Raw genomic sequence first — 56372 nt, 5'->3', positions numbered from 1 at the left:
CGGAGGCCGGGCTTTCAAAAACGGCCTCGCTGACTTCCTCCCCTATATGGGCAGGCAGGCAGTGCATGAACAGGGCATCCGGTGCGGCAAGGGCCATGATGGCCTCATCCACATGGTAGGGGCGGAAGATTTTGAGGCGTTTTTCCGCATCCTTGTCCCCCATGCTGACCCATGTGTCCGTGATGATGGCATCGGCTCCTTCCGCAGCTTCCCTGGGGTCGTGGGTCAGGTGGATGTCACCGCCATTCCCGCGTGCCCAGTCTACGGCGACCTCGGAGGGGATGAATTCCCCTTTCGGCGTGGCCAGATGGAGGGTGAAGCCGAGACGGGCCGCCGCCTCGATCAGGGAGGTGGCGACATTGTTGCCGTCACCGATCCAGGCCAGTTTCCTGCCGGTGATCGGGCCACGATGCTCCTCGAAGGTGAGGATGTCGGCCAGAATCTGGACGGGGTGGGAGATGGGTGTCAGCCCGTTGATGACGGGGACGCTGCTCCAGCGGGCGAGTTCCCGCAGGTTTGCGTCCGTACCCGTCCGCAGGGTGATGACGTCCAGAAAGCGGGACAGGACCCGGGCCGTGTCGGCGATGCTCTCGCCACGGCCCAGCTGCATCTCTGACGGGGTCAGCACGTTGACGGTCCCGCCAAGCTGCTTCATGCCGACCTCGAAGGACACGCGGGTGCGTGTGGAGGGGCGGGACATCATCAGCCCGAGCGCACGGCCGGCCAGCGGCAGGCCGGGGCAGAGCGGGTGCCTGCGCCCCTGCTGGAGGGCCTTGACCCGGGCGGCAAGCGAGAGGATGTGCCGCAGCGTCTCGGTGGAGTGGTCCTTGATGTCAAGGAAGTGACGGGGCGATGAGGCGTTGCTGGTGCCCATGCACGGGTCTCCTTACTTGTTGGCAAGGGCGTGAGCGGCACGCCCGATGCGGGTGCAGGCTTCCTGACAGTCAGCCTCGGTTGCGATGAGGGGCGGCACCAGGCGCAGCACGTTGTCGCCTGCACCGATGGCCAGCAGGCCCTCGGCCATGACGGCGGCAAGAACATCACCGGCGGGGATGCGGCAGCGCAGGCCCCGCATCAGCCCGACACCACGGGCTTCCTCAAAGATGGCGGGATGGTCCGTCACGCATTTCTGGAGCATCTCTCCAAAGGCCTGGCCGGTCCTGCGGACATGGTCCAGAAAGCCGGGGGCCAGTATTTCTTTCACCACGGCCAGACCGGCGGCACAGGCCAGGGGATTGCCGCCATAGGTCGTGCCATGCGTGCCGGGCGTGAGGTGTCTGGCCAGCTCTTCACGGGCCAGTACCGCTCCCAGCGGGAAGCCGCCCCCGATGCCCTTGGCGGAGGAGACGACATCCGGCGTGATTCCGGCCTGCTCGAAGGCGAAGAGGGTGCCCGTGCGGCCCATGCCGCTCTGCACCTCGTCAATGCCGAGATACAGACCTTTCTCATCACACAGGGCACGGAGCTGACGGAGGAACTCATGATGCGCCGCCCGGATGCCGCTTTCCCCCTGTACGGGTTCCAGCAGGATGCCGGCCGTCTGGTCCGTCACGGCGGCCCGCACGGCGTCGATGTCGTTGAAGGGCACATGGTCGAAGCCATCCACGGGCGTGCCGAACCCTTCAAGATAGGCCGGGTTCCCGGTGGCGGAGATGGTGGCCAGCGTCCGGCCGTGGAAGGCGTTGCTGAAGCAGATGATGCGGGTGCGTTCAGGATGGCCGTTCCTGTACTGGGCACGCCGGATCAGCTTGATGAGACCTTCGTTGGCCTCCGCTCCAGAATTGCAGAAGAGGACGGAGTCCGCAAAGCTGTTCGCCACCAGCAGGTCGGCCAGTGCCCTGGCCTGCGGAACCTGATAGAGGTTCGAGACGTGGATGACCTTCCCGGCCTGTTCGGTGATGGCCTTCACGAGGGCCGGATGACTGTGCCCGAGGGAGGAGACGGCAATCCCGGCTCCGAAGTCCAGATAGCGTCGTCCATCCGTGCCGGTGAGCCAGAGGCCTTCGCCATGATCAAAGGCGAGGTCAAAGCGTTTGTAATTCGGCATGATGGAGGCGATCATGATGGACGCGTTCCCGGTCTGAAAAAACAATGACACGCAGCCATGTTTCCTGCCATGCGGCCCGTTTTTGTGCCTCCAACAGAAAACGCCCCTGTCCGTATCACCAGATCAGGGGAGACTGCCCAGCCATACTGCTTGCAGAAAAAAGAATCGTCAAATCCTGTTTTGTCAGGATGGACGAATCAGGCCTTTGGCATCATGGCGTATGGGCCGGGCGGAAAGGCTGGCCTCACAGACGCTGATAGACGAGGTTCCGGGCGAGCCAGCAGCTGGCCCGCAGCTGGTGGATGCGCCCGTTGCGCCGCTGGAAGTGCAGCGTCCAGTCTCCGGGCGGGGTGTGGTCGAGGGCACGGGGACAGGGGAAGGTCCACAGATCGGGTCCCAGAGCGGTCAGCCGTTCCATCCGTCCGGTCCCCAGAATGCCGGAGAACCCGCCATGCAGCAGCCCGCCCCGGAAGGTGATGGTGAAGCGGGACCCGTCCAGCTCCTCACATTCATACTCTCCGGCAAGTTCCGAAGGGTCGGGCTGGGGTGTGTCGGGATACGGGCGCAGGCGGACATGCCGGTTCTCTCCTGGCCGACCCATGATGATGTGGGGGCCGGAGGCTCCCTGCGTGCCGGTCTGCATCTGCCCGTCCTGGATGTGGCGGAGGCGGACTGACCCGGCCTCGGCGAGCTGGGGGGAGATGATGTCCAGCGGTTCCGGCAGCATGAGATAGCGGAGCTGGAGCTGACCCGGTTCCGCTGCGGTGATGCGGGCGGAGAGGCCTGTTTCTTCATCCAGCCAGAGGCCTTCCAGGGCATGTGGTTCCTGCGGACTGCCGGAAGGGGGCGTTCTGGCCGCCGGTTTTCCGTCTTCTCCCAGAAAGGCCCGGAAGAGGCTGGCGGCAGCCTGCTGGGCCGGGGACATGTGGTTGAAGAGGACCACGACGGAGAGACGCAGGGCGGCGCAGTGCAGCCGGTGGGACCGCCAGCCCCGCAGGGCTCCGCCATGGGCCGTGATCTCGTGGCCTGCGACCGTGCCATGCTGAAGGCCGAACCCGTAAGGGGCCTTGTGCCCGTTGTCGAACTGCACGGGGCGGCTCATGCGGTTGTAGAGGCCCTTCGGGTCGTCACGTTGCCGGTCGATGAACGTTTCCCAGGCGATCATGTCGTCCAGCGAGGCCCCCATTCCGGCATCGCCCGTCCAGTGGATGTGGTTGCGGGCTGGCCAGTAGCCACCCTCCTGCGTGCCTTCATAGCCGGTCGTGCCATCGGGCAGGGCACTGGTTTCCGCCGCCAGGATGGCCCGCCTCATGCCGACCCTGTCGAAAACATGCTGCTGGAGCAGCTCGGCAAAGCTCAGCCCGCTCTCTTCCTCCATCGCCTCGGAAATCAGGCGGAAATTCTGGTTGACGTAGGAATAGGATGTGCCGGGGAGAAACTGGAGGGACCGTGTCCCGGCAATGACACGGTCGGAATCGGCCGGGCTGAACGTTCCTTCAATGGCGGCACCATGCAGCATGGCCACGGCCCAGTAGTCCCGCAGGCCCGACTGGTTGTGGGCCAGCTGCATGACGGTGGGCGGGTCGGACCGGAGCCTGGGCAGCCGCCTGCGGATGTACGGGGCGAGGATTTCCGGGTCTTCGTAGCGGTCCAGCAGGGTGGCGCAGGTGAACTGCTTCGTGATGGAACAGATGCGGAACAGGCTGGAGGACGTGAAGGGCAGGCGGCGTTCCAGGGAGGCATAGCCCCAGCAGTGTCTGGCGATCACCTCTCCCTCATGCAGGACGACGGCCGCTCCGCCGGGTCCGGGATGACGGGCGGCTATGGCGTGCATTTCTGCATCCAGACGTTCGTTTCTGGACAGGGAGGAGCGTTGTGCGTGCATGGAAACTCACAGGCGGGTAGGATGGACGGAGGCCTCCTCCAGTGATGAAGATTTTGGACGGACGGGGCAAGACGGGTTATGGACTGATCGCATGGATGTTATCCCACCTTCACCGGACCATCAGAGCCTGAAAGAGGCGGCTCTGGCCCATCTGGCCCGCTTTGCCACGACCCGCCAGAATCTGCGGCAGGTGCTGCAGCGGCGTGTCCGCCGCTGGGGCGTGCGGGCTGTCCGTGCAGGCATGTTCGCCGAGGAGGCGGCCCTGCATGAGGAAGCCTGCCAGCCCCTGATCGACCGGATCGTGGAGGAGATGGAGCGTCTCGGTGCCGTGGATGACGCCGGTTTTTCCCGGTCGAAGGCCCGCAATCTGGCCCGTTCCGGGCGGTCCCGCCGGGCCGTGCAGGCCCATCTTCAGGCCAAGGGTGTGGATGGTGAGACTATCCGGCAGGCGGTGGATGAGAGCCTCGGGGAGGTCGGGGAGGACCGTGCCCGCCAGGCCGAGCTGGCCGCCGCGCTCGTTCTGGCCCGCAAGAGGACGGTCGGGCCGTTCCACAGGCCCGGCAGGCCGGAGAAGGAGCGCATGAAGGTGCTGGCCATTTTCGCCCGCAACGGTTTCTCGCAGGACATCGCCGTGAAGGCCCTCGACATGGACAAGGAAGAAGCGGAAGACCTCATCATTGAGTTCCGGTCCCTGTGATGGGTTTAATTTTCATATTGAAAATTATTCAAACGTACTGACATTGTCTAATAAAATAGAATTTTCTACCGGGGGACTTAATGGGTACTTTGAAGGGTTGTTCACAGCTTGAAAGTGTGTGCCAGAGAACTTTGGGGGAAATAGAATATATATATGATAGGGGTATAGAAAATTTATGTCTTTTTTCAAAAGAAGGAGTTTCCTCTGATAAATTTCGCCTCTTGATAGGGAAAGCGATTGAGAAGGTAGAGTCTGAGAAAAAATCTTCATTGGAAAAGTTGGAAGGGGTCGTGGAGAAGCTGAAGTGGGATGCTCCACATGTGGCTTTTTACGGTGAAACTAATGCGGGAAAGTCCACTCTTATTGAGGCCATCCGCCTGTATGCGGGAGGAAGCAGTACAGAAGCGGGGAAGGAGATTGGAGACGGTCGCAGTGATTTCAGCAGGAGAATAAAGTTATATCCATGCAATTTCGAGGGGCGTTCTTTCACATTGGTTGATGTGCCGGGGATCGAAGGCAAGGAAAAGGAAGTTGGTAAGGAAATAGAGAAAGCTCTTTCCATCTCACATGCTATTTTTTTCGTGACTGATAAGGCCCAGCCCCCGCAGGGAGGAGAGAAAGACAGAGCGGGTACGCTGGAAAAGATGAAGAAGCATATGGCGGCCCAGGCGCATATATGGGCTGTATGGAACAAGAAAATTCAGAATGTCAGGGCGTTGAAGCATCCTTTGCTGGAAGAGAAATCCGATACATGGAGGAGCCTCCATGAGGGTGAAAATTCTCTTGATGGGAAGATGCGTGCGGTACTGGGGGAGAGATATAGGGAATGTCTTGTGCTTAGTGCCAGACCGGCTTTTCTGGCACTTCTGGATGAAGAGGCAAAAGCTGATCTGCTGACAGAGCAGCGCAAGTTCCTGACACGGATATCTCGGGAAGAGTTGCTGGATAAATCTGGTCTTGAGCAGTTCATTGATGTGCTTCGGGCTGATCTTCCCGCGGATGAGCAGTTGCTGGCAGGTAATATAAGGAAGATAGTTATTTTATTTGAGGATAGTGTCAAGAACTTCAGAAAGAGTATATTGAATGAATTTTTGGGTGTGGGAAAGAATATGCAGGAATTTTTGCAGGAGGTTTCTTCACCATTAGAAGAAGTAGTTGATGATATTAACAGAAATACCCGTCGGGTACGGGATGGAATTGTTGACGAAATTGTAATGAAAGTGCGTTGCGAGATGGGGGCGGCGATTGAGGCTGGACTGGGAAATAAAGAATTTAAAAATAAATTGGAGGAAACTCTAAAGGCGGTGCGCCCTTATCTGGCGAGGCTAACGGGCGAGGCGGTTGGTCGTATGGTGGAAAACGTGAAGGCCTCCACAAAGAGCATCTTGAAAGATCGCGCTGTGAATATGGAAGATGGACTCTATGCTTCTCACACCGACTTTCTGGAGCATCTTGATCATAGGATTGATAGTGAGGTGGAAAGCGGGATTGAGTGGGGAAAGTTGTCAGGGGCTTTGGTGGGAGCAGTTGTTGCTACCATTTTTTCTAGCGGATGGGCTTTGATCTTAGGATTGTTTGGCGCGTTTCTCGGTGCCTTAAATGGTCTCAGGGGATTGTTTGGTGATAAGAAAAAAAATCAGGGAAAGGTTCTGAATAAAGAATTGGATAAGGTAAGACCTAAACTATCTTCAAAATTGGATGCTGTTTTAGGTGGGGTTGTAAAGGAATTGGCGAATGTAATTCATTCCATATTGAGATCATTTTCTGAGGAGAGAGATGTGTGCTTAAGTATGTATAACATTATAAAAGAAATGAATAGTGATCTGGAAAGAGTATTGGGCGACCTGAAAAAGCTGAGTGTACATAGTGTTTCTGTTGGGTAATGTTTTTTGTGAAGACGTAATGTGGAAGAGAGGAGATGGATATGTCGGGTGAGATTCAGAAGGTGAAGGCATTTCTGGAAAAAGGCGAACAGTGCGGTGTGCAGATACCCATTGAGGTAAAAGAAAAGCTGGCAGCCTTGGATAGAAATGACAGTTTGTTGCGGGTTGTTCTCGTTGGTGGTTTCTCTGTGGGAAAAACATCCATTGCTTCTGCATGGTTGGGGAAACCGAGAGAAGATATGAAGATCAGCCAGGCTGAATCACCCAGTGCAGTTACCGTTTATGAGGTGGATGGTGGTGTGCAGCTTGTGGATACACCTGGCCTTTTTGGATTCAAGGAAAAGAATATTAGTGATGGCGATGCACAGACTTATAGGGATATGACCCGTAAGTATGTCAGTGAGGCCGATATTCTTCTTTATGTGCTTGATCCTTCCAATCCTATTAAAGAGTCTCATGCTCAAGAGTTACACTGGTTATTTCGGGAGTTAAATCTTCTGTCGCGCACGGTATTTGTGTTGAGCCAGTTTGATAAGATTGCAGATGTTGAGGATGAGGAGGATTTTCAGAGGCATTTGGCTGTCAAGAGAGAGGCTGTCATCGGCCGTCTTGATGATCTGATCGGGCTTGGTAAAGAAGAGAGGGGGCAGCTTTTAATTGTTGCCGTTTCTGCGAATCCCTTCGATGAGGGGGTAGAATATTGGTCGCAACCTGAAAATGCGGAGGAGTTCCGTGGTCTGTCCCATATAGGGGATTTGCAGAAAACTACAGATCAGATGCTTGTTCGTTCTGGAGGAGCGGAGCAGGTCAAAAAGCAGACTGCCTTGAGTATTGTGCGGGATGTGACCAAACGCCAGATGATTCCGGCAGTTGAGCAGGCTGGTGAGGTGTTCAGAAGTGCACAGCGTGCCTTGCGGAAGGCAGGGCAGGAAAGCAATAAATTGGAGCGTTTCAGGCGGGAAGCAGTCGAGTCCCGGCTGGCATTATGCCGCTGGGTGGAGAATTATTTCTCTGATTTGATTGTTCAGCTCAAGCATACCGCTTCAGAAGATTTTGAGGAGTTTTTTTACCGCCATATTGGTGAAAATGGAGGAAGATTGCAGCGCAATATCCAGCTGCACTTTGAGGAAGAGCTGGGAACAATCCTTCATCAGCTGGAAGCAATGACAGTGGCTTTCAGGGATTCCGAATCTGACTGGGCGTTTCTGAGGAACGTAGCAAAAGGTGCTGACTATGTGCAGAAGGGCGGGTTTATCTCAGGTTCCACCGTTCTTGCTGCACGGGATGCTCTGGGGGTGGGTATAAAATTCAAGCCATGGGGAGCGATTGGTCTTGCCTCCAAGCTTAATGTCGGGTTGGCCGCAGCTGGTCCTATCATAGAGGGGATCATGATGTGGAAAAAATATAACGATGAGCAGAATTTTCAGACCCAGAAGAAGGAGATCGTGGCGGCGTTGGAGGAGCAGAGAAAGTATCTGAATGATCTTCTGGATTCTCCAGATTTTATGAAAAACTTTTTCCCTCAGTTGGCACAAATGGAAAACGCTTTTCAAGCTATTCGTGAGGCAGGGGAAGAAGCGAGGCGTGCTTTCAGGGCTATTTACCAATGGGCTGAAGAAGGGCGTCGTCTTTGTCAGCAGTATGGTATTGAAATTCCTGCCTTGCCTGATGAAAGTCAGATTGTTGATATCTGATCCGAGAGGAGTGACAGGGATTTACCATTAACGTATTCAGACATGGTACTTCTTGGCACTGCTGGTGAAGTAGAAAGAGTAAGGTTATTGTGGCTGAACCAAGGCAGGTAGCGAAAGGGGATGTGGCAGGCCATCTCAGAAGGTGGCAGGTTGTATGCTCTGTATTTTGCCTTGCCCTCGGAGCCTGTAGCGGCACCTCGGTGGGGTCCTATCATGGACCCGTGCAGTGTGCGCCTTATGCCAGACAGGTAAGCGGCATCAATCTGCGGGGGCGGGCTGCGGGCTGGTGGTGGGCGGCCCGGGGCCATTACCAGCTCAGTCACAGGCCGCAGCCGGGGAGTGTGCTGGTCTTCCGGGCCAGTTCCCGGATACCGGACGGGCATGTCTCGGTCGTGAGGCGCATCCGCACGAGGCGGCGGATCGAGGTGGACCATGCCAACTGGGTTGGTGGCCGTATTGAACGTGGCGTGCCGGTGGAGGACGTGTCACCACGGGGGGACTGGTCGGCCGTCCGTGTCTGGTGGGCACCGGTGGGCAGCATGGGGCGGCGCGTGTATCCGACCTACGGCTTCATCCTGCCGATGCGCTAGGATGTTTCCGTGACATGACAGGGGTACGGTCCGGGGGGTTGCACAATCCGTCCGCCCCTGCCACATGAAAGGTGCCTTAAACCTCATTGGGGAGAATGGTCCTATGGGTACCATGAGTCCGATTCACTGGATAATCCTTGCCGTTATTGTTCTGGTGCTGTTCGGTGGTGGCGGCAAGATCAGCAGCCTGATGGGCGACTTCGCCAAGGGGATCAAATCCTTCAAGAAGGGCATGGCCGAGGATGACCGGGACGGCACCGCCCCTAGACCGTCCGACGAGCGTCTGTCCCCGCCGGCGGCCCCGCAGGCCGGCCAGCCGCAGGGTCCGACAGTCCACCAGCAGCCGGACGTCCGCATGGCTGATGATGAGAGCCACCGCCCCCGTTGACCACGTCTCCGGTACCTGACGACCCGATGATGATGCCGACATGACTTTCTGCATGGACTGGCGGGACGTACCCCGCTCCTGCTGGGGGGCGGCCGTCGCCCTGGGCAATTTCGATGGCGTGCATCGTGGCCATGTGCATCTGCTCCAGAGCCTGAAGATGGCACGTCCCGGCTGTCGGCTGGGAGTGCTGACCTTCGAGCCGCATCCACGGTCTTTCTTCCGCCCGCAGGACCCGCCTTTCCGGCTCATGCGGCCGGAGGTGAGGGCGAAGGCTCTGGAGGAGCAGGGCGTGAGCTGCATCGTGCAGGCGGAATTTGACGAGGCCTTCTCCTGCCTGGGGGCGGAGGCCTTCGTCCGGGATGTGCTGGTCGAGGGGCTGCACGTGGCTCATGTGGCCTGCGGGGCGGATTTTGCCTTCGGGCACAGGCGGGAAGGGGACGTGGCCCTGCTGGAGCGGCTGCTGGTGCAGCATGGCGTGGGTGTCAGCATCGTGCCGCAGCTGGCGGACGTGGCGGGGCCGGTCTCTTCCAGCCGGATACGCCGTCTCCTTCAGGAGGGCTATCCCGAGAAGGCGGCCGAACTCCTGGGGCGTAACTGGGCCATCACGGGAGAGGTCGTCAGGGGCGACCAGCGGGGGCGTCTTCTGGGGTTCCCGACGGCGAACATTGCCCTGGGTGAACACATGGAACCGGCCAGAGGGGTGTACGCCGTGAGGGTGCAGATGCCGGATGGTCGGCTCGTGCCCGGCGTGGCCAATCTCGGCCGCCGCCCGACTATCAATGACGGACGGGAGAGCCGGCTGGAGGCTCATCTTTTCGACGTGGATGAAGACCTGTACGGCCAGATACTGGGGGTGGAGCTGGTTGCCCTGCTCCGGGACGAGAAACGCTTTTCCTCCCTTGATGAGCTGAAGGCCCACATTGCGGCAGATGCCGCACAGGCGAAGCAGGTGCTCGGCAAGACAGGGGGTTGACCGGGACGGCAGGCTCTCTCCATAAGTACAGTTATTTTTGTCCCGTACTGAGAGCTGGCGCACCTATTCCATGTCTGAGCCTGTAGAAAAGACCGATACCGTTTTCCGTGAGCAGCAGGAGCGTTACCGGGGAACGGTCTTCCTGCCCAAGACATCTTTCCCCATGCGGGGCAACCTGCCGAAGCGGGAGCCGGACATGCTGGCCCACTGGGCGGAGACGGGGCTGGATGGTCAGATAGCGGAGGCCGGGCGTCGGGCGGACAGCATCTTCACGCTGCATGATGGGCCGCCCTATGCCAACGGGCATATCCATATCGGTCATGCCCTCAACAAGGTGATGAAGGACGTCATCAACCGTGCCCAGCGCATGAACGGGGCGCAGGTGCGCTACATGCCGGGATGGGACTGCCACGGCCTGCCGATCGAGTGGAAGGTCGAGGAGGAATATCGCCGGAAGGGCAAGGACAAGGATGCCGTGCCTGTTCTTCAGTTCCGTGCGGAATGTCGGGAATACGCCGCAAAATGGGTGGAGGCCCAGCGGGAGGACTTCAAGCGTCTGGGCATCCAGGCGGAGTGGGACAACCGTTATGTGACGATGGACTTCGCCTCTGAGGCGCAGATTGCTGAGGAAATCGGCAAGTTCCTTCTCAATGGCCGTCTCTATCGTGGGCTGCGCCCCGTGATGTGGAGTCCGGTCGAGAAGACGGCCCTGGCCGAGGCGGAGGTCGAATATCACGACATCACTTCCACGACCCTGTTCGTGGCCTTCCCCAATGTGAAGGACCCGACGGAAGGGCAGCTGCTTTCCGGTGCCTCGGCCGTGATCTGGACCACGACCCCGTGGACGATCCCCGTCAACCGGGCACTGGCCGCAGGACCGGAGATCACCTACACGGTCATCCACGTCACCGGCGTGGCCGAGGACAGTCTCGTGCCGATCGGGGCGAAGCTGATCGTGGCCGTGGACCGTCTGGAAGACTTCCTCTCCGGTGCAGGCGTCACCGGGCATGAGGTCCTTCACACCCTTCCCGGCAGTGCGCTGGAAGGGGCCGTGTTCGCCCATCCGCTGCGGGGGCGTGGGTTTGATTATGACGTGCCGCTGCTGCTTGGTGATTTCGTCACGACGGATGCCGGTACCGGTCTGGTGCATATGGCCCCGGCGCATGGGCATGACGACTTCATGCTCTGCCGTGCCCACGGCGTGGAAGTGACGGAAGAGGTCTGCGACAACGGAACCTATGTGGACTGGATGCCGGAGCTTGGGGGTGTTCATGTCTTCAAGGCCACGCAGCCCGTGTGTGACCTGCTGACACAGGTGCGGGATCAGGCCCGGCAGGACGGTGCCCCGGCCCGTGGCCTGATGGCCCGGGCGGAGATCGTCCATTCCTATCCCCATTCGTGGCGGTCCAAGAAGCCGGTGATTTTCCGGGCTACGCCGCAGTGGTTCATCGCCATGGAACCCCGTGAAGGGGATGAGGGTGGCCCCGGCCTGCGTGAGCGTGCCCTGAAGGCTCTTGATGACATCAGCTTCGTACCGGCCAGCTCTCGTCGCCGCCTGACGAGCATGATCGAGCAGCGGCCGGACTGGTGCATCTCCCGCCAGCGGTCCTGGGGCGTGCCGATCGCCGTGTTCGTCGAGAAACGCACCGGTGAGGTGCTGCGGGATGCCGACGTGATGGCCCGCATCGTGCAGAGCTTTCGGGAGCGTGGGGCGGATGCCTGGTATGACACGGACCCTGCCGTCTATCTTGGTGAAGGCCGCAATCCTGAAGATTACGATCAGGTTTTCGACATTGTTGATGTCTGGTTTGAGAGCGGATGTAGCCACCGTTTCGTCCTGCATCAGGAGGGCGTGAACTACCCGGCTGACCTGTATCTGGAAGGCTCCGACCAGCATCGCGGTTGGTTCCAGTCCTCCCTGCTGGAAAGTGTGGGGGCTGAAGGTGTGGCGTCCTACAGGACGGTCGTGACGAACGGGTTTGTGCTGGACGGGCAGGGGCGCAAGATGTCCAAGTCCCTCGGCAACACCATCGTGCCTGATGACGTGACGAAGACGCTGGGTGCGGACGTGCTGCGCCTGTGGGTCCTGAACTCCGACACCAACGAGGATCTCCGCATCAGTCAGGAGATTCTCAAGCAGCAGGGCGAGCTGTATCGCCGTGTGCGGAACACGCTGCGCTGGCTGCTGGGGGCACTGGCTGGCTTCACGCAGGCCGAGGCCCTGCCGCTGGGCTGGGATGACGTGTCCGCCCCGGTGGACGTGATGCTGGACAGGCTGGTCCCGGACGAGGCGGCCCGTGCCCTCCGCCACAAGGCAACGGTGAAGGCCCGCAAGGCCCTGCCGCTGCTGGAGCAGTACATTCTGCACCGTCTGTACGAGCTGTACCAGCGTGTGCAGGAGGCGGTGAAGACCCATCAGTGGAACGGCGTCTATCCGCTGCTGCACAATTTCTGCAACAATGAGCTGTCGGCCTTCTATTTCGACATCCGCAAGGACGTCCTCTACTGCGATCCGACGGACTCCCATGCACGCCGGGCGGCCCGCACCGTGCTGGACGTGCTGCATCGTGCCCTGACGACGTGGCTGGCCCCGGCTCTGGTCTTCACGGCGGAAGAGTCGTGGCAGGCCCGTTTCGGGCAGGAAGGCAGCGTGCATCTGGAACGCTTTTTCGTGCCGGAAGAAGGCTGGCATGATCCTGAACTGGCCGGACGGTGGGAGACCCTGCGTCAGGTCCGCCGCCGTGTCACCACGGCTCTGGAAGTCGCCCGCCGGGAAGGGCTGATCGGCTCCTCGCTGGAGGCCCAGGTCCATCTGCCCCTGACGGCCGATGAGCAGGTCGTGTCCGAAGGGATCGACTGGGCGGAGCTATGCCTGGCGTCCGAGGTCCATGTGCAGCCGGGTCAGGCCGAGGACGAGGTGAGGGTGAGCCGTGCGGATGGGCAGAAATGCGCCCGCTGCTGGCGTGTCCTGCCTGATGTCGGGCAGAATGAGGACCACAGCCACCTCTGCCTGCGCTGTTTTGATGCGGTAAGTGCATGAGGACGGACAGGGCGGACCATTTCGTGCCACGATGGCGGCTGATCGGGCTGGCGACGGCCCTGATCGTCCTGTTCGTGGACCAGATGAGCAAGGAATGGATCCTCTACTGGCTTGACCTGCCGCTGCGGAGGACCGTCTCCGTCATGCCCTGCCTCAACTTCACGATGGTCTGGAATCATGCCGTGACGTTCGGGATGTTTGGCGGGCATGGCCGCTGGCTGTTCATCGTGACGTCCCTGCTGGCGGTGCTGGGGCTGCTGGTCGTTCTGGTCCGGGCACGCCGCCGTCTGGTCAGCTTGGCCTGCGGAGGCATCATCGGCGGGGCCATCGGCAACGTGATCGACCGTCTGCGCTATGGTGCCGTGGTGGATTTCCTGCATTTTCACGTCGGGGACTGGTCCTGGTACGTGTTCAACATTGCGGACTCGGCCATCGTCTGTGGTGTCGGGCTGTGGCTGCTGGACTCCTTTCTGGTGGAGCGGCGTGGCCGTCATGGTTAAAAAGACAAGCGGCTTGCCCATTGCAGGCAGGCCCTATAGGATTGGTCATCTTATTGTGAGTGCAGTGCGGGAACCTGTCATGCGGCTTTTTGCTCCTTCAGTTATGCGTTATGGAGTCCGGTTGGGTATTCTGGCCACGTTCGGGCTGTCGCTGGCTGGGTGCTCTGGCAGTGACGTGGCCCGTGGTTTTGGCCTTCAGCGCAGCCTGCCGGATGAATATACCGTGACGACCCGTGCGCCACTTTCCATGCCACCGTCGGAGAAGCTGGCCCTCCCGGGAGCGGCCAGTGCCAACCGCCCGGATGAAAGCCCCCGCATGCAGGCCCTGGAAACGTTGGACCCGGACGTGGCCCTGCATCCTGATGCGGGGACGGACAGTGCCGGGCAGGAAGCTCTCGTACAGCGGGCCACATCCGCTGCCCGTGCGCCGAACAATGCGGAACTGGGCGATGCTGATGCGGGCTTCGTGGACAGCCTGCTTTTCTGGCGTGGGGGCCGTGCCGGCAATGTCGTGGATGGCGAGGCCGAGAACCGGCGCATCCAGAAGAATGAAGCACTGGGGCAGAGTTTCACCGAAGGGGCAACACCGACCCTGCGGAAGGGCGGCAGGTAAACCCTCCGGGGGACTGCCGGTCGTCTGGTTCCGTTCTGCCTCGTGTTCTGTCTGAGGAGGAAACCGTGGCACGGCCTGTCATCCGTCGTCTTTCTAGTCATGTCGTGGATCTCATCGCAGCCGGTGAGGTGGTGGAGCGTCCGGCAGCGGCTCTCAAGGAGCTGGTGGAAAATGCCCTGGATGCCGGGGCCACCCGTCTTGAGGTCACCCTGCGGGAGGGTGGCTGTGAACTGATCGAGGTCAGCGACAATGGCCGGGGCATGGAGGCTGAGGAGCTGCCTCTGGCCGTGGAGCGGCACTGCACCTCCAAGCTGCCGGATGACGATCTGACGGCCATCAGGACACTGGGCTTCCGTGGTGAGGCCCTGCCCTCCATTGGGGCCAGTGCCCGCCTTTTCCTGACATCACGGACCGAAACGGCTGACACGGCCTGGGAACTGTCCGTGCAGGGCGGAGCTGTCGAGGGGCCGGTTCCGTCTGCCGGAGCCGTGGGAACCCGGGTCGTGGTGCGGGACCTTTTCTTTGCCACACCGGCCCGGCGGAAATTTCTGAAGACCGCCCGGGTGGAGGGCAGTCATGCCGAGGCTGTCATGCGCCGTGTGGCCCTGAGTGCGCCGGACTGTGCCATCCGTTTCGTTCTGGACGGGCGGGAGGTGTTCAATCTTCCTCCGCAGGACATACGGACACGGGTGGCCACGGTGCTTGGCGTGCCGGAAGACGGCCTTCTGGCCCTTGATGAGCAGCGTGGGGCCATGCGGTTGAGCGGTTATGTCTGTGGCCCGGGTGAGACCAGACGGACCGGCAGCGGGCAGTTCATGCTGGTCAACAACCGGCCTGTGGTGGACCCCATCCTGAGAACGGCCGTGCGGGTGGCCTACCGGCCGGTCATCGAGAAAGGACGGTTCCCGGTCCTCCTTCTGCATCTCCAGCTTCCGCTTGACCGTGTGGACGTGAATGTCCACCCCGCCAAGACGGAACTGCGTTTTGCGGATGAGGCGGACGTGAGAGGCTTCGTCATCGGGGTGGTAGGGCGTGCGCTGGCCCGTGGTGCTGGGGAAGGTGGTGGCATACAGGCTGATCTGGGCATCATCGGCCGTCGGGCCTCGTCCATCAGCCGGAGGGTGCCGGGTACCGCCTATTCCTACGAGCATACGGGGGGCGGCAGGACGCCGCCATCGGTCGATCTCGGCTTCGGGGCGTCCGTGCGCCGTTTTCCGTCTCCTGCTGCGGTGGAGCGGAAGGGTGCGTCCGGCCTTGATGAAAGGCAGCGGAACTACACGCCATCGCCCGGCTGGGACGTGGAGACGGGGGAGTGCCGGGAGGAGAAGCCACCCGCCCCTTCTGCGGTGCAGGAACGGCAGGCGGAGCCGCCTCTTCAGCCTCTTGGCGTACCCATCGGGCAGATTCACGCAACTTACATCCTCTCCGTTGCTCCGGATGGAGACCTGATCCTGACGGACCAGCATGCGGCGCATGAACGGCTGACCCATGAGCGTCTGCGTGCCCGTTTTGCCGAGGGAGCCGTGCGGGCGCAGGCCCTGCTGCTGCCGGAGGTGGTGGACCTGCCGCATGAAGCGGCTGAGGCCCTTGCGGCCCGTGCGGAGGAGCTGGCAGGTTTCGGGCTGGAGATCGAGGCCTTCGGCAGTGGCAGCATTCTGGTACGCAGCATCCCCGCTCCGCTGAGTGGCGGGGATGTGGAAGGTCTGCTGCGTGACGTGGCGGACGAACTCGTGCAGATGCCCGACCTTCCGGCACGGCAGACGGACAGTCTGGACGGTCGGTTCGAGGCCATCATGGCCCGGATGGCCTGTCATGGCAGCATCCGTGCCGGACGGGTGCTGAAGCAGGAAGAAATGGATGCCCTGCTGCGGGGCATGGAACAGCACCCCCGGGCCAATACCTGCCCGCATGGCCGCCCCACATGGCTGAAGCTGGACAAGGACGGGCTGGAGAAGCTTTTCGGGCGTGTCAGGTGAGACGTCCGGCTGGGAAGGGGCGTTTCACATTTCTTTTACAGGGAAACGGACCGGTTCCGCAGGGCTGTCTATGGTTCTTCCGGGGAAATGGGGGGTAGTATCATCCTCTTGTTTCATGAATGTGGCCTTTCCGTCCCGGGCAACCCGGAACAGGCAGGGCACAGGAAGAGGATGGAATGGCCGATATTGTTGATGAGCTGAAGTCTGTTGTCGGAGCCGGACATGTCCTGACATCGGAGAGTGCGACCTATGGATACCGCAAGGGTTTCCGGTTCGGGACTGGCCGTGTGGAAGCCGTGGTCATACCCGGTTCGCTCGTCGAGCTGTGGCGTGTCTCGAAACTGGCGGTCGAATCAGGCCGCATCGTGCTCATGCAGGCGGCCAATACCGGGCTGACGGGCGGCTCCACGCCGGATGGTGACGGTTACGACAGACCGATCATTCTCATCAGCACACGCAGGCTGAAAGGCATCCAGCTTCTGGGGGCAGGCAGGCAGGTTGTCTGCCTGCCGGGGGCTGATCTTTACGAGCTGGAAGAAAAACTGGCCCCGCTGGGGCGGGAGCCTCATTCGGTCATCGGGTCTTCCTGCATCGGGGCTTCCGTTCTCGGGGGAGTGAGCAACAACTCCGGCGGCGCACTCGTGCAGAGAGGTCCGGCCTATACGGAGCTGGCCCTGTACGGGCAGGTGGATGCGCAGGGCAGGCTGCATCTGGTCAATCATCTTGGCATCCGCTTCCAGAATGAGGATGTGGCCGAATCGGTGCTGGATGCGCTGGAGCATGGCCGTTACAGCCCGGATGACGTGGACTGGTCCGATGGACGGAAGGCTCATGATGATGATTACGTCAACCGCATCCGGCAGGTCGATGAGGCGTCTCCCGGGCGGTACAATGCCGACCCCGGCCGTCTGTTCGAGGCATCAGGCAATGCGGGCAAGCTGATCGTTTTTGCCGTGCGGCTGGACACGTTCCCGGCGGCCAGGGATACGGCCGTCTTTTACATCGGCAGCAACAGGACCGACACGCTGGAGAAGGTACGGCGGCACCTGCTGACCGCCTTTGACGAGCTGCCGATCGCAGGCGAGTACATGCACCGGGATGCCTTCGCCATTGCGGACGGATATGGCCGGGACACGGTGGCCCTCATCCGGTTTCTGGGGACGAAATATCTGCCGGTCATGTTCCGCATGAAGGCATGGATGGATTCCTTCGCCCGACGTCTTTCATGGGTGCCGGACGGGCTGAGCGATCTGCTCATGCAGTTCGGCAGCCGGTTCCTGCCGTCGCAGGTTCCGGCCCGCATGATGGATTATCACCGGAAATATGACCATCATCTCATGCTGCGGGTGTCGGGCACGCTGGCACGGCAGGTCCGCCCGTGGCTGAAGACTTTCTTTGCGGATGGGCAGCCCGTGGAGGGAGGCTTCTTTGAATGCACGACCCAGGAGGGCAAGCTGGCTTTCCTGCACCGTTTTGCGGCTGCCGGGGCTGCAAACCGTTATGTGGCCGTCCATTCCAGAAGCACGGGTGGCATGATGGCCCTGGATGTCGCCCTGCGGCGGAACGACTGGGAGTGGCTGGAACGTCTCCCTCAGGAGGTGGACGACCAGCTCGTGCTGAAACTCTATTACGGGCATTTCCTCTGCCACGTCATGCATCAGGATTATGTCGTCCGGCCGGGCGTGGACCCCATGGAGGTCGAGAAGACCATGATGTGGCCCCTGCTGGACAAACGGGGTGCCCGTTATCCCGCCGAGCATAATGTGGGGCATCTCTATCACGCTCCGCAGAGCATGGCCGACCATTACCGGTCGCTTGACCCCTGCAACTGCCTGAATCCGGGCATCGGCCGTCAGACGAAGAGGAAAGACTGGGTGGCTGAAAGCGTCTGATGTTCAGGCGGGCAGGGACATCTCCTGACGGGTTCCGTCCCTATCTGAGGCTGGAAGGTCAGAAGTCTTCTTCGCTCAGGGGAACCGGTGTCAGGCTGGCGGGCAGATAGAGGGGGTGTTCCGGCCGGTGTCCCTTGCGGCTCAGCCGCAGGGCCGTGACAGTGTGACCAGCCCGGAGCAGCAGCCGTGCCACCTCCGGCCCCCGGTAGCGCAGTTCCTTTGCCTGCGGCGTGCCATAGGCCAGCACGATGAGGTCCGCCTGACGGGCCATCTCCAGCAGGTGGTGGTCCGTGTCCGGGCCGACGGGATCGGTGACTTCCAGCAGGCGTTTCTGGTCCGTGCAGCGATAGGCGAAGCTGTTGCCCACGAACATGCCACCATATCCCCACTGGCGGCTGTAACGTTGGCATTTGGCCACGGAACGGTCATCTCCATCCTCCGTGGCGACGGACGGATTCATCATGATCCACATGATGAAAGGTTTCGTCTCGTCCCATGACCGTCTGAGGGTGTAGCGGTAACAGTCGCCCGGTCCGGCATAGAGGGCCGTGCTGGTGACGTCGTCAGCCAGCCGGAGTGGCCTTGCCGTACCGACATGATGTGGTGCCTGCGTCATGTGGAAGCTCTTTTCTGCCGGTCAGGAGGGCGGGATGGTGATGCAGTCCATGGTGCCCCGCAGGCGTCTGCAGGCTCCTGTCGCCTGACTGTGTGTCAGGTTGATGAGGCGTGCACGGTACAGCGTGCCCCGGACCGTATGGACCGGCATGACGTGAACTGTGGCATTGCCCGCAATGGGCGTGATGCGGGGACGGAGCTGCGTGGCGACCATGAGGGCCTGCCTTTCTCCGCCATAGCTGCCCAGCTGGATGGCCCAGTCATGGGTTGATTCGGCGACCATGTCCGTTGCGCTGCGTCGGCTGGCCGGGGCATCGGCCAGTGGAATGGAACGGATGCGCAGCGTGTTCCCCTGTGTTGCAGGAGGGGTGTCCTGGGGCTGGACCGTGCGGGGTCGGGGCGGGGCGGCAGGACGGGGTTGAGGTGTGGAGAAGCCACGGGCCGCCCAGGCTGCCCGGATGTCCTGGGTCTCGGCCGTCTGCACGGCGGCCTGTTCGGGACTGGTGGTGGTGCTGCCGTCGTCACCGACATCCGCTCCACCGCCATCCAGTGGCGTCTCCGTGTCCATGCGGCGGGCCACCTGGGCGGTCCTGTCATGGCGGGCCACGATGAGGTCATTGCGGGACCGCTGCTGGGGCCATATGCCCATGATCTTGGGAGCGATGGCGGCGACGTAGTTGCGGGTCTCGCGTGGCAGGGCACGGTTTTGGCGGAGGTAATGGTCCAGACTTCCGGGGCCATAATTGTAGGCGGCCAGAAAGCCGGGAGAGCCATATATGTCATACATCTGGCGGATGTAGGCCGTTCCGGCGAGGATGTTGTCGTGTGGGTCGTAGGGGTCCGGCCCCAGATTGTACTGGGCACGCAGGTCATCATAGGCCGGGGGCATGATCTGCATCAGCCCCATGGCGCCGGGTGTGGACGTGATGAAATTGCCGTAGCGGTCATACAGGTGCCCGCCAGATTCCTGATGCATGACGGCCCGAATCCACTCCGTGGGAACGTCGAACCGGCTGGATGCCTCATTGATGTACGGTCCCCACGGATCGGTGGGCGGCCCGGGTGGCGTGTAATGGGACCGGGCATGGGCCTGGTAGTCGGCCTGCTCCTCCATGACGGGCATGGTCGGGCCATTGATGTCCGGCTGGGTGGCACAGGCGGCCAGCAGGGCGGGAAACAGCAGTGCCAGACAGAGGCGGACCATACGCAGAGGAGAAGCAGGGGAAACGGTGCGTATCATGGGGACTTCCTGGGCAGGGGCGTGCATGAGGCTTTTCCCCTCCTATCATGGAAATGATTCAGGACAGAGGGGAGGAGGTCGGGTTTTATAAGTAAACATCATGTTATAAAAGAGGTTTACGGAACGGCAGGGATTGAAAATCGTCCGGAAACCGGCTTATTGCGGGGAAGGAATATCCCGTGGCAGCAGCATGATTGTTGTCACGCCGTGGTCTTTATGTCTAACTGTGACCAGTCAGTGGTCGGTCATCATAGGGGAAAAGGTACAGAGAATGTCTTACGCCGCACTGGATGCCGGCCGGGTTGCCAAAGCCGCCGAACTGGCCTTGCAGACACTGGCCGCGGAAAAGGAAACATCCGATGTGCACCAGCGCAAGACGATCCTGATAGAGCGCATCCATGCTCTAGCCAAAGCTGCCGCAGAGACGGCGGGTCAGGGTACCGTGACGCTGACCTCGGAAGAATTTTGGCTGATTTCCAAAAGCTGGTAAGGTACTTTTAACCAGTCGGGGAAGATGGATGACCGACCGTATTGTTCTGACAGAGTGGGTATTGGGGAGCGTTGAGGGATGAAGTGGTTTTTTGCGATTACAGAGAAGACACTGTCCAACGACCCCGATCATGGCTTCATTGACTGTATCCGGGTGGCGGTGCAGTCAGCCCGTGAGAATACGACCCTGATCCCGCACATGGTGTTTGATGGCAACGAGTGCGACTTCACCCGGGAGATGCGGGCAGCGGGCGTGAACGTCATTTTCCACCGTCTGCATTTCTATGACCGTCTGCTTGAGGCGCAGCGTCGCCTGAAGCCGGAATGGCCCAATTATATCCTCACGGCCGCAGGTGCCTTCATGCGCCTGGAGCTGCCCCTGCTGGAGCAGGAGGACCAGTACGTCCTTTATACTGACTGTGACGTGATGTTCCTGAAGGACCCGCAGGTTGATTTCTGCAAGCCGGAAATCTTTGCGGCCTGTGGCCAGTTCGGCAAGCAGGATTATTATGTGGACATGAATTCGGGGGTCATGGTGATGAACCTCGAACGCATGCGTCGTGACCTGCCGGCCATGGTGGACTTCCTGTGCGACAATCTGGACCATGTGGCTGGGTATGACCAGGAGCTGCTGCGTATCTTCTACAATGCGCAGTGGAGCCCGCTCTCCGCACGCTTCAACTGGAAGCCTTACTGGGGCGTGGACGATCATGCCACGATCGTTCATTTCCATGCGGCCAAGCCACCGGCAGCCCGTCATCTTCTGGATGATCCGGCCTATCGTGAGCATGATCATGTCTTCCATGCGTGGCGTCACTGGTATTTCCAGAATCCGGCAGGCTACGGCTATTATGTGCCGCAGTGGGAAGCCTATCTGGAGAAGGCCCGCAACGAGTACCGGCCGGACATGGTCAATGAGTTCGATGCCCTGCGCATTGATGGCTGAGACTGGTTTTCTTCTTTGCAGGTGATTCGAATGAAGGAAAGGCCCTCCCGGTGTGGAGGGCCTTTTTCGTATCCGGGTTGTTCCCGGTTCAGTCGCTGGAGGGCTGTGCCAGCTGTTCCGTCGCTGGTGTGGTGCGGGCGTGACGCTCCAGCCAGCGGCCGAGAGGCCGGGCTATGGCGGGGCCAAGTGTGATGACGGCCACCATGCGGGCTGTCTGCATGGCGATGATGAAGGGCAGGGCGATCGGTATGTTGGCACTGATGACGATGATGGTGTCCAGCCCACCGGGGCTGGTGGCCAGATAGGCGCTGAGAAGGTCGATCCGGGCAAAATGGGCGACAGGAATGGCCAGCAGTGCACAGATGATGATGAGCGTGGCAGATGACAGGGCCACGGCCGGAATGGACCGCAGGGCATAGCGCAGGACAGGGGCCGTGAAACGCAGGCCGATGGACCAGCCGATGATCAGATAGGCCGGAATGCGGATCCAGAAAGGCGCACTGATCTGGAACAGGCCGCTCAGCTGGACGACGGCTCCGGCAAGGATCGTCAGGAGCAGGGTTGCGGCTGGAGAGCGCAGCCGGAGGCCTGCTACGGTGCTGGTGGCGATCAGCAGCAATGTGGGCAGGAGGTCACCCCGTACGGGTGGGGGAGGGATGCTGGCCTTGTGGCTGGTGCGTATGACGATCCACGAGACCAGGGATGTGGCCACGGCCACCATGATGACCCTGAAATAGAGCATGAAGGCGGTCAGCCGTGAGTCCGCACCGAAGGAACTGCACAGCATGACCATCGTGGAGGCCGCTCCCGGTGATGTCCCCCACAGGGCGGTCGTTCCGGGCATGACCCCGAACCAGGCGAGGCCAGCCCCCGTGGCGAAGCTGACGACAATGACGGACAGTACGCTGAAGAGGACGAGGGCCCAGTGGGACAGGATGTGATGGAGGACCGAGAAGGTCAGGCTGTTGACGACCACACAGGCCAGAATGGCCTGTGCCAAGGTGAAAAAAACCGGCCGGATGGTCACTCCCCGGTTCTTGAGCGACATGATGATGCCGGCCACCATCGGGCCGAGCATCATGCCTGCCGTCAGGTGCAGCAGAAGGAACAGACCGGAGATCAGTGCGGAGAAGAAGAGCAGCCCCGCCCATCGCATGGTGTAGGACCGCCAGCGGAGGGATGACAGGGTCACACGCTCAGCCCCGGTCAGCTGTGTCGGCCATCAGGGGATGGCTTCTTGCGGAAGGCGGCCAGGCTGACAACCTCGGCTCCCTCATGGAGGGAGCCGTCATGACCGGGATCGGCCTCAGGCCCCGGGTCGCAGGTCAGGGGGTGGAGCTTGTGGACGTCCGCCGGGCTGCCGTTACTGAAATCACCCCCTGTCGGGTCCGCATCATCGGTGCCATCGTCCGGGCGGGAGGAGAAATGCAGGACGAGGTGGATGTGCGGGTCAGCAAAGGCCGTGATGGCCCTGAAGGGGATGTGGAGCGTGCTGGGAATGCCCCCGAAAGACAGGCCGACCGACATGGAGCGGGTCCTGTGGTTCAGCATCAGGTTCTGGAACTGGTGCTGGAGGACGATGGTCATCTCGTCCGGGTAACGTTCCCTCAGACGGGCGGGAATGTCCACTCCCGCCATGCCGGTACGGAATGTCATGTAGAAGTGATGATCGCCAGGCAGGCCATGCTCGCTGACATATTCCAGGGCCTTGAGCATGACATTGCGCTGGGCTTCTTCCATCCATCTGTCGTAGGGGAGGAGACTGGCGGGCATGGAAGGATCGAACCCGTCTGGGCCATTGGTATCATCACTCATCGAGGGAGACCATCACCTGTTGCATCTGAAAGTCTTTCAGGTGTGCGACAGGCGGTCGGAAATCGCAAGGGTTCTGGCCTGATATTCTGTTTATTAAAGGATGGTGTCTCAGAAATGAGACAGGTGGGGGGGCTTCTGTTGCCCGGTGCACCCCCCGGACCGCGCTTATCGCTTATGCAGCAACAGCGAGCACCTCAGAGTTATCGTTGGCACTTGTAAAGTCAGCCCGATGACGGCGGAACAATACCGGGCAAAAAGTAGATCTTTACCATGCGTGTCGAGCCTGTTTCGTCCCCATAGCGTCCGCCCCTGCGGGCTGATGGTGGAGACGCCGGGCACTGCCCCCGGGTCCACAACACTTATTCCATCTACCGTTTATCGCCATAGCCAAGGCCGAAGCCTCCGGCAGGAAAAGATATAGGTCCCTTTCCCCTTCATGGCAAGGTGAAACGGCTTTCATTCTGTCTTCCGGGCGGTTACATCATGGTCTGGTGGGAGAGCGGGCCGGTACGCTGATCCGCCTTCATGGACAAGCCGGTACATTCGAACGAGCGGGAGAGACAGTCATGGCCCTGACAGAAGAACAGCGTTCCGAGATAGAGGCCGTGCGTGCCGCTCCCCACCAGACGGTCCGTCCGACCGTGCCGGCGATGGAGGAGCTTCTTTTCGAGCCGTTTCCTCTGCTGGACCATGGTTTCATCCGTGTCGTGGACTATATGGGGGATGATTCGGCCGTCGTGCAGGCCGCCCGCGTGTCCTACGGCCGGGGCACCAGAAAGACGACCGAGGATGCCGGGCTGATCCGCTATCTGATGCGGCACCGTCATTCCACGCCCTTCGAGATGTGCGAGATCAAGTTTCACGTGAAGCTGCCGCTCTTCGTGGCCCGGCAGTGGATACGCCACCGCATGGCGAGCGTGAACGAATATTCCGCCCGCTATTCCGTGCTGGACCGGGAGTTCTATCTGCCTGACGCCACCCAGATTGCGGCCCAGAGCCGGGTCAACAATCAGGGGCGGGGTGAGGCACTCAGTGCGGAGACGGCGCAGGAGGTCCTGTCCATTCTTCAGCGTGATGCGCTGCAATGTTATGGTGACTATGAGCAGATGCTTGACCCGGAGGGAATGGGCGTTGCCCGGGAACTGGCCCGCATCAACCTGACGCTCAATACCTATACCCAGTGGTACTGGAAGATTGACCTGCATAACCTGATGCATTTCCTGGCCCTGCGGTCTGATCCTCATGCCCAGTATGAAATCCGTGTCTATGCACAGAAGATGATCGAGATTCTCAAGGCCTGGGTGCCCCATACGGCGCAGGCCTTTGAGGAGTACCGTCTCGGGGCCTACAGTTTTTCCGCCAGCATGCTCCGGGTCCTGCGCCGTCGTCTTGCGGGTGAGATGGTCACCCTGGAAACATCCGGCCTGACGAAGCGGGAATGGACTGAAATGCAGGCCGTTCTGGAAGGCTGATCTTGTCCGGTTCTGATTTCTCCCATGAAGATGAGGACCGGCCCGCCGGTCCCGTTCAGGATTCCGAGGCCCTGCTGCGGGAAGGGCGGCGGTTCCAGATGGAGACTGGCATTCCGCCCTTCTGGGGGCGGAAGCCCCGCTTCTGGCCCTGGGCCCTGCTGGCCGTGCTGCTGGTGCTCATTTCGCTGGGCATAGAAATTTTCTGGCCTCTTCCGGGACGGCATGGGCCCCTGCCGACCTGCGGGCAGGAGCCCGTGGGGACGGTGTCCTGCCAGAGACCACAGGCCCCGGCGGTGACGCCGGGTTCTTCCATCCCGTCCCGCTGAGGGTCAGGCCGGGCAGGCGAGGCTGCGGCCCTGTGCTCCCAGAATGTGGAAGCTTTCCGTCAGCCGCTGGGTGAGGCTGTCTTCTCCGGCCTGCATCCAGTTACGGATGTCGTACTGCTTCTTGAGGGGACGTCCCGTATCGGGGGCTATCTGATGGCGGAACGCTTCCTCATGCTCGGTCATGTAGCGGGCCACGCCCTGGCCATAGGCGAACTGGGTGTCCGTATCGATATTGAATTTGAACACGCCATAACGAACAGCTCGCCTTATGGCCTCATGCTCCGACCCGGAGCCGCCGTGAAAGACCAGAGGGACAGGATTGGGGCCGGTATGGCACCGGAGGGCCACGAGTTTCTGGGACTCACGCAGGATTTCGGGGCGGAGCCGGACATTGCCGGGAGCATAGACCCCATGCACGTTGCCGAAGGCGGCGGCGATGGAGAGTGCCCCCAGAGGGGAAAGCGTTTCCCAGGCTCTCAGCACGTCATCCGGACTGGTATAGAGGGAAGAGCTGTCGGCTGTTCCGTGCTCGTGCAGTTCCCGGCCGATCCCGTCTTCTTCTCCCCCCGTCATGCCCAGTTCGATTTCCAGACCGATTCCCAGTGGCGTCAGTTTTCTGATGAGGTCTGCTGCCGTGGCGATGTTGTCGGTAACCGGCTCGGTGGAGAGGTCCAGCATGTGGGAGGAGAACAGGGGCTGGCCAGTCCGCTCGTGGTGGAGGCGGCTTTCCTCCACGAGGCCATCAATCCAGCCGAGCAGGGAACGGTTGGCATGGTCCGTGTGGAGGATGACGGCCACGCCATAATGGCGGGCCAGCAGGTGGACATGCCGGGCCAGGGCCGTGGCCCCGAGAATCTGTGCCTGCTGTTTGTCGGGCAGGGCCTGTCCGGCATAGAAACGGGCTCCTCCGGCAGAAATCTGGATGACGATGTCCGACCGGTTGGCTCGTGCGGCCGCCAGTGCGGCATTGGCCGCCGTGGAGCTGCTGACGTTGATGGCGGGCAGGGCATAGCCTCCCATGCGGCAGGCATGGAGGAGAGCCTGATAGGTGGTGTCGCTGACGACACCCGGCGGGATGGTTGGCGGGCTGCTGGAGGGGACGGTCGGGGATGGTGTCATGGAGTGTCTCGGGGCGGAAAGCGGGTGGAGCGATGGTAGCAGAGAAAGACGAGTCTGCCAGTCCGATATATTTTGTCTGGAAATAGGACTATAAAGGTCCTGAGTGATTGAATTGCGTTAGAGGGTACTCATTTCACGGGTATCTGATAAGAGAGGCGTTATGACACGGAATGACCTGATGATGATCGAGACCGAGGATACCCCCAATCCGGCAACATTGAAGTTTCTTCCGGGGCGGGATGTGACAGGTGACCGGTCTCCTGTCGATTTTGCCGAGGCCGGTGTCGTGGCCGGGCGGTCCGCCCTGGCCGATGCGCTTTTTGGCATGTCCGATGTCCGGCGTGTCTTCCTGGGCAGCGATTTCGTGTCCGTCACGAAGGATGACGGTGCCGACTGGGAAACGCTGCGGCCGCAGGTTCTGGTGGCCCTGACGGACTTCTTCCGGGGAGGGCAGCCCGTTCTGGCGGAAGACATTGCGGCTCCGGAGGCCGTCATCTCGCCCGAGGACGAGGAGATCGTGAACCGTGTGAAGGAGCTGCTCGACACGCGGGTGCGGCCTGCCGTGGCCAGTGACGGCGGCGACATCGTCTTTCGTGGCTATCGGGAGGGTGTGGTGTATCTGAGCATGCAGGGGGCCTGTTCCGGCTGTCCATCATCCCGTGCCACGCTGCGCCACGGTGTGGAGAACATGCTGCGTCACTACATCCCGGAGGTGACGGCGGTTGAACCTGTAGAGGAGTAAGAGCCGATGACGGCATCACCGGCCCCGGAGGGGCAGCAGCCAGCCGAGGGGCGGGGAGATGAGGCGGCCAGGCCTGTTCTGGCCGAGGAGCTGTTCACCCGCTGCCGTACGGCGGAGGCCTTTTCTGACCGTCCGGTAGGTGATGACGTGCTGCATCGCCTTTACGATCTGCTCCGGCTGGGGCCGACATCGGGCAACTGCTCGCCGGCCCGTTTCGCCTTCCTGAAGACGGAGGAGGCCCGGCAGAAGATCCGCCCCGCCCTTTCCATGGGGAACGTGGAGCGGGCCATGGCTGCCCCCGTGCTGGTGGTCGTCGGGTATGATCCCCTGTTTTTTGAAAAGTTCGGCACGCTCAACCCGATGCCCGGTCTGCGGGACTGGTTTGCGGCAGATGTCGGGCTGGGTGATGAGACGGCCTTCCGTAACGGGACCCTCCAGGGGGCCTATCTCATCATGGCGGCCCGTGCGCTAGGTCTGGCCGTCCGGCCCATGTCCGGTTTCGATGCCGTGATGGTGGAGGAGGAACTCTTCCGTAAGCAGGGCTGGCGGGCGAATTTTCTCGTGGCCCTCGGCTATCCGGAAGGAGAGGTATCATCACCCCGGGCACCTCGTCTGCCGCATGAGGAGGCCTGCCTGTGGCTGTGAGGCCGGAGCGGTGTCTTGTCCTCAATGGAGCGGGAGCGGGGCGTGGCAGGAGTAATCTGGTCGCCCTGCTGGAGCGTGGTGTCGTGGTGGAGGAGCAGGTCCTCGCCGGGCGGGGGGCGTCCGAGCGTTTTGCGCCTGCCGTTCAGGCCATGCTGGCCCGGTCAGGCTGGGAAAGGCCACCGGAGATGGTGGTGGCCGTGGTAGGGCCGGGGTCTTTCACGGGGCTGCGGGCTTCCCTGTCCTTGGCGGCAGGGCTGGTGCGTGGTTGGAAATGTCAGGGTGTCGGCGTGAGACTGGGTGATGCCCTGCGGGTCACCATGCAGCGTGATGATGCCACCATCCTGTGTCTGGCCCGTCGGGGACGTGTTTTCGTGGATCCTCCGGGCGGGACGGCGCATGCCCTGCCTGTGTCGGACATCCGGCCGGGCTGCTGGTCTGTCGTGGCAGGAGATGCCGTTCATGGCGATGACGCCCTGCCGGAGCTGACAGGTCAGCGGGGAGAGGCCCTGCTGGGGTCGGAGACTGTCCGTCTGCCACATGCCTCACCGACGGCTGCGGGCATTTTCGTGGCGGCCTGTCAGGCTTCCGGTCATGGTTCCGTGATGGCCCATGCCCTGGAGCCTCTCTATGTTGACCCGCCCGAGGCGAAGCCTCCGGCAGGGGGGCTGAGGCCTGCACCACAATAATGTCTGGAGAAACGGGCCCGGAAGGGCGTGGGAAGGTCGTCCCTGAACTGAGGGAGGTTGGGCCGGAAGCGGCAGAACTGCTGGCCTCCCTTCATCATGCAGCCTTTTCAGGGCACGAGCCTTGGGATATGACGGCCTTTGGTCAAATTCTGGCCATGCCGGGCGTTGTGGCATGGCTTGCCAGCGTTTCATGGGCTGGAAAGGCCCTGCCGGTCGGTTTCATTGTCAGCCGTCATGTCGTGGATGAAGGCGAGATACTGAGCCTGGGGGTTCATCCCCGCTGGAGACGCTGCGGTGTTGCCAGAAGACTTCTGGCACATCTTGTACGTCAGGCTGAGCAGGCGGGTGACACCTTGTTTCTGGAAGTCCGTGTCAGCAACCGTGCCGCTGCGGGCCTGTATGAGACACTGGGGTTCCGTCAGGTGGCCATGAGGCCACGCTATTACGATGATGGTGAGGATGCCCGTCTTCTGAGATGGTCACCCGGATAAGGGCCTCCGCTCCAGCCTTCATGCCATGAAAATGATCTGTGTTCTCGGAATGGAGGCCGTGCATGGGCATGGGTTCAGGGAATAACATTCCGTAATGGTGGTGGTAACGGCAGCAGATTGTCACATTATTATTTCGCAGTAACCTTCTGTCTATAATGGCTTGTGTAGCGGAGCATGGGCAAGAATTTCCCGGTGGAAGGACGGGAGAATTTCTTGGAGAAAGATGAGAATTTGTGAAAAGGTTAACATTTACCGATAAAATATAGTGTTATTATAGCTCCCTGCTCAAGTTCAGTACCCCAATGTAACATGACTTTCGGGGGAGGTTTTCTATAGGGCTTTCGGAGGTCCTTATCCTATCAACAAGTAGTTACTATTACTGGGGTTGATTTTTTCTTGTTGTCTTTTTCTACAATTCGTTATAGATCGGGCTAAATTTCTTGGGAGATAACTATTTTATGTCGTCTGAGACAGAAACACAGGATCTGCGTCAGCTGACAGCGCAGATCATTACTGCTTACGTGAGCAGCCATGATGTTGCAGCTGAATCCCTGCCCGACTTGGTCCGTTCCGTTCATGGCGCACTTGCCGGTGCCGGTGCCCCGGTCGAGGCGGAGCCGGAGAAGCCCGTTCCTGCCGTACCGCCTCGCAAGTCCGTCTTCCCTGACTATATCATCTGCCTGGAAGACGGGAAGAAGCTGAAGCTTCTCCGCCGTCATCTCAAGACGGCGTACAACATGACGCCGCAGGAATATCGTGAGCGTTGGGGCCTGCCGCCAGAGTATCCGATGGTTGCTCCCAATTACGCCAACCATCGTTCTTCCCTTGCACGGCGCATTGGCCTTGGCCGTCGTCGCGAGGACAGTGCAGAGCAGTAAGCAAGTATAACTTCAGAAGAAAGCCATGCCTTCCTTGGGGAAAGCATGGCTTTTTTGTAAAAGTGAGAGAAGCCATCCCCCAGATCACGATGTGGGTTGGACAAACTGCACCATAATCGGATAAATCATCAATCATGGTGATGAGCACAAAAAAAACGGGGCGCGAGAGTGCTGCGCCTGGGGCTGCGGTGGGGGATTCCCCCATCGCACGTCTTTGCGTCAAGCATGGTCTGAAGATGACCGGGCAGCGGCGGGTGATTGCCCGCGTCCTGTCCGAGGCGGAAGACCATCCTGACGTGGAAGAGCTGTACCGCCGAGCTTCGGAGTTGGACAGCCGTATATCTGTCGCCACCGTGTACCGTACCGTCCGTCTGCTGGAAGAAAAGGGCATTCTGGAACGGCGGGACTTCGGGGGTGGACGCGCCCGTTATGAAGCAAGTGAGAATGGGCATCATTACCATCTGATCGATATTGATAGCGGTAATGTCATTGAGTTCGAGAATGATGAGCTGGTCGGTCTGCTGGCAAGGATTGCCGCAGAACTGGGCTTTGATCTCATGTCTCACCGGGCGGAGCTGTTTGGTCGCCGCACGACTTCAGGAAAAAAGAAAGATGCCCCCCCTGGTGCTGGGGGTGAGAATGATTCCAGTCCAGGCCGGGCATAAGGAGTAAGTTGGTTTCGTATGACCGGAAAGAGTGTGTCAGAGATCGTTGGGGATGCGGGCATTACCTCCCAGGATGTGGAAAAGTTGGATGTAGGAGGAACTGCCGGTAGCGAGAAGGCACAGCGGCAGATGGATACCCTGGCAACGTTGGCCCTCAACCGTGAGGGCGGTTTCCAGGAACTGCGTGGTGGAAGTCTCGGGGTTCGTCTTGCCGAGACGGAAGAGGATATCCGGGCGGCACAGGCCCTGCGGTATCGTGTGTTTTTTGAGGAAATGGGGGCGCATCCCAGTGAGGAGGCCCTGAGGACCCGTCTTGATGCGGACAGGTTTGACGAGATTGCGGACCATCTGCTGGTCGTCGATCATGCTCTCGGGACCGGTGCGGCCTCCGTTGTGGGAACGTACCGTCTTCTGCGGTCCGATTCCCTGGGGCCGGATGGCCGTTTCTACACGGCGGACGAATATGACATTTCCTGCCTGACGGATTTTTCTGGCCGTCTGCTGGAGGTGGGGCGTTCCTGCGTGGCGAGAGAATATCGTGGCCGTGCGGCCATGCAGCTCCTGTGGCGCGGGATTGCCTCCTACATCTTCCTGCACAGGATCGACATACTGTTTGGCTGTGCCAGCCTGCATGGAACCTCGCCGGACACGATGGGCGAGGAGCTGACATGGCTGTATCATAACCATCTGGCCCCGCCAGCCCTGCGGGTGAAGGCCCTGCCGGAGCGTTATGTGGACATGCGCCGTCTTGACCCGTCCACTCTGGACCGTCGTGCCTGTCTCAACAAGCTGCCACCGCTCATCAAGGGGTATCTGCGTCTTGGTGGATATGTCGGTGACGGTGCGGTCGTGGATGAACAGTTCAACACCACGGACGTGGCGGTGCTGGTGAAGAGCGAGCTGCTGGCTGACAAATATTATCGTCATTACGAGCGTCGACTGAAGGATGCTCTGGATTAAGGTTTCCTCATGGTGATGAAGGCACTGTGCATTTCTCCGCAGCATGGAGGATGGCGCAGTGCCATGTTCATGCTGGTTCTGGGGGCTTTGACAGCACTGTCACTGCCCCCTTTCAATATCGTCCCTGTCATGCCGCTGGCTCTGGGCCTGTTCTATCGGGCCGTGTGTGTGGCTCCCAGTCACAGGCGTGCGGCCCTGTGGGGTTTCCTGTTCGGCATGGGGTATCACACGGCCGGGCTGTACTGGCTGACCAATGCCATCCTGACACGTGTGCATGATTTCTGGTGGGTGGTCCCGTTTGCCGCTCCCGGTGTCGCCCTGCTGATCGCACCACTCCTGATCGTGCCGGCTGTCCTGTGTCGGCTGGTTCCTGTGGGGTGGCCACGGGTGCTGCTGTTTGCCGGAACGTGGACGCTGGCCGACATGGCACGGGTGTTCTACTTTTCCGGTTTTCCATGGAACCCGCTGGGAAGCTCTCTGGAGGTGATCGGAGGGCTGGGGGACTGGCTCATCCAGCCTGCGTCCCTCATAGGGGTTGACGGGCTGACGCTCGTTCTGGTGCTGGCCTCCCTGGCTCTGTGGCAGGGATGGCGGGCCGTCATGTCGGTCGGTCTCTGTGGCATCATCTGGTGCGGCTGGGGTGCATGGAGGGTCAGCCACGAGGATGTTCTGGCCGGACATGTCAATCCGGCCGTGGTCATCGTGCAGGGCAACGTGCGGGAAACGGAGGTGCTGGAGCGGGACAGTGCCGTGGCCCAGTTCAATGCCTATCTGAAGCTGACGGAACAGGGCGTGCGGCAGGCACGCCAGCAGATGCCGGAGCGTCCCGCTGTTGTCGTCTGGCCCGAATCGGCCTTTCCCGGTCTGCTGGAGGAAGATGGCTGGGCACGGCAGGCCATCGCCTCGTCGGCATCCGGTGCTCCGGTCCTGCTGGGGTCGGACAGGCGGGCGGAGGGAGCCGACCGCTGGTACAACAGCCTGATGGCTCTGGCCCCGGACGGACACATCGAGGCCATCTATGACAAGAGCCGTCTTGTGCCCTTCGGGGAATATGATCCCTGGATACTGCCCTTCCATCTTCTGCCGGCTGAGGTGGTGCCGGGGCCGGGGCTGAAAACGTGGGACCTGCCACAGATCGGTCGGGTCGGCCCCATGGTCTGTTACGAGATCGTTTTCTCGGGGAGCGTCGTGGCTCCCGGGCACCGGCCTGACTGGCTGCTGACGATCTCCAATGACGCCTGGTATGGCAACAGTGCAGGGCCACGCCAGCATCTGGCGACAGGCCGCATGAGAGCGGTGGAAGAGGGGCTGCCGGTCGTCTTTGCCAACAACCGTGGGGTTTCTGCCATCTATGATGCCTATGGCCGGGAAGTGGGACGGACGGGCTGGGGGCAGGAACAGGTGCTGGTCCGTCCCTTGCCGGGGCCCGGAAAGGCCACTCTCTTTGCCACTCTGGGACGCTGGGTGCCCTGTCTCCTGTCCCTTTTTGTGGTGGTGCTGTCCGTTCTCCCGAGGTGGACGGGTTGTCGCAGGCGGAGGCTGTTCAGAAGCAGATCACGGTAACGTGTAGATAGGCCATAATTTATTGTTCATATTTATGAATAAATAGTAAATTTCATGACCTGTTCTTACTGAGGTTTGGATTGATGACAGAGCTGGCTTCGTCTGTTGATGCGCATGTAGGCAGACGTATTCGCCTCCTTCGGGGATTACGGAAATATTCACAGGAGAAACTGGCCAAGGCCCTTGGCATTACCTTCCAGCAGATACAGAAATACGAACGGGGAACGAACCGTGTCGGGGCGGGCAGGCTGTATGAACTTGCCCGGATATTTGATGTGCCCGTCGGTTTTTTCTTCGATGAACTGGACGGGTTCACCAGTCCGGCCGGTATTGGCCTTCATGAGGAACAGGCCCCTTTCCAGAAAGGGGATGGACGTGAGGAGACGGCGGAGACGTCCGCTGCGAAGAAGAAGGACAGTGGCATCGAGTTGCTCATGCTGCCGGAGACGCTGGAGCTGGCCAGGGCCTATTACAGCATCAGGGATGAGAAGACCCGCCAGCAGCTCCTGAACTTCATCAGGGACGTGGCGGAGCGGTCATCCTGAAACTGGCCTTATCTATTCCCGGCGCAGGATCATGTCATTGAGGAACGAGCTGAAGCGGCCCGCCCTGTAAGCTGTGCGCAAGGCATCCTCGTCATATTCATGCCGTACCCAGTCAAGGAAAGGCAGGCGGTGCTCCGCCGTCTTCTGGTAGAGCAGGAAGAAGGCATCCAGAATGCCCGTGCGGGACCGGCGGAAATGCAGGAACCGCCAGTGGAGGTGCTTCAGGGCCTCTTCAGTCGTCCCCCCCTCGAACAGGACCACCAGCCCGCTGGCGAGACCAGCCCTGTCCGCACCGGACTTGCAGTGCAGGAGCAGGGGGAAACGGGCTTCGCTGTACAGCTGGTGAAAGCGCAGGATGCGGTCTTTATGGGGGGCGTTGCGGCTCTCAAAGGCCATGTCGAGATAGGGAAGAGCCAGCGTCCCACAGGCTTCCCGGCCGAGGGCGTCAGCACCGCACTGCCTGTGGCCCCGCAGGTTGATGACCATGGCCAGTCCCAGCTTTTTCTGCCAGCGGCGCAGGCGGCCCGGAGTGGGATGGTTGCTCCGCCAGACACGGCCCGGCAGGACAGGGGCCAGATTGGTCCAGACCAGCCGGAAGATGGCATGGTCCACGAACAGCCCGTCATGCCAGGCACGCAGCCGCTGCATGGGAGAGGAAAGGGTTCCTTTGAACATGTCCGTCTCTTTTCATGGCTGCGGGCCTTCGTCAATCAGGCAGAAATGCTATAAAGCTGGGGTCATGTCATCGTATTTCCGTCTTCCCCTGTCTGACCGTCCGGTGCGCCGGGTCCTGTGGGCCTGTCTGATGGGCTGTGTCCTGCTGGCAGGCTGTGCGGGAGAAGATGATGACGAAGCTCCCAGACATCTGCCCAAGGCGGACATGACGGAAGCCTACCCCAAAAAGCCGTTCCGGGAGCTTCATCACCCCATGCCTCCCTATTCGGGTGGCATGGTGCCGATGGTGCAGGCCATCCAGCCTACGCCGGATGAAATCTCCGGGCGTACCGTCCATACGGCGGATGGTGGCAGCGGTGGCGGTGCTGGGGGAAGCGGCGGTGGCCTGCCCCACTTCCCGGCCCAGACACATACCGAGGCGTCTTATGGTCCGCCGCCAGCCCGGGAAACACGGTGAAAACACAGGGTCCGGACTGTCTGGCGGAAAAGGGGCCGGAAGGCCTTTTCAGCGTTCCAGCTGCGTGGCCTGCTCTGGCAGCATGACGGGGATGCCGTCACGCACGGGGAAGGCCAGCCCGGCCTTGAGGCTGATGATGCTGTTGCTGGCAGGGTCGTAATGCACTGGCCCTTTCGTGACGGGACAGACAAGGCGGGCCAGAAGTTCTGGGGAGGGAGCAGGGTTTGTCATGGTGGCCTTCCTGTTCAGGCTGTTACGGTACAGCCAGCATAAAAGCCCCACAGGCAGAGCACCAGTCCCACATATGGTCCTCTTTCGGGCCTAGCGGGCGAGTTCCTCCAGCAGCTGGTGGGCCCGTTCGGTCGGCCCGCTGCATTCCAGCATTCTCTGTTTCACGTCGGCAGGGAAGGGGAGCAGCATGGGCAGCATCGTCAGCAGCGTGCTGTCATCCAGTTTCTTCAGATTGTCCCAGTTTATGGAGATCGTGTGACGCTGCCCGTAATCTTTCAGCACGATGGCGAGGTCCTGACGGTCCAGATGGAGGGACGGGCATTCCAGCAGGTCATGGGAGAAGGGCGTGGCGTTGATGCGTCCTTCCCGCCAGCCCCGTTCCGTCAGCTGGTCCTGGAGGAGCCGGAAGCGGCACACCCCTGTCAGGGTGATGAAAAACTGGCCGCTTTCCTGCTCCATGAAGGAGGTCACCCGGCCGATGGTGCCGACACATTCCAGCGGGGGCGTCATGTCGCCATAACGGGCCGCCCCGATGGGCTGGATGATGCCGATGAGCCGGTGGTGGGCGAGGCTGTCTTCCAGAAGGGTCAGGTAGCGTGGCTCGAAGATCGTGAGGGGAAGCTGTCCCTGAGGCAGGAGAATCGTGTCTCCAAGGGGCAGGAGGCCAATGCGGGGTGGAATGTCCGCCAGTGTCATGTCCGTCAGGGCAGGGATGTGTCGCCTGAGTCCGGACGTGGTGTTGAGGGCGGGAGTGCGTGGGTCGGGCACGGGGGCATCCTCCGGTGGGAAGCGGGCAGGGACCGCATGTGGATGGACCATTTCCCTGCTATGGCCGGTCTCAGGGCGAAGGCGTCATGAGAAAGGCGTCATGAGAACAGCAGTGAAGACAGCTTGCGCCGTGCGGCCAGCGTGGCAGGGTCGGTCATGCCCCAGGCGTCGAACAGCTTCAGCAGTTCGGTTCTGGCGGACTGTCCGGCTCCGTCCCTGTCCCGGGCGATGATGTCCAGAAGGGTCTGTGCGGCGGCCTCCCGCTCACCGGCCCCATTCAGGGCCTTGGCGAGTTCCTCCAGCAGGGCGGCATCCTGTGGGGACTGCTCGAGTTTCTGGCGGATTTCACCGAGCTTTCCGGCGGCTTCCCGCCCCTCCTGATAGAGTTTCAGGGAGGCCAGAGCACTGGTGACCGGCTCGCTGGTGGCGATGCCGTCCGGAATCTGGGAGGCGGCCTCTTCGGCTCCTTCCGGGTCATCCATGGCGATCATGCAGCGGATGAGACCGGCCCAGCCTTCCGGTTTTTCCGGGTCGGCCTCGAGAACGCCCGTATAGCCATTGATGGCTGTGTCCAGTTCCCCGGCCCTGAGGGCAGAATCGGCGGCCTTCAGCTGCTCCGCCACAGGCATGGCCTGCCCGCTGTCCTTCAGGAGCTGTTCGACAAAGGTCCTGATCTCATCCTCCGGCTGGGCACCCTGAAAAAGATCACGGACCTGCCCCTGCCAGAAGGCGACTACCATGGGCACGGACTGGAGGGGAAGGCCCATCTGGAGCAGCTGGGCAACCAAGGTGCGGTTGGCGGTCACGTCCAGCCGTGTCAGCCGTATCCGTCCCTCCGTGGCCTGCACGACCTTTTCCAGCACGGGTGACAGTTTCCTGCAGGAAGCGGAGGTGGGGGTGTGGAATTCCACAAGAACCGGAACGTCCCGGCTGGCCTCGACAACCTGCGTCATGAAGCTCGACTGGTCCACGTCCAGCGCATGGGAAGACCTGCTGGCGGGGAAGAGAGCGTCTGTCATGGTCGGTAACCTCTGTCAGCTGGAAGGGGACGTAATGTCATGATCTTTTTTGATTAAGATTGTTCCCTCGGCCTGCGGAGGCAAGGGGGCCGGAACCTTCAAAAAAGGAAAATAAAATGCAGGGAGGGGATTGCATGAGGGCGTTCTTTGGGGCATAAGCCTCCCACCGACAGCATGCGGGCGTAGCTCAGGGGTAGAGCACAACCTTGCCAAGGTTGGGGTCGAGGGTTCGAATCCCTTCGCCCGCTCCAGATTTCAGGGTCTGGAGAGCTGCTGGTGACAATGTGATGCGGGCGTAGCTCAGGGGTAGAGCACAACCTTGCCAAGGTTGGGGTCGAGGGTTCGAATCCCTTCGCCCGCTCCAGAAAGATGGAAGAACCACTTTGCCGGATCGGGTGAGGTGGTTTTTTTTGTATCTGTCGTCTTCCACTCTGCCGCATGGGCACAAAAAAACGGACAGCCCCCGGAAGGAACTGCCCGTCTTCAGGACGCAATGAAGACTTATTTCTTCGCTGCGGCAATGGCGGCTTCGATGACCTTGCCAGCCTCGGCCTTGTCGCCCCAGCCGGAGACTTTCACCCATTTGTTGGGTTCGAGGTCCTTGTAACGCTCGAAGAAGTGGGCGATGGCCTTCAGCGTGATTTCCGGCAGCTGGTCGAGAGAGTCGACCTTGCTGAACTGCGGATGGATCTTGTCATGTGGCACGCAGATCAGCTTCTCGTCCTGTCCGCTCTCATCTTCCATCTTCAGCACGCCGATCGGGCGGGAACGGATGACGCTGCCGGGGAGGACATCAGCCGGGGTCAGGACCAGCGCATCCACCGGGTCGCCATCAGCGGCCAGCGTGTTGGGGATGAAGCCGTAGGCGGCCGGATAGGCCATCGGCGTGAAGAGGAAACGGTCCACGAAAACGGCCCCGCTGTCCTTGTCCACCTCGTACTTGACCTGGGACCCCTGTGGAATCTCGATCACGACGTTGATGTCATGCGGTACGTCCTTGCCGGGGGAAATCTTGGTGACGTCCATCGTCTGCTCCATCCGTGTCTTTGGGTGATGTGATGGGCGCATTATTAATGAATATGCCCGGTGTTGTATATGTGTATTGCCTGTGGCCTGTCTGCTGCGGGGAAGCAGGGAAAAAGAAAGCGCATTATTTGTCCTGTCTGGCGTGTTTTTGCCCCGCAGGGGGTTGAAAAAATATCGTGCATGAGCGATGTGGCGGAATGTCTGTGCGCCTGTAGCTCAATTGGTTAGAGCTGGCCGCTCATAACGGCTAGGTTGCGGGTTCGAGTCCTGCCGGGCGCAGGTGACGCCCCCATGATTGTGTGGGGCATGCCTGTTTTGTTGGGAAACGCCCCGGGCGACAGGGGGCACAGTCCTGCTTCCTGCCTATTTGTCCGTGTGTTCTAGAGGAGACCGTCCATGGCCGCCTATCAGTATGTCTATGTCATGAAGGACGTCACAAAGTCCTATCCGGGCGGCCGTGAGGTGTTCAAGGGGATCACGCTCTCCTTCCTGCCGGGGGTGAAGATCGGTATCCTCGGCGTGAACGGCGCAGGTAAGTCCACCCTGCTGAAGATCATGGCTGGAATCGAGAAAGAATTCGGCGGTGAGGCCTGGGCAGCCGAGGGTGTCCGCATCGGCTATCTGGAGCAGGAGCCGCAGCTGGACCCGAACCTGACCGTGGGCGAGAACGCCGCACAGGGCTTCGGTGCGCTGAAGAAGGCCGTGGAGCGTTTCAATGAAATCTCCATGAAGTTTGCCGAACCCATGTCCGACGAGGAGATGAACGACCTTCTCGCCGAGCAGGCCGAGCTTCAGGAAAAGATTGATGCCGAGGATGGCTGGGAGCTGGACCGTCATCTGGAGATCGCTCTGGATGCGCTGCGCTGCCCCCCGGCGGACAGCCCGGTGGACAAGCTTTCCGGCGGTGAGAAGCGTCGTGTGGCCCTGTGCCGCCTGCTGCTTGAGAAGCCCGACATCCTGCTGCTCGATGAGCCGACCAACCATCTGGACGCCGAGAGCGTGGCATGGCTCGAAAAGACCCTGCGTGAATACAAGGGCACCGTGATGGTCATTACCCATGACCGTTACTTCCTCGACAACGTCACCAACTGGATTCTCGAGATCGAGCGTGGCCGTGGCTATCCGTTCGAGGGCAATTACTCGTCCTGGCTGGAGCAGAAGCGCAAGCGTCTGGCCCAGGAGGAGAAAGAGGAAAGCTCCCGCCAGCGTGCCCTCGCAGCGGAACAGCAGTGGATCGCCAGTTCGCCCAAGGCCCGTCAGGCCAAGAGCAAGGCCCGTATCACCCGTTACGAGGAAATGCTGGCTGCCGGGCAGGAGGCTGCTGGAGGCACGGCGGACATCGTCATCACGCCCGGTCCCCGTCTGGGTCAGACGGTCATCGAGGCCGAGAATCTCTGCAAGGGTTTTGGTGACCGCCAGCTGATCGACAATCTCAATTTCAAGCTGCCGCCGGGTGGAATCGTGGGGGTCATCGGGCCGAATGGTGCCGGCAAGTCCACGCTCTTCAAGATGATCACCGGGCAGGAGCAGCCTGATTCCGGCTCCCTGAAGATCGGTGATACGGTCAGGCTGGGCTATGTCGACCAGTCCCGTAATGATCTGGACGACAGCAAGACCGTCTGGGAAGAAATTTCCGGCGGAACGGACGTCATCCATCTGGGCAAGCGGGCCGTGCCGTCCCGTGCCTATGTCGGGGCCTTCAACTTCAAGGGGCCGGACCAGCAGAAGCGTCTGGGCGTCCTCTCCGGTGGTGAGCGCAACCGCGTGCATCTGGCCAAGATGCTCAAGGAGGACAACAACGTCCTGCTGCTCGACGAACCGACCAACGATCTGGACGTCGATACGCTCCGTGCGCTGGAGGATGCCTTGGAATCCTTCGCAGGCTGTGCCGTGGTCATCAGCCATGACCGCTGGTTCCTCGACCGTCTGGCCACGCATATCCTCGCCTTCGAGGGGGACAGCCATGTGGAGTGGTTCGAGGGCAACTTCCAGCAGTATGAGGAAGACAAACGCCGCCGTCTGGGGCCTGATTCCACGGAGCCGAGCCGCATCCGTTACCGCCCCATCACACGCTGATCGCCTTCCGGGCGGCGTGTCGTGCTGGGCAATGAACTGCGGACGGCCCGCCTGATCCTCCGTCCGGTCAACTGGCCGGACATGGAGGACATGGCGAGGCTGAAGGCGGATGTCGGGGCGTTCGGGTCCATGCTGGGTGGCGTGCGCAACCGTGCCCGGGCCGAGGCCGAAATGGCCGAGGACGTGGCCTTCTGGGCCGAGCGGGGCATCGGCATCTTTTCCATTATCGAGCAGGGCCGTTTCGTCGGCATGACGGGCGTGCATGAACGTCCCGATGGCCGGGGAATCGGCCTGCGTTTTGCCCTGTTCCCGTGGGCTGCCGGGCGTGGCATCGCCCGTGAGGCTGCCGGTACGGCCCTCACCTTCGTGCTGGATGCGGGGGTGGAGCGTGTCGTCGCCGTCGCCCGTGAGGACAACCGGCCCTCCCGCATCGTGCTGGGCAGCATCGGCATGAGCCTGCTTGACCAGTTCGAGCGGGACGGGCACATCATGCTCCTGTATGAAAAGAGACGGATGCTGTTCCAGTGGTGAACGGCTCCGCCCCGGTCACAGGGGACAGGCAACAGGGAAGCCGGGACGATGACGACGCACATATTCATTGATGGTGAGGCCGGAACGACGGGGCTGGGCATCCGTCGGCGTGTCGAGGCCGTGGCGGACCGCCATGACCTGAAGCTGCTGAGCATTGACCCTGCCCAGCGGAAGGACCCTCAGGCCCGTCACGACCTCATGGCACAGGCCGACATCACCGTGCTGTGCCTGCCGGACGATGCGGCCCGTGAGGCCGTGGCCCTGGGGCAGGACACGGGTACCCGTTTTCTGGATGCCAGCACGGCCCATCGGGTCAATCCGGACTGGGTCTATGGTCTGCCGGAGCTGGATGCTACCCAACCGGAACGGATCAGGAAGGCCCGGTTCGTCAGCAATCCCGGCTGTTATGCGACGGGTGCCATCGCCCTGCTGAGGCCGCTGGTTCAGGCGGGACTGCTGCCGGTGGACGCTCATGTGTCCATCAATGCGGTGTCCGGCTATAGCGGCGGTGGCCGTACGATGATCGAGCAGCAGGAAGAGGCGGGTGGCCCGGCCTTTTTCCTTTATGGCCTGAATCTTCAGCACAAGCATCTGCCGGAAATGACGCAGTATAGCGGCCTGACACGCAATCCGCTGTTCGTGCCGTCTGTCGGGCACTTCCCTCAGGGGATGATCGTGTCCATTCCGCTGCATCTGGTGTCCCTCCCCGGCGTGCCGATGATCGAGGATGTCACGGCTGTCCTCAGGGAGTTCTACAGGAATGCGAAAACCATCCGTGTCGTGGAGTCCGAGCCGAAGCTGGTGGCCGAGGTCATGGCGGGCCGGGATGACATGGAGCTGCGGGTGAGTGGCCATAGCGGGCAGGCCCTTCTGACGGCGTCTCTGGACAATCTCGGCAAGGGGGCCTCCGGTGCGGCCATGCGTAACATCCTGCTGATGAGCGGGCAGGATATTGCCTGAACCGGCAGTAACAGGGGCAGGGGTGGATTTTTTCTGCCCCTTCTACTGGTTCTTTGGGACCAGATATTTTATAAGCGGGCCGTCTTCTCTTCCTGAAGGAGAAGTGGACTGATGGGCGAGAGTGGCGGAACTGGTAGACGCAGTCGGCTCAAAATCGACCGCCGCAAGGCATAGGGGTTCGAGTCCCCTCTTTCGCACCATATTTTGCAGGACATGACAGTGAAGTGATGGGTGGCCCGGCCGGGATGAGCTGGCTTGACCCCTTCTGGTGCCTGTGACACCTAGGAAAAAAGTAACCGTTTGCCGTGAGGGGCCGCTGCCGCCTGCCTGTGGTGGGGACGTGCGGTGTCTTGCGCCTTCTGAATCATGGATGACCTGCCAATCATGACCGCAGCCAAGCCTTCGCACCGTCCCCGGCGGCCCTATTTTTCATCCGGCCCATGTGTCAAACGTCCGGGCTGGACACCAGAGGCCCTGAAGGGGGCTTTCCTCGGGCGGTCCCATCGTGCGGCAGAAGGACGGGCGCGGCTCCATGAGGTCATCACCCGGTCGGCGGCCCTGCTGGGTATACCGGAGGACTGGCAGGTTGGCATTGTTCCGGCCTCCGACACGGGAGCCGTGGAGATGATCCTCTGGGCACTGGCAGGGCAGCGTGGCATGGATGTCCTGTCCTTCGAGAGCTTTTCCGGCACGTGGGCGCAGGACCTGAAGGACATCCTGAGGCTGGAAGACCTGCGTGTTCTGGAGGCTCCCTATGGCGAGCTGCCGGACATGGCGCAGATCGACTGGTCCCATGATGTGGTGCTGACATGGAACGGCACGACATCAGGCGTCTGCATCCCCTCCGTGGAGAGCGTCCCGGCGCAGCATGACGGCCTCGTGATCTGTGATGCCACCTCGGCCGCCTTTGCGATGGACCTTCCGTGGGACCGGCTGGATGTCGTCACATGGTCCTGGCAGAAGGCCCTGGGCGGTGAGGCAGCTCATGGCATGGTGGCCCTCAGCCCGAAGGCGGTCCGGCGGCTGGAAGAGGGCAACCAGAGGCCGTTGCCCAAGATTTTCCGCCTGACCAATAAAAAAGGGCTGAATGAGGCCATATTCCGGGGGGACACCATCAACACGCCGTCCATGCTCTGCGTGGAGGATGCGCTGGATGGCCTGCGCTGGGCTGAATCCATTGGAGGGCTGGAAGCCCTCAAGGCCCGCTCCCGCAGGAATCTGTCCATCGTGGAACGCTGGGTGGCGGACCGTGACTGGGTGGCCTTCCTCAGCGAGAAGAAAGAGACACGCTCCTGCACCTCCATCTGCCTGAAGATCACCGCCCCGTGGTTTGAGGCACTGGATGATGCGGACCGGTCCAGGGTCATCAAGGCCATGACGGGCCTTCTGGAAGAGGAAAAGGCCGGGTACGATCTGGCTGGTTATCGTGATGCGCCCGCCGGTCTGCGCATCTGGGGAGGGGCCACGGTGGAGGCCGAGGACATCGAGGCCCTGCTGCCCTGGCTTGACTGGGCCTTTGCCCGTATCGAAGAGAAGTTTGCTGCGTCATGATCAACGGTCCCGAGACATCCAGTCCTGCTCTGCTGCCGATGGGGTTCGTGGACCTTCTCCCCGCCGAGGCGGAGGCGGAGGCCCGTGGCCTTGCTGAAGTGATGGACGTGTTTTCGTGCCATGGGTATGAGCGTGTCCGTCCGCCTCTGCTGGAGTTTGAAGGCTCCCTGCTGAGCGGAGCCGGTGAGGCCCTGGCGGAGCAGAGTTTCCGTCTGCTGGATCCGTCCTCCCACCGGATGATGGCCCTGCGGCCGGACATGACGACCCAGATTGCCCGCATTGCTGCGGTGCGGATGCAGGACAGTCCCCGCCCGCTCCGTCTCTCCTATGCAGGGGACTGTGTGGTGATCGGCACGCTTGGCCGTGAGGGGCAGCGGCAGATATCGCAGGCCGGAATCGAGCTGATCGGCCCGGACAGGGCCGAGGCGGATGCCGAGGTGATCGCCCTTGGGGCGGAGGCTCTGGCCCGTCTGGGCATTGCCAACGTGTCCTTTGATCTTTCCATGCCCGTCATGATCTGGAGCCTGATTGAGGAGAGCTTCTCTGGCACCGAGCGGGACAGCATCATCCATGCGCTGGACAGGCGGGATGCCGCCGCCGTGCGGGACTGTGGCGGCCCGTGGGCGGAGCTTCTTCTGGGCATGATGGCGGCCGTCGGCCCTGCCGCCACAGCTCTGGAAAAGCTGGAGATGCTGGATTTCCCCGACATGCTGAAACCTCATGTCGAACGGCTGAAGGCTGACGTGGCGGCGATTCTGGCCCGTATGCCGGATGCCCGCCTGACAGTGGACCCGGTGGATTTCCGGGGCTGGCGGTATCATACGGGGGTCTGCGTGACGGTTTTTGCCATGTATTCCCGTGAGGAGCTGGGGCGTGGCGGCCGCTATCTGGCCGGGGAGGAGCCGGCCTGCGGGCTGACCCTCAACCCCCATGCCTTCCTGCGGGTTGCAGAAAAGCCGAAACGGCGGAAACGGTGCCTCGTGCCATCCATCATGGCGGCAGAGGTCTTGTCCAGCCTGCATGAGGCAGGCTATGCCACGATCGCATCGCTTGGGGAATCAGGCGAGATGGAGCAGGAGGCGCATCATCTGCGGTGCAGCCATATCTGGAAAGATGGAAAACCCGTCGCATTGGCACGCTGAGGTGCTGGCAGGGGCTGCCATCGTGAGACGTTGAGGGAAGACATTCTTATGGCCAATGTTACCGTAATCGGAACCCAGTGGGGCGATGAGGGTAAAGGCAAGATCGTTGACTGGCTGGCCAGCCGGGCCGATATCGTTGTCCGCTTTCAGGGCGGGCACAATGCCGGCCATACGCTGGTCGTGAACGATCAGGTCTACAAGCTTTCCCTGCTTCCTTCCGGTCTGGTTGGCGGGAAGATTGGCGTTATCGGCAATGGCGTGGTGGTGGACCCCAAGGCCCTGATGAGCGAGATCGACCGTGTGACGGAACAGGGACTGACCGTCACGCCGGAAACGCTCTGGATTGCCGAGACGGCTCCTCTCATCCTGCCCCTGCATGGTGCGCTGGACCGTGCCCGTGAGGTTGCCCGTGGCAACCACAAGATCGGCACGACAGGCCGTGGCATCGGTCCGGCCTATGAGGACAAGGTGGCCCGCCGGGCCATCCGCATCTGCGATCTTTCCGAGCCCGAAACGCTGGACTGGAAGATCGATGAGCTTCTACTCCATCACAACACGCTTCTGGCTGGTCTGGGAGCGGAAACCTTCACCAAGCAGCAGATTCTGGACTTCCTGAAGGAGATCACGCCCCGTCTCCTGCCCTATGCCTGCTGTGCGTGGGACCGTCTGGCCGAGGCGGACCGGGCTGGCAAGCGTATCCTCTTCGAGGGGGCACAGGCTGTCATGCTGGATGTGGACCACGGGACCTATCCTTTCGTGACAAGCTCCAACACGGTGGCGGCCATTGCGGCTTCCGGCAGCGGCATGAGCCCGAAATCCGTCGGGTTCGTGCTGGGCATTGCCAAGGCTTACACAACCCGTGTTGGTGAAGGGCCTTTCCCTTCCGAGCTGTTTGATGAGGTCGGAAAGGGCATGGCCGAACGTGGGCGTGAGTTCGGGACCGTAACGGGCCGTCCCCGCCGCTGTGGCTGGTTCGATGCGGCCATGGTCCGCCGGGCCGTGCGTGTTGGTGGCGTGAGTGGCGTGGCCCTGACGAAGCTGGACATTCTGGATGGCATGAAGGAAGTGTCCATCTGCGTCGGTTATGAGCTGGACGGCCAGAAGATTGACAGTTTCCCTTCCGCACCGGGGGCCCAGGCCCGTGTGAAACCCGTTCTGGAGACCATGCCGGGCTGGAACGAGACGACCGGAGGTGCCCGTTCCTGGGCAGAACTGCCGGCGCAGGCCATCAAGTATGTCCGTCGTATCGAGGAGCTGATCGGTACGCCGGTCACCCTGCTGTCCACCAGCCCGGAGCGTGAGGACACCATCCTCGTGACGGATCCTTTCGAGGGCTGAATAATCCACGACAGGTAGCATTTGAAAAGGCCAGCCTTTTGTAGGCTGGCCTTTTCATGTTTGACATTCTAGACAATGTCTTGCCGGGATCATGTCTGGTCTTGGGTTGTGGTGTTCCATGAAGGAGGAGTCTCTTTCCGCATGAGGAAGATACTGTGTGCAGGAGGCATGGCCTTGGTGTTTGCCTTGGCAGGATGTTCGTCTTATGGCAATCGTTCCATCAAGGATGAGACGGCAGCAACGGTCGACCAGAAAATTCAGGATGGGGTGACGACCAAGGACCAGGTCAAGACCATGTTCGGGGATCCGCTGGAGATCAACTATACGGATGGCGGCCGTGAAGTATGGAAGTATGAGTTCAAGACGCTGCATGAGAATGGGGAGAACTACATTCCTTATTACTCGGCGTTTTCAAACGGAAGACACGGAAAGGCCAAGACGGTTCTGATCATTTATGATGACAAAGGGCACGTCTGGCATCATACGTTCTCCATGTCCAAGATTGCCACGCATAATGGTGTGGCGGACTGAGCGTCCTTGGGCTGGCATGCATGCAAAAAAAGGGAGTGTCCAGTCTCTGGACACTCCCTTTTTCGTCTGATGTCCCGTTGAGGACAGCCTGACCTGCCGTTCAGGCCCTGTTGTCAGGGAACAGCCTGTCCAGCAGTTTCTTCAAGACCTTTCCGACGACAACTGTCATGGCGGTCTCGACAGCGAATCTAAAAAGTACTCTGAACATGAAGAAAGCCTCCTTCTAGGCGGGTGTCCACTCGATTTCCGTGGACGGGGACAGGCTACTCCGCTTTGGCGTCGCCGACCAGCCCACGGGCATAATCTTCAGCGGAGAAAGGTCGCAGATCTTCGGCCTGCTCGCCAACGCCGACAAGATGGACAGGCAGCCTGAACTGTTCGGCCAGGGCCACCACGATTCCACCACGAGCGGAACCATCCAGCTTGGTCACCACCAGCCCGCTGACATTCACAAGCTCCCGGAAGGCCCGCACCTGCTCGATGGCATTCTGCCCGGTGGTGGCATCCAGCACCAGCAGGACGCTGTGTGGTGCGGAAGGGTCGAATTTCTGCATTACCCGGATGATCTTGGCCAGTTCATCCATCAGGGCCTGACGATTATGCAGGCGGCCCGCCGTATCCACGAGGAGAAGATCGGCCTTTTCCTCCGTGGCCCGTTTCAGCCCGTCATAGGCCAGTCCGGCGGCATCGCCTCTCGGCTTGCCAGCGATGACCGGTGAGCCGGTGCGTTCCCCCCATATCTGGAGCTGTTCGACGGCGGCCGCCCGGAAGGTATCTCCCGCCACCATCATGACGGACCTGCCCTGATGGTGATACTGGTGGGCGATCTTGCCGATGGTCGTGGTCTTGCCCACACCATTGACGCCCACCACCAGCACGACATGCGGTTTCCTGCTGTCGTCCAGTTCGAAAGGCTGGGCCACGGGTTCCAGAACCCGGGAAATCTCTGCGGCCAGCGTCTGGCGGATTTCCTCCGGGGTGATGTGCTCCCCGAAGCTCTTTTCACGGAACTGCTCGATGATCCGCCCGGCCACGGCAGGGCCAAGGTCGGCGGCGATCAGCTCGTCTTCGAGTTCTTCAAGTGTTTCATCATCAAGTTGCCGTTTGACAAACACCGCATTGAGGCGTGCGCTTGAACGGGACAGACCCTGTTTGAGTCGAGAAAAAAATCCAGCCATGACTGTCGAATTGGTGCGAGAAGGGGGGAGCCGTCAAGCCCTGCTCAGGGGATTTCTGCGATGAGCATTCCGTCCTGCACGCCTGTCAGGCGGATGCGTTCCAGCCTGCCCCGCCGGGATGAGGATGCGCCCTGAAGGGTGAAGGCGGCGAACTCCGGCGTGTGGCCTGCTGTCGGGCTTTCCATGAGGACGGTCTTCTCCTGCCCGACAAAGCGGTGAAGGAAGCGGTCCCGTATGGTCTGGCCCAGTGTCCGCAGTCTGGCGGCACGCTCCTGCCGTGTGGATCTGGGCATGGCGGGCATCCGGGCTGCCGGTGTGCCGGGGCGTTCGCTGTAGGGAAAGACATGGAGGAAGGGAATGGCCTGTTCTGCCAGAAAATCATGTGTTTCCTGAAAGAGGGCCTCCGTCTCGGTCGGGAAACCGGCAATCACGTCGGCCCCGAAGCCGGTATCAGGCCGCAGGCGGCGGACCTGACTTATCAGCCCGGCCACGTCTGCCGTGCCGTGGCGGCGTTTCATGCGCTTCAGGATGAGGTCGGACCCGGCCTGAAGGGAAAGATGCAGATGCGGCATGAAGCGGGGTTCATCCGCAATCAGGTCCCAGAAGGCCCTGTCGCCCGTGTCAGGCCGGAGAATCATGGGGTCGATGGAGGAGAGACGCAGGCGGGCGATCTCCGGCACCTCATCCAGCAGGTGACGGCAGAGCTGGCCCAGCCCCATGCCGTTCCGCTGCCATGAGGCGATGTCCACGCCTGTCAGGACGATCTCGCAATGTCCGGCCTCCGTGAGGGCACGGGCCTTCGGAATGATCGCCTCCGGGGCCATGGAGGTGGACTGACCCCGTCCCGCTGGGATGACGCAGAAGGTACAGTCATTGTCGCAGCCTTGCTGGACCTGGAGGAGAGCACGGATGTGGCGGGATGGTGGGGGAGCCCGTCCCGCCTCATCAGGCAGGCCCCATGTGGCCGGGAGCGTCTTTTCCGTATTGGGGATCACCCGGCTGACACCCGGCAGGGTGGCCCATGCCTCCGCCGCCCGCTCGGAGGCACAGCCCGTCACGATGATGCGGGCTGTCGGGTTTTCCCGGTGGGCACGGCGGATGGTCTGGCGGGCCTGCCGTTCGGCCTCCGCCGTCACCGTGCATGTGTTGACGATGATGGTCTTCCCGTCCTGCGCCTGCCCCTGACGGGCCAGATGCTCCATGGTGTCGCTCTCATGGGCGTTCAGGCGGCAGCCGAAGGTGAGAAGGGTGACGCTCATGGCGTGGGCGTCTGTCCGTCATCCAGCCAGTCCTCATCCAGCGTGCCCGTGAAGACGGTCTGGGCCGTGCCGGTCATCATGACGGAATCGTCGTCCTGCCACGTGATGGCCAGGGAGCCGCACTCCATGGTCACGCGGCATGTCCGCTCCACGAGTCCCCGCCGCACGGCATTGACGACCGCAGCACAGGCTCCGGACCCGCAGGCCAGCGTCAGTCCGGCACCCCGCTCCCAGACACGGAGAAGGATGTGGGTGGGAGACAGGATTTCCGCAAAGCCGACATTCACCCGCTCCGGGAAGAGGGGATCAAGCTCCAGCTCAGGCCCCATCGTGGCGGCATCCTCAATGGAGCGGAAGAGCGTCAGATGGGGATTGCCCATGGAGCAGGCCGCTCCGTCATGAAGAGGCAGATGGGCCGTGTCGCATTCCCGGGCGAGAGGGATGTTCTGCCAGTCCAGATGGGGCTTGCCCATCAGGACGGAGATCAGCCCGTCTTCCTGTGAGGTAGGCAGGAGGCCACCCTGTGTCTGGAGGGTCGGGTTTCCGCCCAGCAGGGCGGCAACGCAGCGGGAGGCATTGCCGCAGGCCCCGGATTCCGACCCGTCCGGATTGAAGAAGCGGACCAGCACGTCGGCCCCATCCTGTGTCGGTGCCGAGAGTGTGACGAGCTGGTCGCATCCCACGCCGGTGCGGCGGTTGCAGAGGCGGCTGATGAGAGCGGTGGACAGGGACAAGGGTTTCTCCCTGCCATCCAGAATGACGAAATCATTCCCCAGCCCGTGCATTTTTGTGAATGAAATGCTCATGATGCCCCTCTGAGACGTGATGAAAGTTGTTCCTTCTATAATGTTGTATCGTTCGGGTAAAATAGGACTTGAACATTGCTTCATCTTTTCTTGATGAAGAGGTAGCGTGACTCATGGGGAAGAAAGCCATTGTTCGCAGGTATGGCCGCCCTATATTAGGGGCCGGACAGAGGGACAGCAGAGAGGGGACAGCGTGCAGGGCCTACACGAAAAAGCGTTCACACAGGCATCATCTGAGCCGGATGGAGCCTTCTGGGCACGGCAGGACCTAGACTCCCTGATGGACATGGGGGCCCGCACGGCCATCACCGCCCTGTACCGTACCGCCCTGCCCGTGGGAGGACGCACGCTGGACCTGATGTGCGGAGCCATGAGCCATCTGCCCGAGGATGCCACCTTTCAGGAATTCGTCGGACTGGATGTCAGCGGTGCGGCCCTCGGGGCGAATCAGGCTCTGGGCCGGTCCGTGGAGCAGGATCTCAACAGTACGCCGGTCCTGCCTTTCGAGGATGCGAGCTTTGACGGTGCCCTCCTGTGTGACGGGCTGGCCTATCTGACCAGGCCGCAGCAGGTCGTGGAGGAGCTGTTCCGTGTCCTGCGTCCCGGTGCGCCGCTGATCGTCAGTTTTTCCGACAGGTTCGTGCCGACCAAGGCCGTGGCCATCTGGCAGGCCCTGGAGCCGGAAGACCGGGTGCGTCTTACCAGTGCGCTCATGCAGCGGGCCGGCTTTGCGGAGCTGGATACGGGTGAGGTCGTGCCGCCGGAGGACCTGACGGCGTGGCAGGATACGGTGCGGGCCGTCATAGGCCGCCGTCCCGTGGCTGGCTGAGGTGGAAGCCGCCGTGCAATTTTGGTGGTGATCGTCTCTGGCCTTGCAGGGCATAAAGGGGTATTCACCGCTTTTCTGGCTGTCACAGTCTGGTTCGTGGCAGCATGTGTATGACCGAGTGTTCGTTGACGATGCCTTTTCCTGATACCCATCCCGCCCTGACCCGTGCCCTGGCCGAGCGTGGTTATGAACAGCCGACCCCCGTGCAGGAGGCGGTGCTGGAGCCGGGACTGGAAGGGCGTGACCTGCTCGTCTCCGCGCAGACGGGTTCTGGCAAGACGGTGGCGTTCGGTCTGGCCTTTGCCTCCGACCTGCTGACGGAAGGGGACCGGATGGCCCCGACCCGCTCCCCGCTGGCCCTGGTGATCGCCCCGACCCGTGAGCTGGCCATGCAGGTACAGATGGAACTTTCATGGCTCTATGCCGAGACGGGTGCCCGCATTGCCAGCTGCATCGGTGGGACGGATGCCCGCCGTGAGGCCCGTTCCCTGGAGCGTGGTGCCCATATTGTCGTCGGTACGCCGGGCCGTCTGTGTGACCATCTTTCCCGTGGCAAGCTGGACCTGACGGGGCTGCGTGTCGTCGTGCTGGACGAGGCTGACGAGATGCTGGACATGGGCTTCCGCGAGGAGCTGGAGCAGCTGCTGGATGCGTCTCCGAAGGAACGACGCACCCTGCTGTTTTCCGCCACGATCGCCCGGGAGATTGCCTCCCTGGCACGGCGTTATCAGCAGGATGCCAGGCGGATCGATACGGTCTCCGGCCAGAAGCAGCATGCCGACATCACCCATCGTTGCGTGGTCACGGCCCCGCAGGAGGTGGAACGGTCGCTCGTTAATGTGCTGCGCTATTATGAGAGCCAGACGGCCATGGTGTTCTGCAACACCCGCCTGCTGGTGAATCAGGTCCAGGCGGCCCTGCTGGAGCGGGGCTTCGCCTCCGTCGCCATTTCCGGCGAGATGGGACAGAATGAACGCTCCCGGGCCATCGAGAGCCTGCGCTCCGGTGCCGCCCGTGTCTGCGTGGCCACTGATGTGGCGGCCCGTGGCATTGACGTTCCGGCTCTCGGGCTGGTCGTTCATGCCAGTGTGCCGTCTTCTTCCGACACGTTCCTGCACCGTTCCGGCCGTACGGGCCGTGCGGGGCGCAAGGGCGTGAGCGTGCTGATGGTGCCGTTCAACCAGCGGCGCAAGGCGGAGCGTGTTCTGGCGCAGGCCCGTGTGAAGGCTGACTGGGAGCCGGTACCGACGGCAGAGGCCATTGCCGAGCAGGATGCGCAGCGTCTGCTGGAAGATCCGATCCTGACTGGGGAAGCCTCTGTTGTAGTGCCGGAAGAGATCGTGGCCAGGCTGACGGAACGTTTCGATGCCACGCAGCTGGCTCAGGCTCTGGTCGGATTCCACAAGGCGCATCTGCCCCGTGTGGAGGACATCCGTCCCGTGTCCGTCGAGCCGCCAGCCCGTGGTGCCGCCCGTGAGGGGGGACGTGGGTATGAGATGGCCGGGTCGTGGTTCCGCCTTGGGGTGGGACGCAGCGAGAAGGCCGACCCGAAATGGCTGATTCCGCTCATCTGCCGTCTTGGCGGTGTGCAGAAGAGGGATATCGGCAACATCTGCATCCAGCAGGATGACACGCTCTTCCAGATTTCCGATGAGAAGCTGGCCCGCTTCAATGCCTGCCGGGCAGGAGCGGAACAGGACGAGGTGACCATCGAGCCGGCCGAGGCTCCTGCCGGTGGGGCAGGTCCCCGCCGTGGCCGTGGTGGCCCGCCGGGCGGACGTCGCTTCGGTGCGCCGAAAGGGCGTTTTGGTGGCCCCGGTGGCGGACGTCGTGAGGGGCGTGAAGGCCGGGAAGGGGGCCGTGGCCCGTCATCCTTCAAGCGTCGTTCTGGCCCGGCCCGCAGCGGCGAGAAATCCACCCGCCGCCGGAGCTGATCCCATCGTTGCTGGATTGGAGAAGGAGGGGGTTACCCCTCCTTTTTCATGACGGCCAGCCCGCCGGATGCCTGACAGACGGGCATGAGTTCCAGATGGTTCACGTTCATGTGGGCAGGCAGCCCGATCAGCCATGAGACGGTTTCTGCGATGTCGGCAGGCATCAGGGGCGTGGTGTTCTCATAGACGGCACGTGCCTTTGCATCATCACGCAGCCGCACGTTGCTGAACTCGCTGCCGCCCACGAGACCGGGTTCAATGGTCGTGACACGTAGGGGCGTGCCGAGCAGGTCCGTCCGCAGGTTCTTCATGAACTGGGAGACAAAGGCTTTCGTGGCTCCGTAGACATTCCCGCCTCGATAGGCGTAATGACCCGCCGTGCTGCCGATGGAGAGGACATAGCCCTGCCCCCGTTTGATCATGCCGGGGAGCAGGGCATGGGTGATCTCCACGAGGCCGGAGATGTTCGTGTCGATCATGGTTTCCCAGTCATCAACGCTGGAATCCTGCGCTGGTGTGACTCCCAGTGCCAGCCCGGCATTGTTGATGAGGACATCCACGTCCTGCCAGCCTTCCGGCAGGCTTCCGGGCAGGGCACGCAGGGCGGCCCGGTCGCTCATGTCCAGCGTGAGGGGGAGGAGCGTGCTGCCGAGTTCCTCATGCAGGCTGGCCAGCCGTTCACTCCGGCGGCCCGTGGCGATGACACGGTGTCCTTCCCGGACCAGCCGTGAGGCGATGCTGCGGCCAAAACCGGATGTGGCCCCCGTGACGAGGATGGTCTGTGGCTGTGTCATGGTCAGGACTCCGTGCATGATGAATAAAAAACAGGACCATCTTCTGTTATGATCGCCGGATGTTCTGTTTGTAAGAGGTGTTCATGCCGATTCTTGAGCCGACCGAGACATTGACGGGCCGTCTGCTGGTTGCCAGCCCCGTTCTTGCGGGAACGGAGTTTGCCCAGACGGTCATCTATCTCTGCGCCCATTCCGAGGAGGGGGCCATGGGGATGATCGTTAACCGTCGGCTGACACATCCGGACATCAGTGAGCTGCTGCGTCATCTGGACGTGTCTCCCAACCCGCCGCAGCGTCTCTTTGGTGTGGGTGTTGGCGGGCCGGTGGAGCCGGGCCGTGGTTTCGTCCTTCATTCTCCAGAGGGAGGCGGGATCGGCCGTGGCAGGATGGGGAACCGCCTGACCGTCCTGCCGGAGGAGCAGCCCGTGGCGGAGGTCAGTGCCAGCCTCGAGATGATCCGGGAGCTGGCGGCAGGCCGGGGGCCACGGCAGGCCATGCTTCTGCTCGGTCATTCGTCATGGGCGGCCGGGCAGCTGGAGGAAGAGATACTGCATGGCAATGCCTGGTATGTCGTCCCGGCGGATGAGGAGATCGTCTTCGGTGTGGACCCGTCCACGAAGTGGCAGCGTGCCCTGGCCAGTGTCGGGCTGGAGCCGTCCTCCCTCTCCGCTGCGGTCGGGGAGGCATAAGCTTTCTGCGGGGCTGCCTTTCTATTGCCCGTTTCCTGCTTTCGTCTCAGACTTCACATGCCTGAAAGGTTCCGGACTCTCCGTGCGGACAGTTGTTCCGGCACATGAATTCGGAAATGCCCTCTTGAAACGGGCATGATCGTGCCTAAATTTTAGGCACGGTCTGTCGCCATACCGGGGCGGGCTGAACATTCGTCGCTGCCAGGACTGGGGCGAGAAAGAGAGGCAGATATCATGGATATTCAGAAATTTACGGAGCGTAGCCAGGGGTTCCTTCAGGCAGCCCAGACCATCGCCCTGCGGGACTATCATCAGCAGCTGACGCCGGAGCATCTGCTCAAGGCCCTGCTGGATGACGAGCAGGGTGCGGCGGCAGGGCTGATCCGTGCCGCAGGCGGGGACCCGAAGGTCGTCCGGCAGGCCAATGATGCGGCTCTGGCCAAACTGCCGGCCGTGCAGGGCAGCGGGGCGTCCCAGCCCCAGCCGACGCCTGATTTCGTGCGGGTGCTGGATGGTGCGGAAGCGGCTGCCAAGGCGGCTGGTGACAGTTTCGTGGCGCAGGACCGTCTGCTGGCAGGGATTGCCGTAAGCAGGACTCCGGCCGGTGAGGCCCTGCGGCAGGGCGGGGCGTCTGCCCAGGCTCTGGAAAAGGCGATTGCGACCGTCCGCAAGGGGCGGACCGTGGATTCGGCCTCGGCAGAGAACAATTTTGATGCGCTGAAGAAATATGCCCGTGACGTGACGGCCCAGGCGCAGGAAGGCAAGCTGGACCCGGTCATCGGGCGTGACGAGGAAATCCGCCGGGCCATTCAGGTGCTGGCACGTCGCAGCAAGAACAATCCCGTGCTGATTGGTGAACCCGGCGTTGGCAAGACCGCCATCGTGGAGGGGCTGGCCCTGCGTATCGTCAATGGCGATGTGCCGGAGGCTCTGCGCAACAAGAAGCTGCTTTCCCTCGACATGGGGGCACTGATTGCCGGTGCGAAATATCAGGGTGAGTTTGAGGAACGTCTGAAGGCCGTCCTCAAGGAGATTGAGAGTGCCGAGGGGCAGATCATCCTCTTCATTGATGAGATGCATACGCTCGTTGGCGCAGGGCGTTCCAGCGGGGCAATGGATGCGTCCAATCTCATCAAGCCGGAGCTGGCCCGGGGTGTGCTGCACTGTCTTGGTGCCACGACCTTGGACGAGTACCGCAAATATATCGAGAAGGATGCCGCTCTGGCCCGTCGCTTCCAGCCGGTCTTTGTGGGTGAGCCGTCCGTGGCGGACACGATCTCCATCCTGCGTGGGATCAAGGAGAAGTACGAGCTGCATCATGGGGTGCGGATTACCGACAATGCGCTGGTTTCCGCAGCGACCCTGTCCAACCGCTACATCACGGACCGTTTCCTGCCGGACAAGGCCATCGACCTGATTGACGAGGCGGCCAGCCGCCTGCGGATGCAGATTGACAGCAAGCCTGAGGCTCTGGATGAGCTGGACCGCCGTATCATCCAGCTGAAGATCGAGCGTGAGGCCATTCGCAAGGAGGATGACACGGCCTCCCGTGAGCGTCTGGAAGCTCTGGAAGCTGAACTGGCTGACCTTCAGGAGAAGTCTGATGCGATGAGTGCGGCCTGGCATGCGGAGAAAGACCGCATGAACGCCGTGCAGAAATACAAGGAAGAACTCGACCATGCCCGGTCCGAGGTCGAGGTGGCGCAGCGTCAGGGGAATCTCCAGCGGGCATCCGAGCTGATGTACAGCCGTATCCCGGAGCTGGAACGTCAGATCGAGCAGGCCCAGCAGGTGGAGGCCCAGTCTGACGGTATGTCTCTGTTTGCTGATACCGTGACGGATCAGGGAATCGCCGCCGTCGTGTCCCGCTGGACCGGCGTGCCGGTGGACCGGATGCTGGAGGGCGAGCGTGCCAAGCTCATGCGGATGGAGTCCGTGCTGCGTGAGCGTGTCGTGGGGCAGGAATCGGCCTTGGTGGCCGTATCCAATGCCGTGCGCCGTGCCCGTGCCGGGTTGCAGGACCCCAACCGCCCGATCGGTTCCTTCCTGTTCCTTGGTCCGACCGGTGTGGGCAAGACCGAGCTTGCCAAGACGCTGGCGCAGTTCCTCTTTGATGATGAGCGTGCCCTGCTGCGGATCGACATGAGCGAGTTCATGGAGAAGCACTCCGTCTCCCGTCTGATCGGTGCCCCTCCGGGGTATGTCGGTTACGATGAGGGTGGCGTGCTGACCGAGGCCGTGCGGCGGCGTCCCTATCAGGTCATCCTCTTTGATGAGGTGGAGAAGGCGCATGAGGATGTCTTCAACATCCTGCTTCAGGTGCTGGATGATGGCCGCCTGACGGACGGGCAGGGTCGTGTGGTGGATTTCCGCAATACGATCATCGTGCTGACCAGCAATCTCGGCTCCGAGATTCTGGCGCATCAGAAGGACGGTGAATCAACCGAATCCGTACGGAATGAGGTGATGGAGGTTGTCCGGGCGCATTTCCGGCCGGAATTCCTGAACCGTCTGGACGAGATCATTCTTTTCTCCCGTCTCCAGCGGGCGGATATGGGGCAGATCGTGGAGATTCAGCTGGGCCGCCTGCGGCATCTCCTGGCTGACCGCAAGATCACCCTGTCTCTGGATGAGAAGGCACGGGAGTGGATGGCCGAGGCCGGGTATGATCCGGTCTATGGTGCCCGTCCGCTGAAGAGGGTGATCCAGCGTGAGTTGCAGAACCCTCTGGCCGGTCTCCTGCTGGAAGGGACCATCCATGACGGAGATGAGGTGACCATCTCGGCCAATGATCAGGGACTGCTCATAAATGGACATTCGGCAGCCCAGAGCTGAATGGTGTGATGGAAGGCCGCCCCCTAGGGGGCGGCCTTTTTTCTGCTGTCGATTCTTTTTGGTGGGGGTGATTCGCTGGGGGCTGTGTTTTTGGGTTTATGTGGCTGTTTTCTGGGGTTTTTTAGGATTGAGTGAAGAAACTTTGAGAAAGTTTCGGGAATCGTGTTGACCGTGTGTGGGTATCTGCGTATAAGCCCATTCACCGGCGGCGCTGGAGCGGAAGTTCTGGGGCGGTTGGGGTGATCATTGACAAGAGAATATGGGTTATAAAGTAGAGACTGGAAGGGATATGTTGGCGGCGTTTTCGTTGGCGAAGGCTGATGGAAGACGGAAGCTGATGTATCTGACTTTAAGTTTGATGCGTTGAA

53 protein-coding genes, 4 tRNA genes and 1 other RNA gene (1 of these 58 running past the window's edge) are annotated in these 56372 nt (G+C 61.2%); 40 read left to right on the top strand and 18 right to left on the bottom strand.

The annotated features are described in order from the left end of the window. The 3 genes from argF to CPA56_RS06835 all read right to left on the bottom strand — a co-directional run. A protein-coding gene (gene argF, locus CPA56_RS06845; protein WP_182041273.1) for an ornithine carbamoyltransferase crosses the window boundary here: on the bottom strand, positions 1 to 874 show its 5' portion. Its footprint begins 95 nt before the window's first position; 874 of the gene's 969 nt are visible here — the first part of the coding sequence; the start codon lies at positions 872 to 874; its stop codon lies off the left edge, out of view. 12 nt (positions 875 to 886) lie between these two features. Next, positions 887 to 2062, bottom strand: a complete 1176-nt coding sequence (locus CPA56_RS06840; protein ID WP_182041450.1) for an aspartate aminotransferase family protein — start codon at positions 2060 to 2062, stop codon at positions 887 to 889. 229 nt (positions 2063 to 2291) lie between these two features. Further along, on the bottom strand, positions 2292 to 3932 hold the full coding sequence (locus CPA56_RS06835) for a D-aminopeptidase (RefSeq protein WP_182041272.1): 1641 nt from the start codon (positions 3930 to 3932) through the stop codon (positions 2292 to 2294). A 91-nt stretch (positions 3933 to 4023) separates the two neighbouring features. Between CPA56_RS06835 and CPA56_RS06830 the strand changes: the two genes are divergently transcribed. The 11 genes from CPA56_RS06830 (at position 4024) to dld (ending at position 18178) form a co-directional block, all read left to right on the top strand. Further along, the gene (locus CPA56_RS06830) at positions 4024 to 4629 is read left to right on the top strand and encodes a regulatory protein RecX (protein ID WP_182041271.1); all 606 of its coding nucleotides are present in this window, start codon (positions 4024 to 4026) and stop codon (positions 4627 to 4629) included. Between the two features lie 80 nt (positions 4630 to 4709). Continuing rightward, positions 4710 to 6512, top strand: a complete 1803-nt coding sequence (locus CPA56_RS06825; RefSeq protein WP_182041270.1) for a GTPase domain-containing protein — start codon at positions 4710 to 4712, stop codon at positions 6510 to 6512. 41 nt (positions 6513 to 6553) lie between these two features. Then, on the top strand, positions 6554 to 8206 hold the full coding sequence (locus CPA56_RS06820) for a LeoA/HP0731 family dynamin-like GTPase (RefSeq protein ID WP_182041269.1): 1653 nt from the start codon (positions 6554 to 6556) through the stop codon (positions 8204 to 8206). 122 nt (positions 8207 to 8328) lie between these two features. Further along, positions 8329 to 8796: a CHAP domain-containing protein gene (locus CPA56_RS06815; protein ID WP_182041449.1), complete on the top strand. Its 468-nt coding sequence runs from the start codon at positions 8329 to 8331 to the stop codon at positions 8794 to 8796. A 103-nt stretch (positions 8797 to 8899) separates the two neighbouring features. Then, positions 8900 to 9184, top strand: a complete 285-nt coding sequence (locus CPA56_RS06810; RefSeq protein WP_182041268.1) for a twin-arginine translocase TatA/TatE family subunit — start codon at positions 8900 to 8902, stop codon at positions 9182 to 9184. A gap of 40 nt (positions 9185 to 9224) precedes the next feature. Beyond that, the gene (locus tag CPA56_RS06805; protein ID WP_182041267.1) at positions 9225 to 10157 is read left to right on the top strand and encodes a bifunctional riboflavin kinase/FAD synthetase; all 933 of its coding nucleotides are present in this window, start codon (positions 9225 to 9227) and stop codon (positions 10155 to 10157) included. 70 nt (positions 10158 to 10227) lie between these two features. Next, positions 10228 to 13197, top strand: coding sequence for an isoleucine--tRNA ligase (gene ileS / locus CPA56_RS06800; protein WP_182041266.1), 2970 nt, complete (start codon positions 10228 to 10230; stop codon positions 13195 to 13197). Then, positions 13194 to 13697 carry a signal peptidase II gene (gene lspA, locus CPA56_RS06795; RefSeq protein WP_182041265.1) on the top strand — a complete coding sequence of 168 codons (504 nt, stop codon included), beginning with the start codon at positions 13194 to 13196 and terminating at the stop codon, positions 13695 to 13697. The genes ileS and lspA overlap by 4 nt, the downstream gene beginning before the upstream one ends. A gap of 79 nt (positions 13698 to 13776) precedes the next feature. Beyond that, on the top strand, positions 13777 to 14310 hold the full coding sequence (locus CPA56_RS06790) for a DUF3035 domain-containing protein (protein WP_182041264.1): 534 nt from the start codon (positions 13777 to 13779) through the stop codon (positions 14308 to 14310). A 65-nt stretch (positions 14311 to 14375) separates the two neighbouring features. After that, a complete protein-coding gene (gene mutL / locus CPA56_RS06785; protein WP_326831310.1) occupies positions 14376 to 16286 on the top strand; it encodes a DNA mismatch repair endonuclease MutL in 1911 nt (636 codons plus the stop codon). Positions 16287 to 16462: 176 nt separating this feature from the next. Further along, positions 16463 to 18178: a D-lactate dehydrogenase gene (dld, locus tag CPA56_RS06780; RefSeq protein WP_182041263.1), complete on the top strand. Its 1716-nt coding sequence runs from the start codon at positions 16463 to 16465 to the stop codon at positions 18176 to 18178. A gap of 58 nt (positions 18179 to 18236) precedes the next feature. Here dld and CPA56_RS06775 read toward each other — a convergent pair whose 3' ends face one another. Both CPA56_RS06775 and CPA56_RS06770 read right to left on the bottom strand, forming a co-directional pair. Beyond that, complete coding sequence (locus CPA56_RS06775) at positions 18237 to 18794, bottom strand: DUF1643 domain-containing protein (RefSeq protein WP_182041262.1); 558 nt, start codon at positions 18792 to 18794, stop codon at positions 18237 to 18239. A gap of 21 nt (positions 18795 to 18815) precedes the next feature. Beyond that, positions 18816 to 19997 carry a transglycosylase SLT domain-containing protein gene (locus CPA56_RS06770; protein WP_407645663.1) on the bottom strand — a complete coding sequence of 394 codons (1182 nt, stop codon included), beginning with the start codon at positions 19995 to 19997 and terminating at the stop codon, positions 18816 to 18818. Between the two features lie 307 nt (positions 19998 to 20304). On the opposite strand from CPA56_RS06770, the gene CPA56_RS06765 reads away from it, so the two are divergent. Continuing rightward, positions 20305 to 20523 (top strand): hypothetical protein, encoded by a 219-nt coding sequence (locus tag CPA56_RS06765; RefSeq protein WP_182041261.1) that lies wholly within the window; start codon positions 20305 to 20307, stop codon positions 20521 to 20523. Positions 20524 to 20601: 78 nt separating this feature from the next. Further along, positions 20602 to 21468 carry a glycosyltransferase family protein gene (locus CPA56_RS06760; RefSeq protein WP_182041260.1) on the top strand — a complete coding sequence of 289 codons (867 nt, stop codon included), beginning with the start codon at positions 20602 to 20604 and terminating at the stop codon, positions 21466 to 21468. 88 nt (positions 21469 to 21556) lie between these two features. Here CPA56_RS06760 and CPA56_RS06755 read toward each other — a convergent pair whose 3' ends face one another. The 3 genes from CPA56_RS06755 to ssrA all read right to left on the bottom strand — a co-directional run bounded on the left by CPA56_RS06755 (position 21557) and on the right by ssrA (position 23730). Then, a complete protein-coding gene (locus CPA56_RS06755; protein ID WP_182041259.1) occupies positions 21557 to 22660 on the bottom strand; it encodes an AbrB family transcriptional regulator in 1104 nt (367 codons plus the stop codon). Between the two features lie 14 nt (positions 22661 to 22674). Next, a complete protein-coding gene (locus CPA56_RS06750; protein ID WP_182041258.1) occupies positions 22675 to 23283 on the bottom strand; it encodes an SspB family protein in 609 nt (202 codons plus the stop codon). Positions 23284 to 23407: 124 nt separating this feature from the next. Continuing rightward, positions 23408 to 23730, bottom strand: a transfer-messenger RNA (tmRNA) gene (ssrA, locus tag CPA56_RS06745). Positions 23731 to 23849: 119 nt separating this feature from the next. Between ssrA and thyX the strand changes: the two genes are divergently transcribed. After that, on the top strand, positions 23850 to 24755 hold the full coding sequence (gene thyX, locus CPA56_RS06740) for an FAD-dependent thymidylate synthase (RefSeq protein ID WP_182041257.1): 906 nt from the start codon (positions 23850 to 23852) through the stop codon (positions 24753 to 24755). Between the two features lie 2 nt (positions 24756 to 24757). Further along, positions 24758 to 25081, top strand: a complete 324-nt coding sequence (locus CPA56_RS06735; protein ID WP_182041256.1) for a hypothetical protein — start codon at positions 24758 to 24760, stop codon at positions 25079 to 25081. A gap of 3 nt (positions 25082 to 25084) precedes the next feature. Here the strand turns inward: CPA56_RS06735 and fbaA are convergent, their stop codons facing one another. Next, positions 25085 to 26200 (bottom strand): class II fructose-bisphosphate aldolase, encoded by a 1116-nt coding sequence (gene fbaA, locus CPA56_RS06730; protein ID WP_182041255.1) that lies wholly within the window; start codon positions 26198 to 26200, stop codon positions 25085 to 25087. A gap of 178 nt (positions 26201 to 26378) precedes the next feature. On the opposite strand from fbaA, the gene CPA56_RS06725 reads away from it, so the two are divergent. The 9 genes from CPA56_RS06725 (at position 26379) to CPA56_RS06685 (ending at position 33375) form a co-directional block, all read left to right on the top strand. Further along, positions 26379 to 26942 (top strand): NifU family protein, encoded by a 564-nt coding sequence (locus tag CPA56_RS06725; protein WP_182041446.1) that lies wholly within the window; start codon positions 26379 to 26381, stop codon positions 26940 to 26942. Between the two features lie 6 nt (positions 26943 to 26948). Further along, the gene (locus CPA56_RS06720; protein WP_182041254.1) at positions 26949 to 27587 is read left to right on the top strand and encodes a malonic semialdehyde reductase; all 639 of its coding nucleotides are present in this window, start codon (positions 26949 to 26951) and stop codon (positions 27585 to 27587) included. Then, positions 27578 to 28273 carry a tRNA (adenosine(37)-N6)-threonylcarbamoyltransferase complex dimerization subunit type 1 TsaB gene (gene tsaB / locus CPA56_RS06715; RefSeq protein ID WP_182041253.1) on the top strand — a complete coding sequence of 232 codons (696 nt, stop codon included), beginning with the start codon at positions 27578 to 27580 and terminating at the stop codon, positions 28271 to 28273. The genes CPA56_RS06720 and tsaB overlap by 10 nt, the downstream gene beginning before the upstream one ends. Continuing rightward, positions 28273 to 28764: a ribosomal protein S18-alanine N-acetyltransferase gene (gene rimI, locus CPA56_RS06710; RefSeq protein WP_182041252.1), complete on the top strand. Its 492-nt coding sequence runs from the start codon at positions 28273 to 28275 to the stop codon at positions 28762 to 28764. The genes tsaB and rimI overlap by 1 nt, the downstream gene beginning before the upstream one ends. Before the next feature lie 458 nt (positions 28765 to 29222). After that, positions 29223 to 29642 carry a MucR family transcriptional regulator gene (locus CPA56_RS06705; RefSeq protein WP_182041251.1) on the top strand — a complete coding sequence of 140 codons (420 nt, stop codon included), beginning with the start codon at positions 29223 to 29225 and terminating at the stop codon, positions 29640 to 29642. A gap of 134 nt (positions 29643 to 29776) precedes the next feature. Next, positions 29777 to 30307, top strand: a complete 531-nt coding sequence (locus CPA56_RS06700) for a Fur family transcriptional regulator (RefSeq protein WP_182041250.1) — start codon at positions 29777 to 29779, stop codon at positions 30305 to 30307. A 129-nt stretch (positions 30308 to 30436) separates the two neighbouring features. Beyond that, positions 30437 to 31267 carry a GNAT family N-acetyltransferase gene (locus CPA56_RS06695; RefSeq protein ID WP_182041445.1) on the top strand — a complete coding sequence of 277 codons (831 nt, stop codon included), beginning with the start codon at positions 30437 to 30439 and terminating at the stop codon, positions 31265 to 31267. 9 nt (positions 31268 to 31276) lie between these two features. Continuing rightward, positions 31277 to 32830, top strand: coding sequence for an apolipoprotein N-acyltransferase (gene lnt / locus CPA56_RS06690; RefSeq protein WP_229707486.1), 1554 nt, complete (start codon positions 31277 to 31279; stop codon positions 32828 to 32830). A gap of 83 nt (positions 32831 to 32913) precedes the next feature. Continuing rightward, on the top strand, positions 32914 to 33375 hold the full coding sequence (locus CPA56_RS06685) for a helix-turn-helix domain-containing protein (RefSeq protein ID WP_182041249.1): 462 nt from the start codon (positions 32914 to 32916) through the stop codon (positions 33373 to 33375). 12 nt (positions 33376 to 33387) lie between these two features. Here the strand turns inward: CPA56_RS06685 and CPA56_RS06680 are convergent, their stop codons facing one another. Then, positions 33388 to 34050: a fused DSP-PTPase phosphatase/NAD kinase-like protein gene (locus CPA56_RS06680; protein WP_182041248.1), complete on the bottom strand. Its 663-nt coding sequence runs from the start codon at positions 34048 to 34050 to the stop codon at positions 33388 to 33390. 64 nt (positions 34051 to 34114) lie between these two features. Here CPA56_RS06680 and CPA56_RS06675 point away from each other — a divergent pair, with 64 nt between their 5' ends. Continuing rightward, on the top strand, positions 34115 to 34507 hold the full coding sequence (locus tag CPA56_RS06675; RefSeq protein ID WP_182041247.1) for a hypothetical protein: 393 nt from the start codon (positions 34115 to 34117) through the stop codon (positions 34505 to 34507). A 48-nt stretch (positions 34508 to 34555) separates the two neighbouring features. Here the strand turns inward: CPA56_RS06675 and CPA56_RS06670 are convergent, their stop codons facing one another. The 3 genes from CPA56_RS06670 to CPA56_RS06660 all read right to left on the bottom strand — a co-directional run bounded on the left by CPA56_RS06670 (position 34556) and on the right by CPA56_RS06660 (position 36525). Continuing rightward, positions 34556 to 34738 carry a Trm112 family protein gene (locus CPA56_RS06670; RefSeq protein ID WP_182041246.1) on the bottom strand — a complete coding sequence of 61 codons (183 nt, stop codon included), beginning with the start codon at positions 34736 to 34738 and terminating at the stop codon, positions 34556 to 34558. Positions 34739 to 34828: 90 nt separating this feature from the next. Continuing rightward, positions 34829 to 35506 carry an LON peptidase substrate-binding domain-containing protein gene (locus tag CPA56_RS06665; protein ID WP_326831309.1) on the bottom strand — a complete coding sequence of 226 codons (678 nt, stop codon included), beginning with the start codon at positions 35504 to 35506 and terminating at the stop codon, positions 34829 to 34831. A 98-nt stretch (positions 35507 to 35604) separates the two neighbouring features. Next, positions 35605 to 36525, bottom strand: a complete 921-nt coding sequence (locus tag CPA56_RS06660) for a tetratricopeptide repeat protein (protein WP_182041244.1) — start codon at positions 36523 to 36525, stop codon at positions 35605 to 35607. Between the two features lie 176 nt (positions 36526 to 36701). Here CPA56_RS06660 and CPA56_RS06655 point away from each other — a divergent pair. Next, positions 36702 to 36776, top strand: a tRNA-Gly gene (locus CPA56_RS06655). Between the two features lie 38 nt (positions 36777 to 36814). Then, a tRNA-Gly gene (locus tag CPA56_RS06650) sits at positions 36815 to 36889 on the top strand. A gap of 137 nt (positions 36890 to 37026) precedes the next feature. On the opposite strand, the gene ppa is transcribed toward CPA56_RS06650, so the two are convergent. Beyond that, positions 37027 to 37551, bottom strand: a complete 525-nt coding sequence (gene ppa / locus CPA56_RS06645; RefSeq protein ID WP_182041443.1) for an inorganic diphosphatase — start codon at positions 37549 to 37551, stop codon at positions 37027 to 37029. Between the two features lie 205 nt (positions 37552 to 37756). Here ppa and CPA56_RS06640 point away from each other — a divergent pair. The 9 genes from CPA56_RS06640 to CPA56_RS06600 all read left to right on the top strand — a co-directional run bounded on the left by CPA56_RS06640 (position 37757) and on the right by CPA56_RS06600 (position 45680). Continuing rightward, positions 37757 to 37830: transfer RNA gene (locus CPA56_RS06640), tRNA-Ile, on the top strand. Positions 37831 to 37947: 117 nt separating this feature from the next. Next, complete coding sequence (ettA, locus tag CPA56_RS06635) at positions 37948 to 39627, top strand: energy-dependent translational throttle protein EttA (protein ID WP_182041243.1); 1680 nt, start codon at positions 37948 to 37950, stop codon at positions 39625 to 39627. Positions 39628 to 39648: 21 nt separating this feature from the next. Next, positions 39649 to 40158 (top strand): GNAT family N-acetyltransferase, encoded by a 510-nt coding sequence (locus CPA56_RS06630; protein WP_182041242.1) that lies wholly within the window; start codon positions 39649 to 39651, stop codon positions 40156 to 40158. A gap of 48 nt (positions 40159 to 40206) precedes the next feature. Beyond that, a complete protein-coding gene (gene argC, locus CPA56_RS06625; RefSeq protein ID WP_182041241.1) occupies positions 40207 to 41118 on the top strand; it encodes an N-acetyl-gamma-glutamyl-phosphate reductase in 912 nt (303 codons plus the stop codon). 115 nt (positions 41119 to 41233) lie between these two features. Then, a tRNA-Leu gene (locus CPA56_RS06620) sits at positions 41234 to 41318 on the top strand. Positions 41319 to 41502: 184 nt separating this feature from the next. Further along, a complete protein-coding gene (locus CPA56_RS06615; RefSeq protein ID WP_182041240.1) occupies positions 41503 to 42669 on the top strand; it encodes a phosphoserine transaminase in 1167 nt (388 codons plus the stop codon). Further along, positions 42666 to 43811, top strand: a complete 1146-nt coding sequence (locus CPA56_RS06610) for an ATP phosphoribosyltransferase regulatory subunit (protein ID WP_182041239.1) — start codon at positions 42666 to 42668, stop codon at positions 43809 to 43811. Before CPA56_RS06615 ends, CPA56_RS06610 begins: the two co-directional genes overlap by 4 nt. 48 nt (positions 43812 to 43859) lie before the next feature. Next, a complete protein-coding gene (locus CPA56_RS06605) occupies positions 43860 to 45149 on the top strand; it encodes an adenylosuccinate synthase (protein ID WP_182041238.1) in 1290 nt (429 codons plus the stop codon). 141 nt (positions 45150 to 45290) lie between these two features. Beyond that, positions 45291 to 45680 (top strand): hypothetical protein, encoded by a 390-nt coding sequence (locus CPA56_RS06600; protein ID WP_182041237.1) that lies wholly within the window; start codon positions 45291 to 45293, stop codon positions 45678 to 45680. 263 nt (positions 45681 to 45943) lie between these two features. Here CPA56_RS06600 and ftsY read toward each other — a convergent pair whose 3' ends face one another. The 3 genes from ftsY to dapF are packed head-to-tail and all read right to left on the bottom strand — an operon-like array spanning position 45944 to position 48923. Further along, a complete protein-coding gene (gene ftsY / locus CPA56_RS06595; RefSeq protein ID WP_182041236.1) occupies positions 45944 to 46858 on the bottom strand; it encodes a signal recognition particle-docking protein FtsY in 915 nt (304 codons plus the stop codon). 44 nt (positions 46859 to 46902) lie between these two features. Further along, the gene (locus tag CPA56_RS06590) at positions 46903 to 48117 is read right to left on the bottom strand and encodes a MiaB/RimO family radical SAM methylthiotransferase (RefSeq protein WP_182041235.1); all 1215 of its coding nucleotides are present in this window, start codon (positions 48115 to 48117) and stop codon (positions 46903 to 46905) included. Next, positions 48114 to 48923, bottom strand: coding sequence for a diaminopimelate epimerase (dapF, locus tag CPA56_RS06585; protein WP_182041234.1), 810 nt, complete (start codon positions 48921 to 48923; stop codon positions 48114 to 48116). Before dapF ends, CPA56_RS06590 begins: the two co-directional genes overlap by 4 nt. A gap of 193 nt (positions 48924 to 49116) precedes the next feature. Between dapF and CPA56_RS06580 the strand changes: the two genes are divergently transcribed. Then, entirely contained in the window at positions 49117 to 49752 is a 636-nt protein-coding gene (locus CPA56_RS06580; RefSeq protein ID WP_326831308.1) for a class I SAM-dependent methyltransferase, read from the top strand. Positions 49753 to 49883: 131 nt separating this feature from the next. Further along, positions 49884 to 51686 (top strand): DEAD/DEAH box helicase, encoded by a 1803-nt coding sequence (locus CPA56_RS06575; protein WP_182041233.1) that lies wholly within the window; start codon positions 49884 to 49886, stop codon positions 51684 to 51686. A 32-nt stretch (positions 51687 to 51718) separates the two neighbouring features. On the opposite strand, the gene CPA56_RS06570 is transcribed toward CPA56_RS06575, so the two are convergent. Further along, positions 51719 to 52480, bottom strand: a complete 762-nt coding sequence (locus CPA56_RS06570; protein ID WP_182041232.1) for an SDR family NAD(P)-dependent oxidoreductase — start codon at positions 52478 to 52480, stop codon at positions 51719 to 51721. Positions 52481 to 52563: 83 nt separating this feature from the next. Here CPA56_RS06570 and CPA56_RS06565 point away from each other — a divergent pair, with 83 nt between their 5' ends. Continuing rightward, positions 52564 to 53169 (top strand): YqgE/AlgH family protein, encoded by a 606-nt coding sequence (locus CPA56_RS06565; RefSeq protein ID WP_182041231.1) that lies wholly within the window; start codon positions 52564 to 52566, stop codon positions 53167 to 53169. Positions 53170 to 53403: 234 nt separating this feature from the next. Next, positions 53404 to 56004, top strand: a complete 2601-nt coding sequence (gene clpB / locus CPA56_RS06560; RefSeq protein WP_182041230.1) for an ATP-dependent chaperone ClpB — start codon at positions 53404 to 53406, stop codon at positions 56002 to 56004. The last annotated feature ends 368 nt before the right edge of the window (positions 56005 to 56372 follow it).

The organism is Bombella mellum (assembly GCF_014048465.1).
GTDB classification, from domain to species: Bacteria; Pseudomonadota; Alphaproteobacteria; order Acetobacterales; family Acetobacteraceae; genus Bombella; species Bombella mellum.
This window is presented reverse-complemented; position numbering and strand designations above follow the sequence as displayed.

Coding starts and splice junctions, on each gene's coding strand:
- CPA56_RS06840 (WP_182041450.1), bottom strand. CDS start 2,062: ATGATCGCCTCCATCATGCCGAATTACAAACGCTTTGACCTCGCCTTT.
- CPA56_RS06835 (WP_182041272.1), bottom strand. CDS start 3,932: ATGCACGCACAACGCTCCTCCCTGTCCAGAAACGAACGTCTGGATGCA.
- CPA56_RS06830 (WP_182041271.1), top strand. CDS start 4,024: ATGGATGTTATCCCACCTTCACCGGACCATCAGAGCCTGAAAGAGGCG.
- CPA56_RS06825 (WP_182041270.1), top strand. CDS start 4,710: ATGGGTACTTTGAAGGGTTGTTCACAGCTTGAAAGTGTGTGCCAGAGA.
- CPA56_RS06820 (WP_182041269.1), top strand. CDS start 6,554: ATGTCGGGTGAGATTCAGAAGGTGAAGGCATTTCTGGAAAAAGGCGAA.
- CPA56_RS06810 (WP_182041268.1), top strand. CDS start 8,900: ATGGGTACCATGAGTCCGATTCACTGGATAATCCTTGCCGTTATTGTT.
- CPA56_RS06805 (WP_182041267.1), top strand. CDS start 9,225: ATGACTTTCTGCATGGACTGGCGGGACGTACCCCGCTCCTGCTGGGGG.
- ileS (WP_182041266.1), top strand. CDS start 10,228: ATGTCTGAGCCTGTAGAAAAGACCGATACCGTTTTCCGTGAGCAGCAG.
- lspA (WP_182041265.1), top strand. CDS start 13,194: ATGAGGACGGACAGGGCGGACCATTTCGTGCCACGATGGCGGCTGATC.
- CPA56_RS06790 (WP_182041264.1), top strand. CDS start 13,777: ATGCGGCTTTTTGCTCCTTCAGTTATGCGTTATGGAGTCCGGTTGGGT.
- dld (WP_182041263.1), top strand. CDS start 16,463: ATGGCCGATATTGTTGATGAGCTGAAGTCTGTTGTCGGAGCCGGACAT.
- CPA56_RS06775 (WP_182041262.1), bottom strand. CDS start 18,794: ATGACGCAGGCACCACATCATGTCGGTACGGCAAGGCCACTCCGGCTG.
- CPA56_RS06770 (WP_407645663.1), bottom strand. CDS start 19,997: ATGGTCCGCCTCTGTCTGGCACTGCTGTTTCCCGCCCTGCTGGCCGCC.
- CPA56_RS06765 (WP_182041261.1), top strand. CDS start 20,305: ATGTCTTACGCCGCACTGGATGCCGGCCGGGTTGCCAAAGCCGCCGAA.
- CPA56_RS06760 (WP_182041260.1), top strand. CDS start 20,602: ATGAAGTGGTTTTTTGCGATTACAGAGAAGACACTGTCCAACGACCCC.
- CPA56_RS06750 (WP_182041258.1), bottom strand. CDS start 23,283: ATGAGTGATGATACCAATGGCCCAGACGGGTTCGATCCTTCCATGCCC.
- thyX (WP_182041257.1), top strand. CDS start 23,850: ATGGCCCTGACAGAAGAACAGCGTTCCGAGATAGAGGCCGTGCGTGCC.
- fbaA (WP_182041255.1), bottom strand. CDS start 26,200: ATGACACCATCCCCGACCGTCCCCTCCAGCAGCCCGCCAACCATCCCG.
- CPA56_RS06725 (WP_182041446.1), top strand. CDS start 26,379: ATGATGATCGAGACCGAGGATACCCCCAATCCGGCAACATTGAAGTTT.
- CPA56_RS06720 (WP_182041254.1), top strand. CDS start 26,949: ATGACGGCATCACCGGCCCCGGAGGGGCAGCAGCCAGCCGAGGGGCGG.
- rimI (WP_182041252.1), top strand. CDS start 28,273: ATGTCTGGAGAAACGGGCCCGGAAGGGCGTGGGAAGGTCGTCCCTGAA.
- CPA56_RS06705 (WP_182041251.1), top strand. CDS start 29,223: ATGTCGTCTGAGACAGAAACACAGGATCTGCGTCAGCTGACAGCGCAG.
- CPA56_RS06700 (WP_182041250.1), top strand. CDS start 29,777: ATGGTGATGAGCACAAAAAAAACGGGGCGCGAGAGTGCTGCGCCTGGG.
- CPA56_RS06695 (WP_182041445.1), top strand. CDS start 30,437: ATGGATACCCTGGCAACGTTGGCCCTCAACCGTGAGGGCGGTTTCCAG.
- lnt (WP_229707486.1), top strand. CDS start 31,277: ATGGTGATGAAGGCACTGTGCATTTCTCCGCAGCATGGAGGATGGCGC.
- CPA56_RS06685 (WP_182041249.1), top strand. CDS start 32,914: ATGACAGAGCTGGCTTCGTCTGTTGATGCGCATGTAGGCAGACGTATT.
- CPA56_RS06680 (WP_182041248.1), bottom strand. CDS start 34,050: ATGTTCAAAGGAACCCTTTCCTCTCCCATGCAGCGGCTGCGTGCCTGG.
- CPA56_RS06675 (WP_182041247.1), top strand. CDS start 34,115: ATGTCATCGTATTTCCGTCTTCCCCTGTCTGACCGTCCGGTGCGCCGG.
- CPA56_RS06670 (WP_182041246.1), bottom strand. CDS start 34,738: ATGACAAACCCTGCTCCCTCCCCAGAACTTCTGGCCCGCCTTGTCTGT.
- CPA56_RS06660 (WP_182041244.1), bottom strand. CDS start 36,525: ATGACAGACGCTCTCTTCCCCGCCAGCAGGTCTTCCCATGCGCTGGAC.
- ppa (WP_182041443.1), bottom strand. CDS start 37,551: ATGGACGTCACCAAGATTTCCCCCGGCAAGGACGTACCGCATGACATC.
- ettA (WP_182041243.1), top strand. CDS start 37,948: ATGGCCGCCTATCAGTATGTCTATGTCATGAAGGACGTCACAAAGTCC.
- argC (WP_182041241.1), top strand. CDS start 40,207: ATGACGACGCACATATTCATTGATGGTGAGGCCGGAACGACGGGGCTG.
- CPA56_RS06615 (WP_182041240.1), top strand. CDS start 41,503: ATGACCGCAGCCAAGCCTTCGCACCGTCCCCGGCGGCCCTATTTTTCA.
- CPA56_RS06610 (WP_182041239.1), top strand. CDS start 42,666: ATGATCAACGGTCCCGAGACATCCAGTCCTGCTCTGCTGCCGATGGGG.
- CPA56_RS06605 (WP_182041238.1), top strand. CDS start 43,860: ATGGCCAATGTTACCGTAATCGGAACCCAGTGGGGCGATGAGGGTAAA.
- CPA56_RS06600 (WP_182041237.1), top strand. CDS start 45,291: ATGAGGAAGATACTGTGTGCAGGAGGCATGGCCTTGGTGTTTGCCTTG.
- ftsY (WP_182041236.1), bottom strand. CDS start 46,858: ATGGCTGGATTTTTTTCTCGACTCAAACAGGGTCTGTCCCGTTCAAGC.
- CPA56_RS06590 (WP_182041235.1), bottom strand. CDS start 48,117: ATGAGCGTCACCCTTCTCACCTTCGGCTGCCGCCTGAACGCCCATGAG.
- dapF (WP_182041234.1), bottom strand. CDS start 48,923: ATGAGCATTTCATTCACAAAAATGCACGGGCTGGGGAATGATTTCGTC.
- CPA56_RS06575 (WP_182041233.1), top strand. CDS start 49,884: ATGCCTTTTCCTGATACCCATCCCGCCCTGACCCGTGCCCTGGCCGAG.
- CPA56_RS06570 (WP_182041232.1), bottom strand. CDS start 52,480: ATGACACAGCCACAGACCATCCTCGTCACGGGGGCCACATCCGGTTTT.
- CPA56_RS06565 (WP_182041231.1), top strand. CDS start 52,564: ATGCCGATTCTTGAGCCGACCGAGACATTGACGGGCCGTCTGCTGGTT.
- clpB (WP_182041230.1), top strand. CDS start 53,404: ATGGATATTCAGAAATTTACGGAGCGTAGCCAGGGGTTCCTTCAGGCA.